This is a genomic window from Kibdelosporangium banguiense (genome assembly GCF_017876405.1).
In the GTDB taxonomy this organism is placed as follows: Bacteria; Actinomycetota; Actinomycetes; order Mycobacteriales; family Pseudonocardiaceae; genus Kibdelosporangium; species Kibdelosporangium banguiense.
Genome location: NZ_JAGINW010000001.1, coordinates 8837372 through 8893699, shown reverse-complemented (window position 1 = coordinate 8893699; position 56328 = coordinate 8837372). Strand labels below are relative to the sequence as shown.

Here is a 56328-nt window from a genome sequence, read left to right as displayed (position 1 = left end):
GTTCGGTGCCGTCGCCATCTCCCCGGGATTCACCGGCACCCAGTCCAGTGTCGCCTGGTACGGGCCACGGCTGGCGTCCCAGGGCTTCGTTGTCTTCACCATCGACACGCTTTCGGGTCTCGACTTCCCCGACAGCCGGGGTACCCAACTGCTGGCCGCATTGGACTACTTGGTGCAGTCCAGTTCGGTGCGGACGAGAATCGACGGCACCCGGCTCGGTGTGATGGGCCATTCGATGGGTGGCGGCGGCTCTCTGCGCGCGGCTGCCAACCGGCCCGCACTGCAGGCGGCCATTCCGTTGACCGGCTGGCATACCACCAAGAGCTGGCCGACGGTCAGCGTTCCGACTCTGGTGGTCGGCGCCGAGAACGACACAACGGCGGCGGTCGCCTCGCATTCGGAGCCGTTCTACCAAAGCCTCACCGCGGCCCCGGACAAGGCGTACCTGGAACTCAACAACGCCGGCCACTCCGCGCCGACGTCGGCGAACACAACGATCGCCAAGTACAGCATCTCCTGGCTGAAGCGCTTCATCGACAACGACACCCGCTACGACCAATTCCTTTGCCCGCCACCGGCACCGAGTTCGCTGATCGAGGAGTACCGGGACACCTGCCCGCACTCCTGAGTTCAATCCGGCCCGCACGTCATCGGGCGTGCGGGCCGGCCAATTCGGATTACGTGCCGCCACCCGGCGGTGTCGCTTCGGCCATTCCGCTCAACGACCCGGGTCCGGCCAATTGGCGGAGCCCAGTTTTCCGGCGGCGATCAGTTCGACCGTGAGCAGCACGGCAGCCGATTCGACGGCAAGTAACGCGATCAGCACAACAAGTTGCGTGGCGCCTGCCTGGATTGGGGTAGCGCCGCCGAGAAGGACACCGACAAAGGCGCCAGGCAACGTGACCAGGCCGACCGTGCGGGTTTGGTCCAGAGCTGGGACAAGGGCCTGGCCCGCAGTGGGGCGGCTGATCAGCAATGCCGCATCGCGGGGGAGAAAACCGAGAGCGAGAGCAGCCTCGTATTCGCCGTGGCGCGTGCGTAGTTCGTCAAGAGCGCGGCGGCCCGCGAGGGAAGTCGCGGTCATGGCCCCGCCGATGAGGATGCCGGCGACCGGCACCATCGCGATGGGGCTGAGGGGGATCAAGCCGGACGCGGTCAGCAGCCCAAGGACAGGGGCGACCCCGGCGGCGAGCGCGATGGCGGTCCACATGCCGTCCCGCCAGGTGCCGATGCGGCGCCCGCACGTCAGGCTCGCCACCGCGAACATCATCAGCACGAACGCGGCGGTCAGCCAGCCCGACCGGAGCACGGCCACGATCAGCAGGGACACCGCGGCGAGCTGAACCGTGGCCCGGACAGCCGCGGTGAGGATCGGACGCCAGGCGGTGAGCCGCCCCAGCCAGACGATCATGGCCGCTGTCGTGGTCAGCAGGACGAGCACGACGGCGAGCGTCGGGCCCACCGCGATGATTCCGTTGTTCACCAGCTCATTCTCATCTGGTCCGGCCGACCTGGTGATCCCCTGCGACACTCCCGGAGTGACGTTGTGTCAACGCGTCGGGTGACGCAGCTCACTCAGGGTGCAGAACCTGACCGGTGTCGCCTCGCGACAGACCTGATGTGAGGCGAAGTCCAGTGGACCTGCGGGCGGCAGACGAGCAAGACCTGCTGCGCAGGGTCGCGCGGGAAGACCGCGCGGCGTTCGAGGAGTTCTACCGACGCACGTCGCCATGGCTGGTCCTGCGGCTGCGTCGGCGATGTGCCGACGAGCAGATCGTCGCCGAGGTCCTCCAGGAGACCTACCTGTCCGTGTGGCGGGGTGCCGGGGCCTTCGTGGGAGCGACTGCGGGCGGCTGGTTGTGGACGATCGCAGCGCGGCGGCTGGTCGACGCGTTCCGTCGTGAAGGCCGCAACACGCAGGCGCCAACCATGGGTGAGGAAGTCGCCCCGCCGGCTGAGGACCTGGCCCTGGCGGACGCGTTGTCCGGCGATGTGGGTGAGGCGTTGAGCAGCCTGGCGCCGGAACTGCGGCAGGTGCTGCGGGCGATGGTGCTCGACGGGTTGTCGGTCCGGGAGACCTCGGTCCTGCTCGGAATTCCGGAAGGCACGGTCAAGACGCGAGCTCGCCGGGCGCGGCTCGCGATGCGGGAGGCGATGTCATGAGCGGCGTCCACGCGTCCGAGCAGCTCATCGAGCGATACGCGGCAGGCGGATCGGCGTTGTCCCCAGAGCAGGAATGGACGATCGAAGCGCACCTGGAGACCTGCATGGTGTGCCAGCAACGGCTGGCACAGATCTTCGCCGAGCGGCAGCCACAGCTGGGTGACCTGCTTGATGTGGTGTGGCAGGACGTGGCTGCGACCGCGACGAGCACACCCGCGCCTGTGCGTTCACAGCTGAAGCGTCGGCTGCTCACATGGGCGTCGCCGTCGCTGCTGCCATGGCTGGCGATGACGGCGTTGGTGGTGCTGGCGGCGCTGGGCTTCGACATCGTGGCGAGGACCGGTTCAGCGGGCCTGCCGTCCTTGGTCGTGCTGCTGGCGCCCGTCATGCCGTTACTTGGCGTGGCGGCGTCGTGGACACGCCGGATGGACCCGATGTACGAGTTGATCGCGGGTGCGCCGCGGGCGGGGCTGTCCATGGTGCTGAGGCGTACGGCTGCCGTGCTCGTGGTGGTGATCCCGATGCTGGCGATCGCCGCTGTGCTGGCCGATGGCTCGCCGGTGTTGTGGCTGTTGCCGTGCCTGGCGTTCACGCTCGGCACGTTGGCTCTGGGCACAGTCATCGGGGTGGCACGAGCGGCGGGCACGTTGGCGCTGTGTTGGGCGGTCGCCGTGGTCATCCCGAGCCTGCTGACCGGCGCCATCCCTGTGGTGCTGCACCCGATCAGCTTTCCCGGCTGGGTGCTGGCCGCGGTCGTCGCCGCCGTGGTGGTGCACCGGCGCGCACCCGCCTATCTGACCTGACGAATCCATAAGGAGAAGACATGCCACGCATGGTGAGCGCCGCAGAAGTGGCGCCGACCAGCTACGGCTGGCAGATACAAGCCGAGGGCCTGAACGTACGGGCCGGTCGGCGGATGGCCGTCGACGGCCTGGACCTGCGACTGGGCACCGGAGTGCACGGCCTGCTCGGCCCGAACGGTGCGGGCAAGACCACACTGATCCGGTCGCTCGCGACCGTGCTGCGCCCGGCGAACGGCGAGTTGCAGCTGCTCGGCCAGTCCATCGGCGGACGCACCGACCTGCGCGCGTTGCGCCGCCGACTGGGATATCTACCGCAGGAGTTCGGCTTCTACCCCCGATTCACTGTGCGGGAGTTCGTCGAGTACATCGCGTGGCTCAAGGAGATGCCGGCAACCGACATCCCTGGGGCGGTCCAGCGCGTGATCGAACGCGTCGGGCTGGCCGACCGCGCTGACGACCGGATGAAAACCCTGTCCGGCGGAATGGTGCGGCGCGCGGGAATCGCCCAGGCGATCGTCAACGACCCCGAACTGCTGTTGCTCGACGAGCCCACCGTGGGCCTGGATCCTGCACAGCGACTGGAGTTCCGCACGTTGCTGCGTGAACTCGGGACGCAGTCGTGTGTTCTGGTGTCCACGCACCTGGTCGAGGATGTCGCCGCGGCCTGCACCGACGTGGTGCTGATGGACAGCGGCAAGCTGGTATTCCAGGGGACTCCTGCTGACCTCACTGCGGCCGGTGGCAGCGACGACATCGGCGACAGCCCCATTGAACGCGGTTATTCGGCGTTGCTCGCTCGCTATCGCGCGGGAGGGTCCGCGTGAAGCGTCGAATCCTGGGCATCGAACTACGCCGCTCGTCGGGAATCACCGCAGGCGTCGTGGTGGGCCTGCTCGGTGTGGCGGGTCTGTACACGTTGGCGCTGAGCGACCAGACCGACCTTTGGAGTACACAGTGGACCGTTCTGGCCGTGTTCGAACGGATCATGCTGATACTGCTGTGGCCGGTTGCGTTGGGGGCGGGTGCGTGGCAGGCCCGCCGTGAGCAGCGGTCACGCATGGGGGAGTTGCTCGGCACGACCGCGCGACCGGTGTGGCAGCGGGTGCTGCCGGCTTCGGCTGCGATGGCGATCGGCCTGGTTCTCGGATATGGGGCGATATTGGCGGCCGGTGCGATTCGAGTCGCCGGTGGGACCAGCTATTTCCACTTCGGCTGGCTCGTGGTGGCCGCGGTCGGTGCACTGTCGCTTGTCGCAGCGGGATGGCTGGGCATGGGCATCGGACGGCTGTGGCCGTCGACGTACACCGCGCCTGCGTTGGTGGTGCTCGGTTTTGTGGTGCTGCTCGTGCCTGTCCAGCTGGCCAAGTCCGGGCTGCCGGGTCCGGCCGCACTGCTGGCGCCGCTGTTCAGCACGACCGTGGACGAGTTCACCAGGGTTGCCGATTCGGTGAACCTTGCGCAGGCGGTGTGGTTCCTCGTCCTGGCGGCCACGGGATATCTGCTCTCGGTTGCGGTTCGTCGCCGTACCTTGGCTGTCGCGCTCGTTCCAGCCGCGCTGGGGTTCGTGGTCGCGATCCCGTTGCTCACTGCGGCTCCGGCATCTGGATTCGAGCCAGATCCCGCTGCCACTGCAGAGGTGTGTACGCCCGATGGCAGGGTATGCGTTGCCGCGGCCCACAAAGACGCGCTTGCGGTACTGGAAGGCCCTGCGCGGCAGGCATTGAAACGACTTTCGCAGATTCCCGACGCGCCGACTTCGTTGCATGAGATCGCCGGCGACTTGGACCAATGGCGTACCCGGGTACAACCGGCCGACGTCGTCTGGTTCCACAGCGACAATCTGAAACCCGGCGGCGTTTGGCAAGGCACGCCCGAGGAGTTGGTCGTACGGATGCTGGCCGGCGCGGGCACACGGCCCTGTAGCGACGACTACCGCGCCCGAGCCATCGCCGCAGCTTGGCTCTACGGCACGCTCGACACCCCAGGACCCCAACTGCAGCCCGAAGAACGCGTCGAACGCGAGAAACTGTGGACCGCAGTGCAAGCACTGCCCAAATCCACCCAGGTGGAGCGCATCGCCGCTCTTCGGACAGCTGCCCGCACCTGTGACGGCGACCTGCTCACTGTGCTGACCGGGAGCGCGTCTTGAGATTTCTCAACCTCTACCTGCGTTCGCGCCAAGTACCCACCGCGCTCGCCGCGGCTTTCGGCGCGGCCGCCGCGTTCTGGCTCGTCGGGGTGGGCAGCCCTGAGCACGCCCGGTGGACGCTGGCCGTGCTCGCCATCGGATTCGGCGTCGCCGTGTTCGGTGCTGGACTTGGCGGAGCGGATCCGGATCTCGAACGAACCGCCGCCTTCAGTTGGCCGCCACGCCGCCTCGGGCACATCCTGGCCGTGATGGGCCTGGTCGCCGTCGCGGTCGCCGCAACCGGTATGGCCCCGATCGAAGTCGTCCTGCGAGACGCTTTCGGCCTCGCAGGACTGACCGCTCTCGGTGCCGCAATCCTTGGCAAGCAGTTGTCCTGGTGCTTCCCGCTTGTCTGGGCCGGCGGCTCCGCCGTCTTCCCGAGCATGTCGGAACCCGCGTTGATGCAGGCCCTGACCTGGCCCACACAACCACCGAACAGCACGATTGCCGTGGTCACGGCACTGATCGCCGGAGCCGGTGGGCTGCTGGCCTACGTCATCACCGGCAGCCGTCGTTGACTCAGTCCTTGCCGACGAACCCTTCCCGTGCCAGCCAGTCGCGGGCGACCACGGCTGGGTCGCGGCCATCGACGTCGACCTCGGCGTTGAGTTTGCGCATGGTGTCGTTGTCGAGCTTCCCCAGGATCGGGGCCATCACCTCGGCGACCTGCGGATGCGCTTCGTTGAAGTCCTTTCGCAGCGTGACGGTCGCGTTGTACTGCGGGAAGAACCGTTTGTCGTCCTCCAGGACCACCAGGTTCAGCGCCAGGATCCGCCCGTCGGTGGTGAAGACCTCGCCGAAGTTGCAGTTGCCGTTCGAGGTCGCCGTGTAGATCGTGCCGGTGCCGAAGACCTTGACCTGGACCGAACCCGGATCGAAGCCGTAGGTCTTTGCCACGCCGGGGAATCCGTCCTGACGGCTGACGAACTCCGTCTCCAGGCAGAAGATGCCCTTACCCGGATCCTGCTTGATCAGGTTGACCATGTCGCTGGTGGTCCGGAGCTTGTTGGCCTCGGCGAACTGCTTGGTCACCGCGAACGCGTACGTGTTGTTGACGGCCGAATAGTCCAGCCAGACAACCCCGTTCTGGTCGAGGTCGGCCTTGCGGACGGCCTCGTACTGGGCGCGTTCGTCCGGGATGGGGGAGGTGTTGCCCAGATACGAGATCCAGCCGGTGCCGGTGTAGTCCCAGGACAGGTCGATATCGCCGGTCAGCAGCGCCTGGCGGGCACTGTTGGAGCCCTGGATGTTGGTCATGTCCCGCACGTCGGCACCGGCGGCGGTCAGCGCGACCTCGGAGATGTAGCCGAAGATGTGGCTCTCGGTGAAGTCCTTCGACCCGACCGCGACGGCCACACCGGACAGTGCGGGGACCGGTTTGATCGAGCCGGCGACGACCGAGAACGGCAGGGTGTAGCTGGACTCCAGGCCACACCCGGCCAGCAGTCCGGCCGTGGCCAGCAGAGCGGCAAGGCGTTTCAACGGAGTCCCTTCGGTCCGAGGTACTGCTCGGCGACCGCGCCGAGCCAGTCGACCAGCAGCGCGAGTGCGACGGCCAGGACGGCGCCGGTGATCAGGACGGTGATCCGGGAGAGCTTGTAGCCGGTGTCGATCAGCAGGCCGAGGCCGCCGCCGTTGACGAACACGGCCATGGTGGCGACGCCGACCGCGTGCACGAGGGCGGTCCGCAACCCGGCGAGGATCAGGGGAATCGCCAGGGGCAGTTCGATTCGCCGCAGCACGGCGAACGCGGACATCCCGATGCCGCGGCCGGCGTCCACCAGTGCCGGATCGATCTGTTGCAGGCCGACCATTGTGTTGCGCAGCACCGGAAGCAGTGTGTAGAAGGTGATCGGCAGCGCGGCCGCCCACAGGCCTTCCCAGCCCGACAGCAGGAAGAACAGCACCAGGATGCCGATCGTCGGTGACGCCTGGCCGATGGTGGCGATCGCCAGGAAGAACGGTGCCGCGCGGCGGGCCCACCGCCTGGTCAGCACGATCCCCAGCGGGACGGCGATCACGAGCACCAGCCCGGTCACCACGAAGCTGATCACCAGGTGGTCCCAGACGGCACCGAGCAGCACCGGCGCGTTGATGCTCTGCTTTTCGATCGCGTCGAGATCCTGCGTGAACGCCCACACAAGGACGACCGTGACCAGCACGACGACCGCGATCGGCTGAGCGAACATCCGGAGGCCCGCCGCGCGCTTCGTCTCGACCGCGACGGCCGTCATGCGTTCTCCTCCCGCAACTGACGGACGATCGCCATGACAGTGTCGATTTCGACCAGGCCCACGTACTCGCCGCGGGCACCGGTCACGACTGCGTTGCCGCCCTCGGTGAGGATCGCCTCGAGTGCGTCCTGCAGCGTCGACTCATTGGACACCATGTCGCGAATCGGGCGCTGCACCTGGGGTTCACGGACATGCACCCAGCTCACCGGCCGGCGCCGGCCGTCCAGCATCAGCGCGAAGCTCTTGCCGGCGTCGACGAGCTTGCGCCGGATCTCACCGGGATCATCCTCTGTGGACACTAGGACGCCGGCCTTCGCCAGCTCCACATCGTGCACCCGCCGCAATGTCAACTGCTTCAACGAAGCACCCGCGCCCACGAACCCGGCAACGGTGTCGTCGGCCGGGTTGGCGAGGATGGCCTCAGGCGTGTCGTACTGCAGGATCTTGGACTGGTTGCCCAGCACCGCGATCCGGTCGCCGAGCTTGACGGCCTCGTCGAAGTCGTGGGTGACGAACACGATCGTCTTGCGCAGTTCGGCCTGCAGACGCATCAGCTCGTCCTGCAGGTTGCCCCTCGTGATGGGGTCGACCGCGCCGAACGGCTCGTCCATCAGCAGCACAGGCGGGTCGGCGGCAAGAGCCCTGGCTACGCCGACGCGTTGCTGCTGACCACCCGAAAGCTGGCGGGGGAACCGGTTGCGGAACTCGGCCGGGTCCAGCCCGACCAAGTCGAGCATCTCGTCCACGCGGTCGGTGACCTTCTTGCGCTCCCAGCCGAGCAGCCCGGGAACGACACCGACGTTCTGGGCGACGGTCATGTGCGGGAAGAGCCCGGCCTGCTGGATGGCGTACCCGATGCCACGCCGCAGATCGTCCGGATCCAGGGAAAGCGCGTCCTTGCCGTCGATCGTGATCTTGCCCGAGGTGGGCTCGATCAGCCGGTTGATCATGCGCATGGTGGTGGTCTTGCCGCAGCCCGACGGGCCCACGAACACCACGATCTGCCCGGCCGGGATGGTGATGGTGAAGTTGTCGACCGCGGGCGGGCGGCGGCCCGGGTAGCGCTTGGTGACGTCGGTCAGCTGGATCTCACTGGCCACTGATCCCCCTCGAAGTCGTGAACCGGCCGATCAGGACGAAGATCCCGTCCAGGACAAGGGCCAGGATGACGATGCCGACCGTGCCGGCGATCGCCTGGTTGGTGGCGTTGGCACTGCCCGCACGGGTCAGCCCGGCGAAGATCTCGACGCCGAGACCGGGACCACGCGCGTACGCCGCGATCGCCGCGATACCCATCAGCATCTGTGTCGCGACGCGCATCCCAGCCAGAATCGCCGGCCACGCCAGCCGCAACTCGATCCGGGTCAGCACCCCGAACCTGTTCATCCCGATGCCGCGGGCGGCATCGGTGATCGCACCGTCCACACCGGCCAGTCCGACGATCGTGTTGCGCACAATCGGCAGCAGGCCATAAAGGACCAACGCGACGACCGTGGGTTCTGCGCCCAGCCCAAGCACCGGGATCAGCAACCCAAGCAGCGCGAACGACGGAATGGTGAGAATCGCGCTCGTAAGCGCGGTGGCCACGGTGGACCCGATCGGGCTGCGGTACACCGCCACGCCGATCGCCACCCCGATCAACGCGGCCAGAATCGTGCACTGCACCACCGCGCTGACATGCAACAACGACTCACTGAGCAGTCTGCTCCAGCGGTCGCTGACGAACTCCCAGAAGCTCACGGCCCTCCCCGAGGTCATGCCGGACGCGACAAGGTGCCCATCGGACAACTGGCCTAAACATCCCTGGTCCGACCGGAGGAGATGGGCAAGCTCGCCGGTCGGACCAGTAGGGGTTACCACGGCTGTCCGGGAGTTGGCGATGCTTGCGATCGATGCGGTGACGGAGGGACAGCAATGAATTCTCAAGTGTTGCGCCGGATGCCTGACGTTTGTGGCGTAGTTTCCCGACTGTCGCAGTTGGACGCTTATGGGCGACCGGCCAGCAGTGGGAAGGCGCACCGCAGTGTTCGCCGATCTGTTGGTGTGCACGGGAATGCGGCGCGGGCCATCGCATGTTCCCGGCTGGTCAGGGTGCCGGCCCCGCCCGCGCGGCTACCCGGACGCAGCTGGAGCAGGCCCTGACTCGCCTACTGGCGGGCGGACAACTTGCGCTCGAACCGGTCGAGGTCGATCACCGCGCGTCGGTGCGTGCCCCGGCACACCACGGCGGCCTCGTCGCGGGCCGTCACCTCAAAAGTCAGAATCCGCCCTTCCATCCGGGTCAGCTCGACGTCGATGGTCACGATGTGGTCGGGTGGGGTGGGAGCCTCGTGGCTGAGGTCGACGTGCACCCCGAGCGTGCGTTCGGTCGGCTCCAGGTGGTCGGCCAGCGCTCGCATGCATGTCCACTCGACCAGTCCGACCAGGTATCCGGTGGCCAGCACGTACGGCATCGCGGCGAACTCGGCGGCTTCGGGCAGCAGGTGCGGCACGGTCCGTTCGGCGGGCACCGGGTAGTCGAATGTGGCGTGTAGGCCTGGGGCGAGAGTGTCGCGCACTGTTGGATCCTCCGGTTACGGGTGCTGGCGCCGGCGCGCGGTAGGGGCCGGGATATCTGGAGGTGGGCGGGAGCCGGGGCCCGGTCGCCGACGGCTGCGACTGCCCCGGGCGGCCCAACCGTCAGTTGGCGGGCAAGCCGAGCACATGCTCGGCGAGGAAGTTGAGCGCGAACTCGTTGCTCAACGGGCCCGAGCGCGACAGGCGCGCGTCGAGGTAGAGATCCATCCAGGGCCCGCGCCGGTCCCACGCCTCGGCACCGAAGACCTGCACGGTGTGATCGGCCGCGTCGAAGGCCAGCTCGGAGGCCAGCACCTTGACCGCGTTGACGTTGCTGGCGAACGAGGCGCCGTCGTCACCGGCGTCGAAGGCCGCGGTGATGTCGAGCAGCAGCGATCGCGCGGCGGAATACCTGGCGTGGAGTCGGGCAATCGGATGCGAGATGGCTTGCTTGGTGCCGATCGGGAGGCCGCCGGCGATGGTGCGGGTGCGAGCCCGATCGACGGCGGCCTCGATGCAGTGCCGGGCCGCGCCGAGACAGATCGATGCCGTCAGGACGCGCTCCACGTTGGCGAACGACCAGAGCACGAGCATCCCGGAGCCCACGTCGCCGACCAGGTCCGCCGCCGGCACGACGACGTCGCGGAGTTCGAGCCCGAACTGGCGCAGGCCTTCCCGGTTTCCCATCGGCACCTCGGTGGCCGTGGCGCCTGCGGCGCGCGGGTCGACCAGGACGGTGGCGTACCCGGATGACGTGCCGTCCTGGCCGACCGCACGTCCGTGCACGAGGACCCGGTCGACGATGTCCAGGCCCGAAGTGACCTGCTTGAAGCCGTTGACCACGAAGGTGTCACCGTCGCGCCGGATCTGGGTGCGCGTGGCGAAGACGTTGTGGCCGGTCTCCGGCTCGGTCATGGCTACGCCCAGCAGCGTGGTGCCGGCGGAGACTCCCTCGAGCCACCGGCGGGCGGGGTCGGGACCCTGCTTGTCGATCGCGTGCGCGACCGCCGAGGACAGGACCGGCAGCCAGAGCAGGATGCCCTGCTCGGCGAAGGCCTCCAGAACCAGGGACATGCCGGCCAGGCCGTCCGACCTGAGCAAGCCCGGCCAGCCGCGGTCGCAGAGCTCCGACCACAGCTCCGGGTGGATCTCGTGGTGGTCGATCACGTGCTGCCGGAGTTCCCTGGCCCGCGGCGCGAACCGGGACGCGGCGGCCACGGCCTCGGCGCGGAGCGTCGGCTGCTGGGTGTCGTCTGACGGCGCGACGGTGTTCAGGGTCATCTTTGCTCCATCTCTCGAATGATGGCCAGAGTACTACTCTGGAGTATTACTCTGATGGGTCGAGGCGGAGTTCCGTTCTACCGCTCGCCAGCGGTGCGCCGTCGTCGTCGAGTAGCTCGATGCGGATCCGGGCCGTCGCTGGCCGGTGGGGCGACGGTGGGACAGGCACGGGAGTGGCGCCGAGGCCCGCCGTGGCGGCCTGCGCGAGCACGTCGGCGTGGCGCAGGAGCGACCCCTGCCCTCCGTCGGCAAGCCAGCGTTGCGCGATCGCGTGCGCGGGCCCGGTGACGATCGCGACCATCACGTCCAGCGGCAGCCGCAGGACGTCACCGCGGGCGATGAACGGCTCCAGCCACTCGACGTAGGCGGCGCCGATGTCCGCGTTCATCTCTTCCAGGCGTGCGTCGACCTCCGGCAGCCGATGGAACCGTCCCTGTGCGTAGATGAACCGGGCCAGGTCTGGATGCTCCTCGATCCACCGAAGATGCTGACGCACGAAGTCGCCGACGCCCTCCGCGATGGTTGCCGGCCGCCCGGTGAGGACCTGGCGATAGGCGTCGTGGATCGAGGCCATCGCGTCCAGGTAGAGCGCCCCGGCGATCGCCTCCTTCGAGCGGAAGTGGTGGAACAAGGCACCGTTCGAGACCCCGCTGGCCTCCCGGATCCGAGCGACGGTGGTGTGCTCGTACCCCTCGGAGCTGAAGCAGAACAGCGCCGCCTGCAAAATCTCGTCCCGAACCGCCATGGGAGAGACCGTAAAGGTGCTCCCGAAGCACCCACAAACGCCGCGGCCTGAACGCGACCGAACGCCCACTGACATAACCAGCGCGTTTATCGGACGTTGGCTGAGATCGCCCGTGTTGATGCGGTCGATCAGCCGAGGCTGGCTTTGCCGTGCCGCCAGTAGCCGAGGAACGTGACGTCGGACTTCGGCATCTTCCGGTCCTGCACCAGATGTCGTCGCAACCCTGTGGCCAGCGCGCTTTCGCCGGCGACCCACGTGTACAGCGGGCCGTCGGGCAGGTCCGCGGCCTTGAGCGTGCGCAAGGCCGGCTGACCGGGAAGTTCGGGGGAGTCGTCGCGGGCGATCCAATGCACGGTCACGCCTGGTGGCGTGTCCAGGTTCCGGATGTCTGCTGTGCGTGGCACTTCGAGGTAGACGTGGGCCCGCAGGTCTTGTGGGGCGTGGTCGAGGATCGCCAGTGCGGCAGGGACTGCGCTCTCGTCGGCGACCAGCAACTGAGTGTCCTTTGTGGGCCAGTAGCCGACGCCCTCGTCGAAGATCCCGACCGGGTCGCCTTCACTTGCCTTGGTGGCGAAGGCTGTTGCGGGAGTGTCGTCACCGTGCAATGCGAACTCGATGTCCATCTCGAGGCTGTCCGGACGGAACGCCCGCACGGTGTAGTTGCGTACCCAGGGCCGGGTGGCCGTGCGGGACATCATGTGCTGGGCGACCCACACGTTGTTGGACCTCGTCGGCATTGCCAGCTCGCGTTGGCCGTCGCGGCGGAAGAACAGGCGGACGCACTGGTCGAACCCGGCGGGTACGAAATGGGCGAGGTCCGGCCCGCCGATCGTGAGCGTCACGAAGCTCGGGCTGGTGCGGTGGGTACGCACCACTTCGGCCCGGATCATCTTACGCTGAGCAGGCGTTTTGACTCTCGACATGACACCAGGCCCGTTCAGTTAGCATAGCCTAACCTTGCTTGGGCGACGATAGGGTGTCCTCGCGGAAAGATCAAGCGTCTCTGATCAGCTAAGCGATCCCATGCTGGACGTGATGTCCGGCGGTGGGTCGGCCCATCGTGGAGGGGTGGCGTGGGTATGCAGGTGGAATCCTGCGCCCAGTGCTGCTCCTCGTGGCTTGTGCCGGGTGATGGGTGTGCTGATCGTTGTCACGTCCTGGTGCCGGTGGGCTGCGCGGGGCAGCCGGGTCCGGTCCGTGTGAGCGTGTCCCTCCGGACGCTGGCCCGCCGGTCCCGAAGGGCGGGTGGGGGAGGGTGCCCTGCGTCGCCTGGGCGCGGGGCGTGTGGATCGTGGCCGGGTGGGTCCGGTCTTGGTCCGGTCTCGGCTGGTCTTCGCGGGTGTGATGACCGCGCCCGCTTCGAGTGTGTCCACGACCGTGCGGACGACCATGGCGCTGCTGGCGGCATTACTGGCGCGGTCGGTGACGGTCTTGGCCTGATGGGTCAGGCCGCGTGCGGCGATGCGCTGCCACGCGCCGGTGTCGCGGTCGCCCTGGTAACCGCACGAGCCGCAGAGAGCCCACTTCCATCCGGGTGTGGTGGGCCGGTCGGGGGCTTTACGGTGCCGCAGGACGGTGAGGCACTGGGGGCAGTGCTTGGAGGTGTTGCGGGCCGGGACGGTGACCACAGCGATCCCAGCCTCGACGGCCAGGTGTCGCATCCGATCCACGATCCGCCCGCGTATCTGCTGGGACAGGCGCGTGTTATGGGTGCGGCCCATGCCGCGGGCTTCCATCGACCGAAGGTCCTCGACGTAGATCACGGTCGCGGTGCTGGCGAGCGCCTGGTCCACGGCCCAGCGCGCGGCGGACCACGCCAGGGCGTCGTTGAGGTTCGACCGGCGGGCGGACACCGCACGGATCTCCTCCTGCAGGACCTGGTGCTTGGCCTCCAGCGGGTGTTCGGTGTCGCCGGCGGCCAGCCTCTGGTACTGCTCAGCCTTGGCGTGCAGGCGCTCGCTGTGCCTGCGCAGCCGGTGCTGCTTGGCCAGAACACCAGCGGCCCGGAACATGCTCCCGGCCCCGAGGGCGGTGATACGGCCGTCATCATGCAGCCGGACGGTCCCAGCGGACAGCAGAGTGTTGAGGCCCCAGTCCACACCCAGCGCGACGGTATGCCCGGTGCTCCAGGTCCGGGGAACGGCGTGAGTATAGGCCAGATCAACGCGAACACGGTCCTGGCGGACGCGCAGGGTGGGCAGGTGCAGGATCGCACTGGCGGGCACCGTCGGCGGCAGCGAGATCGGGCAGGCCACCCACGCCCAGTCCTGATAGGACCTCGGGTCATGCCGTGTGGGCAGTTGCAGCCGCAGTAGCACCCGGCCCGCGTCATCCGCGCGCTCGAGGGTGGCCTGCTGCTTGTCGCACGCTGACAGCAGCAGCATCCGCGCGCTCCGTGGCGCGGGCTCCAGGTCGAACACATCCACCGGCAGCCGCCCGTGTCTGCGGGCGAAGGCAGCCACGTGCCGGGTACGGGATGCGATCACACTGGAGGGCTGGTGCTGCCCGCCAGCAATGGCCTGCCCAATGGCCTGGCGTACAGCGTCCCACTCCTGCGGGGTGCGCTTGGCCGGGACGGCGGGCCAGGTTGCCAGTACCGCGGCGGTCAGACCGGCCCGCCACTTCGCCGAGCGCAGCACACGCCCGGCCTGTTCCTGAGCCATCCGCACGATCCGGTCATTGACCTTCACACCCTCGGCCGGTGCGGCATTCCAGCCCAGGCGACGCAAGGCCATCCACGCGTTCGACGGCAACGCGCGCCCGCCCGCATCCGCACCCGAGGCAAGCATGTCCACATCAACACTGTTCCAGTGGTCGGCCAGCAGACCGGTGACCATCCCGGACACCAAATCGGCAGCCCAGCCGACACGCTCCGCCACATTGGCGGCGGACAGCAACTCGCCGGTCTTCTCATCCATGCCCGTGCGCAGCACCGCACGGGCACACGCGGTACGGGAAGTCTCGCCCTCGGCAAGTTGACGTTTCCGGCTCACACCACACCGTCCTCGATGCGCTGGCCGGTCTCGGTGAGCAGCCGCGTGCGGGCCTCCGCGCTGCGCATGCCGTACAAGCGGCCCGCGAAGGTAGTCATCAACGAAACGAAGTCTTTGAGGAGTTCGTCCCGGCCACCAGACTTCCTGGGATGCGGCACCTCCAGGGTCACGCCGCACACCGCGAACAGCCGCCGAAGCCAACCGACCTCGAACCGGGCCAGCCGATCCTCATGTGTCACCCGCACCACCGTCACACTGCCATCCGAATCCTGCCATTGATCGTCCACTGACGAAGCGTCATCGGGTGAACCCCAAACGCTTCGCAGCCATGGATGAACGCAGCAACTCCACAACCCAGACCATAATTCACAACACCAAGGCTCGCTCAGGATCGCTAACGAAGCTGGCTAGCCTGTGCTCGCGGCCGGTCGCCGACCAGCCGCGAGCTCCCTCACTACAGCCGGATGGACTTCTTGTTCATGAACTCCTCGATGCCCGCCGCGCCGAGTTCACGGCCCATGCCGGACCGTTTGATCCCGCCGAACGGCAGGTCGGCCTGGGAACCGCCGGACTTGTTGAGGTAGACCATGCCCGACTCGATCTGCCGGGCCACCCGCTGGTTGCGTTCCGGATCGGTGCCGAACACCGCGGCGCCCAGCCCGAAGGGTGAGTCGTTGGCGATCGCGATCGCCTCGGCCTCGGTCTCCGCACGGAAGACCAGTACGACAGGCCCGAAGGTCTCCTCGTAGTACGCGTTCATCTCAGGCGTGACGTCGGTCAGGACGGTGGCCTCGAGGTACGCGCCCGGACCGATCCGGCGCCCGCCGGTGCGCAGCGTCGCGCCCTGTTTGATCGCGGTCTCGACCTGAGCCGCGACCTCGTCGGCCGCCGCGATCGACGCCAGTGGCGGCAGGGTCGTCTTCGGGTTGGCGGGGTCGCCTGGCTGGTAGTAGTCGGCGACGCGTTTGGTCAGCTTGTCGACGAACTCGTCGTAGATGTCGGCCAGCACGATCATGCGCTTGGGCGCGTTGCACGACTGGCCGCAGTTGCGCATCCGGGCGGTGGCGGTGGCCTTGACCGTCTCTTCCATGTCGTCGGTGTCCAGCACGATCAACGGGTCGGACCCGCCGAGCTCCAGGACACAGCGCTTGAGGTTCTTGCCCGCCTCGGCAGCGACCGAGATGCCCGCGTTCTCGCTGCCGGTCAGCGACACACCCTGGATGCGCGCGTCCGCGAGGATCGCCGGGATCTGCCTGCTCGAAGCGAAGATGTTGACGTACGCGTCCTCGGGTACGCCGGCATCGTGCAGCACCTGCTCGATCGCGGCCGCCGACCGCGGGCAGATCGAGGCGTGCTTGAGCAGAATCGTGTTGCCGAGCACCAGGTTGGGCGCCACGAACCGGGCGACCTGATAACACGGGAAGTTCCACGGCATCACGCCCAGCAGCGCGCCGATGGGTTCCTTGGTGATGACGGCCTGGCCGCCCTTGATCGTCAACGGCTCGTCCGCCAGCAAGGCCGGGCCGTTCGTCGCGTAGTAGGTGAAGATGTCCACGACGATGCCGACCTCGCCGCGTCCTTCGTTGATCCGCTTGCCCATCTCCAGCGTCATGATCGCCGCCAGCTCGTCGGCCCGCTCGGCGAACAGTTCGGCGGCCCGCAGCACAATCGCCGCGCGCTCTGCGACCGGCCTGAGCCGCCACGACGAATAGCCGCGGTGGACCCGCTCGATCGCCGCCTCGACCTGCGCACTGGTGGCGTTCTCGATCTCCTCGATCAGTTCACCCGTGGCCGGGTCAGTGACTGAGTACATGGGGGCGTGAGCCTCCGTTCTCTGCGGCACGGTGCCTGTGTCGACCCTATGATAGTCGACCGTATACTGCATACACTAGTAGGCCGGGGTGAAGCCGCAGGTCGCCGTGCCTAGCGGGACTTCGCTGGGACGCACAGTCTGGGAAACAAGGCCTGGGACCGTAGCAGCGTCAAGGCTCCGTCTCCGCCTGGTTTTCCGCCGGATCGCTAGACCCGCAGGCCAAGGAGTGTCTCGAGGTCCGACGCGGCGACTGCGGGGCCGAACATGCCGCCCTGGGCGGTGATGGCGCCTGCGTTGGTCCAGTATGTGGCTTCCGTGGGATCGGAGACGTTCACGACTGAGCAGTCGACGCCGTTGTCGCGGATCATGCTGATGACGCGGGCGGTTTCGGCGCGCAGCAGGGGAGTGGCGGTCACGGCGCACTGGGCGGCCAGGGTGACCGAGCGGACGCCGGTGCGGGCGAGCAGATCCAGTTCGCGGGGGCCGCCGTTGAACTCGCAGAGGCCCACGGTCACGCCGATGTCGTGCAGGACCTCCAGATTGTCCTGTGCGTCGCCGAAATCCTCCAGGACGGCGCCGGTGTGCAGGCAGACCTCCAGCAGGCTGGGATCGGGGGTGATGGCCTGGTTCACCGCGCGGATCAGGTCGGCGTCGCCGGACTGGTTGCGGGTCAACTGGATCCGGACAAGCGGGCTGCCTTCGAGAGCGGGCCGCAGCAGCGGCAATCCCGACATCGCCTCGGTCAGGATCAACGGTCCAAGGTGGACGGACAGGCCGGTGCGCTCGGCAAGGCGTACACAGTCGTCGTGTCCCATGGGTTCGGTGTCCGGACGAGTCCAGCGAAGGACGGCACGCACCCCGACCAAGCAACGGTCGGCCAACCGGATTACGGGCTCGTAGGCCACGGCGAGATCGCCGGTCTCCCATGCGCCGGGGAGTTCGACGGCCCATTGGTCGAGGCGGGTCGCGTGGAGATCGTCACGCTCGTGATACCCAGCCCACTGCCTGCGCCCGGTTGCCTTTGCCTTACGCAGCGCGATATCCGCCGCACGAAACAGCTCATCGGCGGACTGCGCCGCAGCGAGCCGGCGGATCGCGCCGACGCTGGCGCCGACCGCGATGCCACGGCCGTCGATGTACTCCGGCTCGCTGAGTTCCCGGTTGATCGCGCCGACGAGATCGTCCAACGGAACCGGTGTGGCCGGATCCTCGATCAGGACTGCGAACTCGTCCCCGCTGATCCTTGCCACCGAGGCATTCTGCCCGGCGACAACATGTTCGAGGCGGTGACCGACGGCCTGCAGCAGCCGATCGCCCGCGGGGTGGCCGAGACTGTTGTTGACCATCGCGAAGCCGTCGAGGTTGATGCAGCACAACGTGATCGACGTGCCTGGTGCGGCGCTGCCGAGCATGGATTCCAGCTTGGTGTGGAAGCACTGCCGATTGGGCAGCCCGGTCAACGCGTCGTAGAGCAACTGGTGGCTCAGCCTGTCCTGCAGCAGCCGCAGTTCGGTGACGTCCTGCACCATCGTGACGAAGTACGCGGGCTCGTCCGCGTCGTCGCGCAGCAGCGTCACGGCCAGCAGCACCCAGACCTTCTCGCCGTTGGCCCGGCGCAGCCTGAACTGCTCCTGCATCGGAGTCTCCGCGCCTTCAAGGATCCGGCTATAGAGACGCATCACGGCGTCGTCGCGGAACATGTCGGTGACGGACACGCCCATCAGGTCCTGGGGACGCCGTCCGAGGGTCTCGCCGAGCGCCGGATTGGCCTCCAGACACATCCCGTTGAGGTCCGTGATCGCGATCCCGGTCGCGGAGGAGACGAACACCTCCTGGAACCGGCTTTCGGTGGCACGCAGGTTCTTCTCGGCCCGCACCACGCTGTTGAGCAGTGCCTGGTTGACACCTTCCTGCTGGTCGAGGGTGTGCTTGCGCAGCGCTTCGGCGTAGCCGGCGCACAAGGCGCCCAGCAGCATGGGCGTGCGGTGCGTTCGCTCTTCCTCGGTTGTGGGCAGACCATCGGTGAGGACCTGCACAGTGGCCGTCAACGCGTCGGGGTCGACGAATCCCTCGGTGACCAGCTGGGCACCTGCGACTGTGCCTGCGTGCGTTGAGAACTCGGGTGCGGTGAGCGCGTCGATGAGGGTGCCCACAAGCTCGGTGAGCACTACATCGAGGTCGGCTGGCGACCTCGGGATGTAGCTCGCCTCCAGGACCGCATGACGCCAAGCGGCCGCCAGCTCGGTGTGCTGGGATCGCGGCTGGGGCATCGTCAGTCCGTGGGAACTCGGTTTCGCGATTAGGTGCATGCTATTTCTTGCGTGCCACACCCGCGTACAACCCGTCGGCCTCGGGATTGTCACCCGGGGACGCGTGCTGTTCGGGCCGCCATTGTGAGGTCGTGACCAGACCCGGTTCGACCAGCTCGAAATCGCCGAAGAAGCCGGTGACGACCGATTTGGTCCGGGCCTGAACGTTGTTTTGCGACTTCTTCATCATCTCGGTCAGTTCGTCACCTTTGACCTGCTTGAAGTCGTCGGTGAGATGGGTCAGTGCGAGATAGCTGCCAGGCGCGAGCACCTCGCGATAGGCAGCGAAGACTCCCGCCGGGTCGTCCTTGTCGAGCACGTAGTGGCCGATGGTGATGGCCAGCAGGCCGATCGGCTGGGAGAAATCGAGCAACCGCATTGCCGGGTCGCCCAGGACCAGGCCCGGCCGGGTGATGTCGGCGTGCACCATCACGGCGTTGTCGTTCTCGTTGAGCAGCAGCTGGCTGTGCTCCACCGCGACATGTTCGTTGTCGACGTAGACCACCCGTGAAGCCGGATCGGCGCCCTGCGCGATTTCGTGCACATTGCCCACAGTGGGGATGCCGGAGCCGAGATCCAGGAACTGCCGGATGCCCTGCTGGACCATGAACAGCACGGACCGGCGCAGGAACGCCCTGTTCATCACCGCGAAGCGTTTCGCCTCCGGCTGGATCTGCAGGATCTTGGCGATGAACTCCCGGTCCACCGCGAAGTTGTGGTTTCCTCCGAGCAGATAGTCATAGATCCTGGCCGCGCTCGGCTTCTGCAGGTCGACTGAAGTAGGCACCCAATTGGTTTGCTGCGACACCGCACACCTTTGGCTGTCGAGGTCAGGACATGAAAACCCTACTGATCCCGGCCTGCCCCTGTGCGCGCGGTTCACTCGGATGGCGTACGCCCCGTGGATAATGTCTCATTTGCCGGGACGGACGGCGCCGGAGGCATAATCGTGGCGAACACCGATGTCAGGACGCACAGCACCACCGGCAGAGCGAACGCGACGTTGAGCGGCATCCAGTGAGTCAGGCCGCCGACCAGCGCGGGCCCGGCGAGCATGCCGACGTAGCCAAGGCCGACCACCCGGGCCATCAGGGTGCCGGACGCCCGCGTGTCGAGGTTGCCCGCCGCGGTGAACAGCTGCGGAATCCCGCCGGACAGGCCCAGGCCGAACAGGGCCCAGCCCACCAGGGAAAGCGGGACCCACGGGGACGCCGAGGCCACCGTCAGGCCGATCGCGGCCAGTGCCGATCCATATCGGACGATCGCGACCGGGCCGATCGCCGCGGCCACCCGGTCGGTGGCGAACCTGCCCGTGGTCATGGCTATCGCGAAGGCGCCGTAGGCGTAGGCCGCCATGCTCGGTGACGTGCCGAGAATGTCCTTGAAGTGCAACGCCGCCCAGTCGGCCGCGACGCCTTCGGCGAGCATCAGCGCGAACGCGAGGCAGCCCATGAGCCAGACAAGCCGCACAGGTGCCGCCGAGGCTTTGCGGGGTTCTGCGGTCTCGGGTTCGTCCTGGATGTCCGGCTCGATCAGGAATCGTGCCGTGGCAAGCGAAATGACCACACACAGTGCGCCGCAAGTACCCAACGTCACGGCTGTCGGCACGCCTGCGCCCAGGGCAGCGGCGCCGACCACGGCTGCGCCCGCACCGCCGATCGACCACATGGCGTGGAACGCCGCCATGATCGGCCGCGGGTAGGCCCGCTCCACCACCACCGCCTGGGCGTTCATTCCGACGTCGATCGTGCCGTTGGCGAATCCGAACGCGATCATCGCCAGGGCCAGCGTCCACCACGAATCGGCCAGGCCGGGCCCGGTGATCGCGAAGCCGAGCAGCACCCCCGCAGCCGGCACCAGGCGGCGCTGGCCGAGCCGGTCGCTCAGCGGGCCGGCCACCTGCATCCCGGTGAAGGCCGACGCACCCGCCAGCAACAGCAGGAACCCCAACGTGCTGTGGGAGATGTCGACGGCGCGTTCGATGACAGGGATGTGCACCACCCACAGGCCGACCGCGAAACCGTTGAGGGTGAAGTACACCCAGGTCGCGACGCGGGCAGCGCGTGCACGGGGCATGACGTCGGGTGTCATCGGGTCTCCTGTTCGGTCGCGACGTGCACATGCACACCGCGGTCAGCCAGTGCGGTCCGTTGGTCCTCAGGCGCGGACGGGTCTGTGACCACCACGTCCGGCCGGTCGGCCGCGCAGACGTGCGCGAGCGCCGCCTTGCCCCATTTGGTGCCGTCGGCCATCACGATCGCGCGGGCCGAGACGGCGAGCATTTGGTGTTTGATCTCAGCGTCGTTCAGGTCGAACGCGGTGAGCCCGTCGGGGACGTTGAACGCACATGGGCTGAGGATGGCCACGTCGAACCGCAGCGCGCGCATCGACGCCAGGGCGAGCGGGCCGATAAGGGACAGTTCGCCGGGTCTCGGTTCACCGCCCGGCAGCAGCAATCGGACCTTCGGCGCGTCCACCAGCTCTTGAATGGCGTGCAGCGACAACGGCATCACGGTGACCGCGCGGTCGTGCAGCAGACGCGCGACCTCAAGCGCGGTCGTGCCACTGTCGAGAAGCACGGTCTCGCCGTCCTGGATCAATCCGACTGTCGCGGCCGCGATCGCCTGCTTGGTCGCGATCGCAGCAGCCACGCGCGAGGCGAAGGGCGGCTCGACGCCGGAGGGCGCTGTGGGCACGGCACCGCCATGAACCCGCCGCAGCACGCCGGTGGCCGCCAGCACGTCGAGGTCACGGCGGATGGTCATCTCCGACGTGCCGACGGCCGTGGCCAGGTCGGCGACGCTCACCTGCTCGGTGACGTGCAGCTGGTCGATGATGAACCGCTGTCGGTCGGCACTCTTCACCCGCACATCATGACAAGGGATGTTCGTTCGCACAAATCGAATGTTAGAACGCTCAGCGTGGCTGTGTGTTTGCGGCCTGCGGCATGATGAGCCGATGGTGGTCCAGTGACAGGCGGTTATCTGAAGGGCCGGCTGCGCCGGGAGGACATCATCACTGCGGCGATCGCCGTGTACCGCGAGGCTGGGTATCACGGTTCCTCCCTTCGCGAGGTAGCCAAACGGGCGGGGATCACCCACGCGGGCCTGATCTACTACTTCCCCAGCAAGGAAGCCCTACTCGCGGCCGTGCTGGAGCGCCGCGACGCCGAGGACGCCGACCGCGAGCAGCTCAACGTCGCCGCACCAGGCCTCGACATGCTGCGTCACCTGATCGGCCTAGCGGAGTACAACGTCGCCCATCCCGGGATCGTCGACCTGTACGTACGGCTGGCGGCCGAGGCGGTCTCGCCCGGCCACCCGGCCCACGAGTACTTCGTGCGTCACTACCGGGTCGCACGCGAAGAAGTGCTCGCGTCGTTCCAGGCGCTGGCCGACACCGGCGAACTGCGCCCTGACGTGGACCCCCAGGTCGCGGCGCTGACATTCATCGCCTTGGAGGACGGCTTGCAGGCCCAGTGGCTGACCACTCCGGACGAGGTGGACCTGGTCGGATCGCTGCGGACCTACCTGCAGAGCCTGCTTACCGTCCCCTTGTCATGACGTGCTTGCGTACGGATCCCAGTCCGCGGGCAGCGCGGGCGGGACTTCGGCCGTGCTCTGAAGTTCGACAGTGTGGCCGAGGGTGATCGACTCGTCGATGGCCAGCATCGCGTCGAGCACGTGATACGCCAATTCGCCTGACGCCCGTTCCGGCACGCCTGCCTGGATCGCCCGCGCCAGTTCGAGCGCACCCGTACCGCGCTCGGCCTGATGCCCTTGTGGCACAAGCTCTTGCGGGTCGTCCTGGCCGAGCAGATGCAGTTTTGTGCCGCCGTCGAACCGATTCGGATCCGGCAGGACCGCGGTGCCCTGAGTGCCGGAGATCTCCAGGAAACCCGAACGGCGCAGTCCAGAGTCGAAGCTGAACACGACCTGCGCCGAACCGCCACGAGCGAACTCGACCAATGCCGTGACCGTCGTCGGGACCGTCACCGCGAACTCCGTTCCGGCTCGTGGGCCCGAACCGATGACACGCGTCGCACGGGCTTGCCCGCCCGCACCGGTGACCTTGCTGATCGGGCCGAGCAAATGGACGAGTCCGGTGAGGTAGTAAGGCCCCATGTCCAGCAGCGGGCCGCCCCCGTACTGGAAGAGGAACTCCGGCGCGGGGTGCCAGCTTTCTGGGCCGGGTGACTGCAACAACGCCAACGCGGTCATGGGTTCACCGATCCGGCCCGCGTCGATGGCGCGGCGTGCGGTCTGCAGCCCAGCGCCGAGGATCGTGTCGGGTGCGCAGGCGACGCGCAACTGCTTCTCTCGGGCGCGCTCCAGCAGTTTCCGGCCGGATTCCCGGTCCAGGGCCAGCGGTTTCTCCGACCAGACGTGCTTGCCCGCGTCCAGGGCGGCCAGACCGACCTCGACGTGCGCGGCCGGGATCGTCAGGTTCACCACGAGTTCGACATCGTCGTCGGCCAGCAGGTCGGCGACGTTTCCCGAACGCGGCACGCCGTGTTTCTCAGCCTGTGCCGTGGCTCGTGCGGTGTCGATATCGGACACTCGCACGACATGGACGTCGGGAAAGCCAGTGAGGTTGGTCAGGTAGGCATCGCTGATGGTTCCCGCGCCGATGAGGCCGACTCCGATACTCATCGCGCTACGCCTACTCATCGCGCTACGCCGTTCAGGTAGGCGAAGCTCGCCGCGATGCCTTCGAAGATGTCGCCGTCGTAGGCGTCGAACTCGACCACGCGCAGTGCTTCCGGTGCCGCATCGAGCACGTCGGAGACCGGGACCTGGCCTTGACCGGCCGGCACCTGACCGGTCGCGTCGGTGGCGAGGCCGCCGTCCTTGACGTGGATGGCATGGACCTTCTTGCCGAGGCGGCGCAACAGTGCGGGCGCGTCCTCGCCGCCCGCAGTGGCCCAGTACGTGTCGACTTCCAATACCAGAGCGGGATCCAGTTGGTCGGCGAAGACCTCGAACGCGGTCCGGTCGTCGATCCGGGACTGCAGCTCCCACCAATGGTTGTGGTAGCCGACCGTGACTCCGTGCTCCTGCGCGACTTTGGCCGCGATGTTCAACGCTTCGGCTGTGGCGGCGATGTCCGCGGGTTCCTGCCACTTGTCCGGTGGGACGAACGGGTCGATGACGACCTTGACTCCGCATTCGGCGGCGGCTGCGAACACCTCACGCTGGTCGACGCCGATGAGCTTGGCGTGGGCTGTCGGCGCGGTGAGGCCGTGGTCGGTGAGTCCGGAGCGCAGGATTGCCACGTTCTCCACCAGGCCGTACGGCTCGACCTGGGTGAATCCGATGGTGGCAAGGCGCTGCAGCGTGTCGTTGGGGTCGGCCGCGAACTGCTCGCGGACCGAGTACAGCTGGACGGAAAATGTGCTCACTGCGACTCCCCGGTGTCGGCTCTGACTGGGCATGTGGAAGCGCTCTCACAATTTCTACCACGTGGTAAGTTTTGACGCCAGAGCTGAACCGGGAAGCAGTACTGTTGGAGTCAGTGGATGATACGGATGTCGTGCGGGGAGCGGGGCAGAACCTCGTAGGCGGTCTCGAACTGGCCGCTGAACCCGGTCACCAGGACCCGTTGACCCAAACGGAGGCCGGCGAGGTCGATCCCGGTCTCCACGTTGACGAAGATCTGTACCTCGCCCGACCCGTCGTTGATCCAGAACTTGTAGCCGTACGGCAGGTCGCTCGTGGGCGCCTGGGTGATCTTGCCCAGCACCCGCACGAGCTTGCCTTCGGTCGACTCGCCGACGGCAGATGTGGCCACGAACTTGGGTGGCGGCTGGAACCCGGCATGCCTCAGGGCGACATCGGCTTCACTGGCCGGTACGAGGATCAGCAGACCGAAACTGTCGGCCAGTTTTCCGGTCACTCTGACCAGGCGGCCCGGCCGGACCTCAAGGTCGGCCGGCCGGCTGACGTAGATGCCGGCGTGCGCGTCCTGCAGGCCGAAACCCTTGTCGAAGAAACTGGATTCGAACGCGCCGGATGGCGTGGTCGCAGTCCCGTTGACCGTGACCACGGTGCCTAACGGGAGATTGCGTGCCTTCGCAATGGAGATCACCCTCGTCGGCGCGGCGACGGCGGCCGGTGCCGCCAGGCTTGTCGTCAGCAGGGTGAACAACGTGGCGAATACCAAAGCGCGGATGGTGCGAAGCGAGGCCATGGGAGCCTTTCTCCAGTCTCGAAGTCATCCGCCAGCCTAGTGACCGGCGCCACGCCATAGTCGTCAACTCCGGGTTGACGATCCATCGATCGTCAACCTAGGGTTGACGGTGTTCGTTGGACTGCGGAGGAGATTCCCGGATGACCACGAGTGACCCGAACATCGATCAGGCCGTCACGGAATGGCTCCGCGACAACACAAATCGGCTGCGCACCCTCGACCCCGCCGATGAGGACTTCAGCGACCTGGAACCGCTGCGGGAGATCGTCGGCGACGCCCGGGTCGTGTCCATCGGCGAGAGCACCCATCGTGTGCACGAGTTCTACCAACTCCGGCACCGGGTGGTCCGGTTCCTGGTCACTCAGCTCGGGTTCGGCGGTTTTGTGATGGAATCCGGCTTTGCCGAAGGCTTTGCCGTCAACGACTGGGTGCTCGGTGGCGCCGGAGATCTCACCGCGCTGCTGCACGACGGGATCACCTACCGCATGGGCAGGTGCGCGGAAATGCGCGAACAGCTCGAATGGATGCGGGCGTACAACGCCTCCCATGATCGCAAGGTCCGGTTCTACGGGATGGATGTGCCCGACTCCAGCGCGAGTGCGTTGCCCGCGGTCAAGGTGGTTCTGTCCCTTCTGGACGATGTGGACACCGCCTACGCGCAGGTGGTCCGCACGTCATTGCTGCCTCTGTTCGACTATCTTCCCGCTGACCGGTCTGGCCGTGCGTGGGCGGCACCCGCTCTGCAGGCCTATATGGCTTTGGAACCGGCCGTGCGTTTTGAACTCACCGCACGGATAGGCGCAATGGTCGAGCGGCTGCAGGCAATGCGTGTTGTCTACTCCGAACTCGCGGACGCCGATCGCGTTGATCGCGTCTATCGGTGTGCGGCCACTGCACGGCATATGGACGCGTTCCTCTCAGCCATGGCAGACGGCGCAACCAGGACCTATCAGGGCGCGAACATCCGCGACGCGGCGATGGCCGAGAACATCGAGTGGATCCTGCAGCGTGAGGACCGGATCATCGTCGGCGCGGCCAACGGACACATCCAGCGATGGCCGTTCTGGGCGCCGCCGATCGTCAACGACAAACTCACCATGGTCGGGCAACACCTCGCCGCGTCCCTCGGTGACCAGATGGTGGTCATAGCCACTTGTTTCGGCGGCGGCACACTGTGGCTGCATCGGCCCATCCCAGGCGGCGCTCCAGGGCACACCGAAGTGTTCGTCGAGGATGTCGCCGCCTTACCCGATGACACACTCGACGCCCTGATGTCGGGCGCAGGAGTCCCGCTGCACCTGCTCGACCTGCGCCAGGTCCCCAGCACCGTCGCAGACCGGTTCACCAAGACCACCTCGATCATGAACGGCGGACAACCACAGCCCATCGACCCCAGAGCCGCGTTCGACGCCGTCGTGTTCATCGACTCGATCACGCCCTGGCACGCGTTCCCCACCGCGTAGCCTTACGGCGTGAAAGACCAGGCGTGGCTGGATCTCCTGGCCACAGACCGGATCGCCGCGATGCGCGAATTCCTCCTCACGTGGTACCCCGGCCCGCCACCCGAAGCGGCCCGGATGCCCGGCGTGCCGGCCGCGTTGGCGGAGTTGTACGCCATAGCTGCCGGCCGCCCGCAAGTGCTGGGGGAACAGAACAGCATCTACCCACCTGATCGGCTACGAACCGATCCGCACGAGGGATTGCTGGTGTTCGCCGCGGAGAACCAGGGGAACCTCTCGTGGATGATCGACCCGGCCGAGGACGACCCAGCCGTGTGGGTGGTCAGCGACGGCGTCGCCCCGGTGGCCGAGCGGGAGTCGCTCAGCGGATTCCTGATCCAGTTCTGCCTGCTGGAGGCCATCATGTCGGCGGCTGCACAGGCTTTCTGCTGGTCCGCTTCGGCAGCTTTGGCGGACCAGGTGATCACGCCGCTGCGGGAGGTACCGCTGGAACCCTGGCAGTGGCCCGGCGATCCGACCCGCTTCTACGTCACGTCTGACCTGGTGGTGTCCACATCCCACAACGGGCCTGACGATGTCGGCATCCTCGCCGGTGCTCGCTCACCCGACGCCTTGTCCTCATTGGCCGCCACCGACGTGCGCTGGGATCACGGATTCTGATCAGGTCACACCGGCTTCGTAGGCCAGGATGGCGGCCTGGACCCGGTTACGGGCCCGCAGTTTGTCCAGTATGGAGCTGACGTGGGCTTTCACTGTTCCCTCGACGATGTACAAGGTGCGGGCGATCTCGGCGTTGGAGTGGCCGGCACCGAGCAGTGCGAGGACGTCGCGTTCGCGTTCGGTCAGTGTCTCGACCCGTTGCCGTGCTTGAGCTGCTGAGATACCTGCGTCGCGGTAGTTTCGGACGACGCGGTGGGCGGCCTGGCTCACTATGGGCGACCATATAGGGACTTCACCCGTGAGACGCACCCGCAAGCCGGCCGCGGTGGCCCGCCTGACAAGTACGTCGATGCTTTCGTCCGCCGGACGCAGCGCGGCCGCTGCGTCCGCACTGCCGAGAACTTGAACGATCTCATGTAACCGTTGGGTGGCCCGGACAGCGCCCGCCCGCACGTCACTTGCGGCTTGGCGTTGCTTGTCATTGAGGCCGGCCGTGAGCTCCAGCGCGCCGCTGTGCAGCGCGATCAGCGCAAGCTCATGGCCGAGCGAGTCGTGCATGTCCTGCGCGATCCGGGCCCGCTCATGCAGCCGGGCCTCCTCGGCGGCGGCACCGCGTTCGCGTTCACGCTGCTCGGCGCTCAAACGTTGGTAACGGCCGGCCCACCATGGCAGCACCGAGGCGGCGAACTCGACGAACACCACTGAAAGCCAAGGCGAGAGCGGGTCGGGCGAGCGCCAGAACCCCAGCACGAGGCCGGTGACTGTCACGGCGGCGAACACCCACAGCGCCAACGAAAGCGACGCCATCCGCAGGCCTGCCAGATAGGCCAGCACGGCCATCGGCACTGCCAGCCAGCCTTCGCCGTCGAACGTCAGCGCGACCACCAGGGACAGTCCGGCCGACAGCAGTAGTAGCGGCACCCAGATCAGGTCTACCGGCCGGTTTCGCACCCGGCCCACGATACAAACCCGGACGGTTGCCGTGCCCCTGACGAAAGTCAGGGTGACGAAGGACAGATGCCCCGGCACAGCCCGGGTTCCTAGCCTTGGCGACCGACCCGACAAGGAGATCGAGAATGAAACGCAAGTTCATGGCGGTGATCGTCGGTTTGATGACGGCCACAGTGCTCGTCGCGCCGGCCGACGCCTCACCACGCGAGCTGGTGCTGCCCGCGCCGACCGGACAGCACCCGATCGGCTGGACCCAGCTGCATCTTGTCGACGAGGGTCGGACAGATCCGTGGGTACCTACCGGTCCGCGGGAGCTCATGGTCTCGATGTGGTACCCGGCCGCGGCGGCGCACGGTGATCGCGTGCCGTACGCCACCGCCGAGGAGTCCCGGCTGCTGTTGAACCTGTACGGATTTACCGATGTCCCTTCGGATGCGCTGACCAAGGTCCGTACCCACGCGCGTGCCGACGCGCCGCCGTTGCGCGCACCTCACCGGTTGCCCCTGGTCGTTCTGTCGCCCGGCTTGGCTTTCCCACGCTGGACGTTGACGACACTGGCCGAGGACCTGGCCAGCCGTGGGTACGTCGTGGCCGGCATCGACCACACCTACGAAGGGGCGGCGGTCACGTTCCCTGACGGGCGTGTAGCCGCGTGTGTGGTGTGCAACGGAGGAGCGAGCGGCGCGGCAATCATCGCCAGCCGAGCCCTGGACATCTCGTTCGTGCTGGACCGCGTGCTCGCCTGGTATCCGAACCTGATCGACACCAACCGAATCGCTGCCGTAGGCCACTCGATAGGCGGGGCGGCCGCCGCCGCGACAATGCTCGCGGACTCGCGCGTGGACGCTGGGATCAACCTGGACGGCTCCTTCCAACCGGCACTCACCCAGGACCTCACACGACCGTTTCTCCTGATGAGCGCCGAAGACCGAAGCCCGGGACACCGCCCTGACTGGGACAGGACCTGGCCGCACCTCACCGGCTGGCGACGCTGGCTGCATGTGCCGGACATGCAACACGCCTCAGTCAGCGACGCCGCGGTTGTCGTCGAATGGCTAGGCAGGCCGCCTCAGCCACTGCCAGGCACACGAGTCGTTGAGATCGTCCGTACTTATGTGGCCGCGTTTGTTGACCTGCATCTACGGCACCGCCCCCAACCCTTGCTCGACGGCCCATCGCCACGCTTCCCGGAGGTGCAACAAGTGATCACCGGGGGAGCTGGCTCAGGATCGTCTGGTCGGTGATCTTGTGGTCCGCGGCGAGCAGCACGATCTTGGCGAGGATCACGCTGAGGACGTCGTCTCCGTCGAACGGCAGCATGACCTTCTTGCCCTTGCCTCTGCTGGGAACGATGCACAGGTAGCGGTTGCCCGGCTCGATGAGGATGTTCGCCGAACCCAGGTGGATCTTGTAGCTGGCGAGTCTGCCGCGTACCAGGACGTGCCGGTCGGCCAGTTCCACCTGGCCGGCGACGGCCATCTTGGGCAGGATTCTGGCCAGTACGTCCCGGCGGACCTGGGCGCGGGCGGTCAGCTCCCCGAAGGAGACCTTGTGCCAGTAGCCCAGGTGCGGGTCGTCGCCGCGGTCCGCCCAGTTCGGATCCAGCGCGATGGAGGCGACGCCGACGAACAGGTCCACGTCCCGCATCGCCTCGCTGAACACCAGAGGCGGCACGTGGCTTTCGATGTAACCAGAACTGTTTGTGAACGCCGCAGTTATGGGAAGATCAAGTTCCATGACGAGTTTGTCCGCTGATGTCATCGAGTCGGATCGGCTGGTCCTGCGCAAGATGCGGGACACCGACCGCGAAGGGCTTATCGAGGTATTCACCGATCCCGAGGTCAGGGCCTACCTCGGCGGGCCTCGACCTCGCTCGGCCGTTGAACAGTTCCTCGACCAGTTCGGCGCGGCCGCATTGCCGGGCGGCTACATCATCGCCGACAAACAGACTGACGAGTTCGTCGGCATGCTGGGGTTCAGCCCTCGCGCGGCCGACCTCCCCGGGCATGTCGATCCCAAGGGGGAGGAACTGGAGCTCTCCTATGTGTTGCGGCGCAACGCCTGGGGCAGTGGACTCGCATTCGAGGCCTCGACAGCCATATTGCGTGCAGCAGCGGAAGAGTTGCCCGACCAGCCGGTCCTGGTCACGACCCAGACGGCCAACCACCGCGCCCGGAAACTGGCCGGCCGGCTGGGTTTCGAAGAGGTGTCCACTTTTCAGGCGTATGAGGCGGAGCAGACGCTCGCCGTTACCTCACTGCATTCGTTCCGGGGGCCGGATCCGGGGTGATCTGGATGTTGCGGAAGGAGACTTGGTCTTCTGAGCTGTGGTTTTGCAGGCCGATGTGGCCGGCCAGGCTCCGGGACGGATCTGTGCCGGTGAATTCGTTGATCTTTGTGCCGTTGAGGGTCACCCGGAGGTGTTCGCCGGTCACCTTTATCGAGAATGTGTTCCACTCACCGGGAGGGTGCAGCGCCTTGTCCCGGGCCGGGATGTCGGCGGACTGGAAACCGTAGACGGCGCCGGTGGTCTTCGCGGGTTCGTCGGTGGCGTCGATCTGGATCTCGTAGCCGTGGTCCACCGCTGAGATCGGGTCGTCGCTCGGCGGGAAGCCCAGGAATATTCCAGAGTTGTCGTCGCCGGTCAGGCGCCAGTCGAGGGTCAGGGTGTAGGAGTCGTACGCCGCCGCCGAATACCAGTACAGGCCCATTCCCCCGTGGGAGGTGAGTACGCCGTTTTCGCTGATGAATCCTCCTGGGCCGGCTTGTCGCCAGCCGTTGTCGGTGCTGCAGGCTGTCAACAGCACTGCGCTGAGACACACCAGGAATCGCATCCTTGGTTTGTACCGGGATATACGCGGCGTACGTGTGAATCTTGTTCGCAGTTCTGTCGTCCGATAGGTTCGCTGGCTCAGAGGGACAACCAGGGACAGCTGAATGCGACGCAAGGTGGCCGTGGCGGGCGGGGTGGTTCTCGCTCTTGTTCTCGTGGCGATCCTGATCTTCTCCGGTGACCGGGAACGCCAGCCGGTCAGTCTTTCGGTCCCGATTCCATCAGCCGAAGAACCCACTTTCACCCCTTCCCGGCCGTTGACGATGGTGACGATCATTCCGCCTGCGGCGCCGATCACCACAACACCGACATCGTCGACGAAACCCACAACACCACCGACACGTGCTGAACAACAAGCGCCTGTTCCCAACGCTCAGGGGCGTATCAACTACTACGGCGCTCGCACCAACGAGCCGCGCGGGAGCCGCGCCATCGCGTACCCGAATGTCCTGCATGGCCAGGCGGGCGGTACAGGCACGTTCGATGACCCGTTGACCTTCGCCGCCGGTGAGGACAAGTACAAGCCCGGCACGAAAATCTATGTGCCGGAGGTGAAGCGGTACTTCATTCTCGAGGATCTCTGCCCGCAGTGTTCGGGCGCGTCGGTCAACTTATGGGCCGGACCGGCCAATGATCAGGGCCTGGTCGACTGCACCAAGTCCCTGGCCCGCCAAGGTGACCGGCCGTACGTGGTGAACCCGCCCGCCGGCCTGCCGGTCACCGCCGGTGATCTTTACCAGTCGGGCCGTTGCTACCAGCTCACATGATGAGAAAACGATTTCAGGCGGTCCCGGCCATCCGGTGAGGATGATCGGGTGACTGTTGCGAGCGAGACCCGCTCCCCGTTGAGTCTGAAGTCCCTCCTCCCGTTGGCGTCGGCGAGTGTCGCGGTCGGCCTTGCCATGGCGTTGGCCATGCCGTTCATGGCGCTGTTCCTCACCACGGAAGTCGGCGCGAGCCCGGTGGCCCTGGGGACGTTCCTGCTGATCTCGCCATTGGCCGGCCTGGTGGCGAGCACGGTGCTCGGACGGGTGTCCGACAGCCGCGCGGTGCGGCGGAACCTGCTTGTGGTGGGTGGTGCTGCGGGCGCTGGGGGTTCCGCACTCTTCGCCGTGCTGCGGAACTACTGGATACTGCTGGCGGTTTCGGTCACGCTGCTGGCGGTGGCCTCGTCGCTGTTGTCGCAGGTGTTCGCATATGCGCGGCAGGCGACGGAACGCAGCAGCTCAACGCGGGCGCCGCTGGTGATCAGCGGCTTCCGGACGTTGCTGTCGCTCGCCTGGGTCGGCGGACCTCCGCTGGCCGCGCTGCTGATGGCCAAGACCGGGTATGTCGGGCTCTACCTGGCGAGTGCGGGGTTCTACGGCCTGGTCGCGGTGGTGACCATGCGGTTGCCGGAGCTCGGCAGCGCGACGACTGGCCAGGCTGACAGCGACAGGGGGATGCTCCGGCCGCAGGTGGTGCTGGCCGTGGCGGCGTTCGTCCTGCTACAGGGCTCGGTGACGCTGAGTGTGAACGCCGTGCCGTTGCTCGTCACGGACGTCCTGCATGGCACCGCCGGTGATGCCGGGCTGATCCTGGGCTTGTGCGCGGCCTTGGAGATCCCGCTGATCCTCGGATTCGGCATGCTCGCGGTCAGGATCGAGCAGCACCGGATCGTGTGCTTCGGCGCCGTCGTCGCGCTTGCCTACCACGTTGTGATGTTCACGACCTCCAGCACGGCGCAGGTCGCGGTCGCGCAGGTGCTCAACGCCATCGTCATCTCGGCGATCATGGGTGTGGGCATCTCGTACTTCCAGGCCCTCGCGCCGGACCGGCCGGGCCTCACCACCACCTTGTACACCAACACGATCACCGTCGGCGTGATGGTCTCCGGCCCGCTGCTCGGGCTCGCGCAGGAGATCGGCTACCGGACGGCGTACCTGATGTGCCTGGCGATGTCGGCGCTTGGCCTCATACTGCTCGTGACGGCCGGGATGACTGCGCGGCGCGAAAGCGTTAGGTGAAGCGGGCACCCATCAAGCAACAGAGCGGAGCGAGAAAATGGCCACAGCGACCGAGAAGGCGATCCTTGCCGGTGGCTGCTTCTGGGGCATGCAGGACCTGTTCCGCCGCCACCCGGGCGTGATCTCCACACGAGTGGGTTACACGGGCGGCGACGTCCCCAACGCGACCTACCGCAACCACGGCACGCACGCCGAGGGGATCGAGATCGTCTTCGACCCGGCCCAGCTGTCCTACCGGCAGATCCTGGAGTTCTTCTTCCAGATCCACGACCCGACCACACGCAACCGCCAGGGCAACGACATCGGCATGAGCTACCGGTCGGCGATCTACTACGAGAGCGACGAGCAGAAGAAGGTCGCCGAGAGCACGATCGCGGACGTGGACGCCTCCGGCAAGTGGCCAGGAAAGGTCGTCACCGAGGTCACCCAGGCCGGCGACTTCTGGGAGGCCGAGCCGGAGCACCAGGACTACCTGGAGCGGTACCCGAACGGGTACACCTGTCACTACATCAGGCCGGAGTGGCAGCTGGGCGCGAAGTAGCGATCGCGGCCACGCCGATCACGTGATCGGTATCCGCACCGACCGGGAGCCACGCAGGTCCAGCCAGATCTCGGTCGGTGTCCGCACCACACGTGCGGTGACCTCCTCGCAGCCTGGGCAGCGCGCGACCACACCCGGCCCGCGGTCGTAGACGTGCAGGTCGGCGAACCGGCCGGACCGGCCACAGCCGTCACACGTCATGACCAGCACCGACGCGTCGATACCGAGTGCCTCGGCGAACAATCCGGCAGCCGCGTTGCCGTCGACGTAATCCATGGTCAGCCTCCGCTGGGACCGAATCGTTCAGTTCGGATGGTGTCCGGGTCGCTGCCCTGATCGAGCAGCAGCTTGGTCACCGCTTCCACGAAACCCGTCGGGCCGCAGACATAAGTCCGCCCGGCCGGGCTCGAGGGCAGGTCTTGCGGGCCGATCCGGCCGGCCGGTCTGCCATCGCCGCTCTCCTCGCGGGTGTACACCACCGAGTGGTTGAGCCCATGCCGCGAGAGTTCGTCGAGGTAGCAGGCGTCGGCGCGGGTGCGGACCGAGTACACGAGGTCGAAATCCACTGGACGGCCCGCACGGATCATGGCCATCAACGGCACCACGCCCGAGCCACCGGCGACCAGCAGGACAGGGGAGACGTCCCCAGGCTGCCAGGTGAACCAGCCGCCGATCGGCCCGCGTAGCTCGATCTCGTCCCCGATCAGCAGATCCTCCACCAGGAACGTGGAGACCTCACCGCCTTCGACAAGCTGGACCATGATCTCGACCCGGGTCGCCTCGGCGGGTGCGGCGATCGAGTAGCTGCGCTGTGTGCTGTAGCCGTCCGGGGCGGTCAACCGGATGTCCACGTGCTGGCCGGGGATGTGACCGCCCCAGCCCGGCACATCGAACACGATGGTCCGGGCGGTCGCGGTCTCCGCACGGATCCCGGTGACCGTGCCGACCAGCCACGGCAGACGTCGGATCACCATCAGTCGCCCACGTACCGCTGTTCACGCCAGGGGTCGCCGTACTCGTGGTACCCCAGGCTTTCCCAGAACCCCGGCAGATCGTCGTCCCGCAACTGGATGCCCCGCACCCACTTCGCGGACTTCCACAGGTACAGGTGCGGCACCAGCAACCGGATCGGGCCGCCGTGCTCGCTCGTCAGGTCCTCGCCCTCGTACTTGTGCACCAGCCACGCCTTGCCGTCGAGCAGATCCTCCAACGGCAGGTTCGTCGTGTAGCCGCCATACGAGCGGACGAACGCGTAGTCCGCGCCACTGTCGACCGACTCGAACAAGGTGTCCAGCGAGACGCCTTCCCAGCTTGTGCGTAGCTTGGACCACTTGGTCACACAGTGGATGTCCACTGTCGGCCGTTCGCTCGGCAGGCGCTGCAGGTCATGCCAGGTCCACGAGTAGTCCGTGCCGATCTCGTTGGTGATGGTGAACTGCCAGGTGTCCAGGTCGACCCGCGGCGTCGGACCGGCGGACAGGACGGGAAAGTCGTGCGTCAGATACTGGCCGGGCGGCAGATCGGCGGACTGCTCCCGTCTGCCCTGGAAACCCCGGGTCACCCTGCTCATCGGACCTCCTGAAATGGCGTCGCCGCGCAATTCTCGCAGTCATGAGCCCCGGGCACACCTTGTCAGGGCAGGTATTGCTCCGGGATGGCGAAGGCGTTGACCAGGGTGGTGGCGTGCGGGCGCAGTTGCTTGCCGAGCGTGTTGACCTCGACGACCACCTTCTTGGCCCGGGCGGGGGAGAGCCTGCCGTGTTCCAGGAACCACGCCCGGTCCGCCTCCACTGTGCTCAGGACGTAGAGGTCGCAGACCTGTTCGAGGAGATCCTTGTCTGGGCTCCGGTCGATGCCGTTGACGAACGCATCAAGGACAAGCCGGTCAATGTGGACGCGGCCGGCCCGCAACACGTGATCCTGGGCATCGTTGAAAACGTCGAACGGGTCGGCGGAAGCAGACGCCGCGGCACGCAGCCGACGAGCCAGACCGGCAAGCACGTGTTCTTCGCGGTCCTGGAACAGTTGCCGGTGCCACGAGCGGTCACGCAGATCACTGCTCTCGACGAGCTGCCGGGCGGGCAGACGCTCGAGCACGGCACCCATCAGCTGCTCGGCGACCAGGCGGGCGGTGGCGAGCGGGCTCAGATCGGCGAAGTTGTCCCGGTAGTCGGTGAGCAGTCCTTTGGCGACAAGTTGCAGCAGGACGGTGTTGTCGCCTTCGAACGTGGTGAAGACATCGGTGTCGGCTTTCAGGCCGGGCAGGATGTTCTCGGCCAGATAGCCCGATCCGCCGCAGGCTTCACGGGCTGTCTGGATCGTGCTTGTGGCGTGCCAGGTCGCAACCGCCTTGATGCCCGCGGCGCGTGATTCGAGCTGACGCTGAGCCCGCTCGTCGGGAACCTGTGCACTTTGGACCTCGTGCAGCATGCCGACAAGTTCTTCCTGGGCGAAGTGCAACGCGTACGTGGTCGCCAGTGCGGGCAGCAGCTTTCGTTGGTGGGCAAGGTAATCGAGCAGCACGACCTCTTCGTCACCGCCTGGCCGCCGGAACTGGCGTCGTGTCTCGGCGCGCCTGACAGCGATAGTGAGCGCCCGTTGTGTCGCGCTTCCCGCACCACCCGCCACGCTGATCCGGCCACGCACGAGGGTGCCCAGCATCGTGAAGAACCGGCGGCTGTCGCTCTCGATCGGGCTGGAGTACGTGCCGTCTTCAGCGACGTCGCCGTACCGGTTGAGCAGGTTCTCCCGCGGAACCCTGACCTGGTCGAACCACAGCCGGCCGTTGTCCACCCCATTGAGGCCCGCCTTCGGCCCGCAGTCCTCGATCCGCACACCAGCCATCGGCCGCCCCTGCCCATCCCGGATCGGGACAAGGAACGCGTGCACGCCGTAATCCCGGCCACCGGTGATCAGCTGCGCGAACACCACAGCCATCCGGCCGTCACGGGCAGCGTTGCCGATGTAGTCCTTACGTGCACTCAGATCGGGAGTGTCCACAATGAAGTGGCCGTTGTCGTAGGTCGCGGTCGTGCGCAGATGCTGCACATCCGATCCGTGCCCCGTCTCGGTCATCGCGAAGCACCCAGGCAGCTCCAGCGACACAATGTCCGGCAGATACCTCTCGTGGTGACGCCCGGTCCCCAGCATCTGCACGGCACCACCGAACAGACCCCACTGAACCCCGGCCTTGACCATCAGGGAGAGATCGCCGTACCCCAGCATCTGAAACGAGATGACAGAACCACCGACATCGTCGCTGACCTCGGAATATCCAGCCTCGGCCAGCTCATGCAACTGCTGCTGGACCTGCGCCCGGTGGCTCTCGATGTCCAGCCCGACCGGATCGGCCGGCTTCGTGGCGGCCATCCGCCCCCGCAAACGCTGCTTCAACCCGGCCCACCGGCCATCAAGGACAGTGGTGAGTACATCGGTCATGCCCGCCAGATACCCCGCTGCCGGCTCAGTCACACCTGTGCCGGGCCACGCGTCGCCACAATTCCGCGAAAACAGGATTGACGATTGCCTGCGGGGTCGGTCATGATGAATTCACACAAACGAGCCGAGGGGACATCATGGTGATCCAGCAGCAGGTGCAGGGCCGTTATTCGGCCGTCGCCGCCGCGGGTCAGCGTGTCCGCGGGCAGGTCCAGCGTTATCGCTGCTCTGGCTCTCCGCCGTGACTTCTGGGTCATGACTGTGGGAGCCGCCAGCCGGGAGTCCGGTGAGGCGGTTTTTTTGTTTTCCATGTTTTGTTTTCGCGCGATTTTTCCAAGAATGGTGGAGATGGGCTGCGGAGCCCGACCCGGCTGTAAACCGGGCGTCCTTGTGACAGTGAGCCTTTTTCATCCTGCGGTGACCTCGTAGTTCTGTAGGACGTGGATGGCCTTGGCGAGTCGGCCGATGCGATGCGGGCTGACACGGACTTTGTGCAGGATGCGCCAGTACTTGAGCTGGGCGTTGGCGCGTTCGCCGGGGCCGCGCAGCCGAGCGTGAGCGCGGTTGGCATCCTTCTGCGACTCGGGTTTGTTCTTGCCCTTGTACGGGGTGATCACCTGTTGGCTGGTCTCGTCGTAGCCGTGGTAGCCCTTGTCACCCAACGCGATCAGCCCCGCATCGCGCAGCGCGGCGAGGATGTTCCAGATCCGGGCGGCCGCGGTGTCGTGCGTGCTGCCCGGCAACTCGCCGGACACCCACAGGATCGTCCCATCCGGAGACGCGATCACCTGCAAGTTCACCCCATGGCGCTTGTGCTTGCCGGAGTAGAACGGCCGGTCGACGGCGATCCGGTCGATCGGGATCAGCGTGCCGTCGATGATCACGTACGCCATCTTCTCGCGTTTGGCCTTCCGCAACGCCGCCCGGAGCTTGGGCGCCCGAGCAGCCAGCAACTCGACGGTTTCGTTGACATACCGCCAGCAGGTCGCGGTGGAGATGTCGAACCCGGCGCCGACCTGCGCGAACGGTTCACCCTTACGCAGATACACCAGCACCGACAGCGCCTGCTGGCCTGGGTTGAGCTTGCGCCACGCCGAGCCCAGCTCTCGGCGGTGAGCGCGGATGAGATCGGACACGAAGGTCAGGGTCTGACGTGACAACGGCAGCGCGGCACGGTAAAACAGCATCTGAAGCCCTTGGTTGTACGGACATGGATCTTGGTCGATTGCTGTCCTACCAAGGGCTTCGTCACGTCCGCGGTAACGACACGCCGATGAACATCACCTTGTCACCTCGGATCCCTTACCCACCAACATATCCACACCAGGATGAAAAGCGCTCAGTGATGGTTCGACTCCATCCTCCACCACGGTTTTTCTCTTTGCTCGTTGGTCCAGGTGGCATGGACACCGGATTCTGACTCCGGAGACCGAGGTTCGAACCCTCGACGAGCAGCGCACCACCCGGGGAGACGCGCCGGAGCGCAGGTGATCCTTGCAAGATCGCCGGGAAGGGCTCGACACCCTTGTCTTCCACAACACCCGTCCTGTAGCTCAGTCGGTAGAGCGTCCGCCCGACGCGCGGAAGGTCCCAGGTTCGAACCCTGGGTGTGTCACGAACGTGGAAGGAGCTTGGATGTAGGCAGAGTTCCCGAAGCGATGCCACGTGGAAGATGAAGGTTGTGGCCCTTCGGAGCCGCCCTGCGGGGGGAGGCTTCAAACCGCCTCATGCTGCGTTAGCTGAAGACTGTCGTGGTGAGCGATGAGGAAAAGGCATCAGATAGGTGTCAGGTAGGGATCAGGAAGACGAGCGCAAGCGAATCGCTGCTGACGTGTCGAAATCGAATCAGTTGACATCAAAACCGGGGTGTCCAGGAAATCCCGGGATGAGCCTGGCGGGTGCCCGTCGACTGGCCAGGTGGTGTCCGGCATGGAGGCGACGTGAGCCTGATCTGCTGCTTCCACGGGGAACGTGAGAAGGCTTGCCCCGACACTGCTGTCCCTTGTGGACGGCGAGAGGGAGAATTTCAAGCGGCTAAACCGTAAGAGACTGAGTACCGACGCGGGGTCGGCTGGCGGACCGGCTCGTAGTAGTGCCGAAGCCTCTGTAATGGAGGTGGAGCGAAGGGGCTGGGTCATCTGTGGTTCTGTTCTTTTAGTCAACCAGGCATGTGCCTGGGAGGAGCTACGTGAACAAACTGAAGTCGCAAGGCAGACCGTTTGATATCTCGAAGTGGGAGGTCTGGGAGGCCTTCCAGGAGGTGAGGAAGAACAAGGGAGCGCCAGGGGTGGACGGGCAGTCCATCGAGGAGTTCGAGGCCGATCTGAAGAACAATCTGTACAAGATCTGGAATCGCATGTCCTCGGGATCGTACTTTCCGCCTCCAGTGCTCGCGGTGGAAATTCCGAAGCAGCACGGTGGCGGGGTGCGCCTGTTGGGCGTGCCCACGGTCGCCGACAGGGTGGCACAGACTGTAGTGGCCCGTCATCTGGGAGAACGCGTGGAACCGGCGTTCCACGATGACTCCTGGGGGTACCGGCCGAAGCGGTCCGCCCTGCAAGCGGTGGAACGCTGCCGGAAGCGGTGTTGGAAGCGCGACTGGGTTATCGACCTCGATATCCAGAAGTTCTTCGACAGCGTCCGGTGGGATCTCATCGTCAAGGCTGTGGAAGCACACACCGACGCCAGTTGGGTGCTGCTGTATGTGAAACGGTGGCTTGCTGCCCCGTTGCAGCTCCCGGATGGTTCCTTGCAGGAGAGAGACCGGGGCACGCCGCAAGGATCGGCGGTCTCTCCCGTGCTGGCGAATCTGTTCATGCACTACGCGTTCGACATGTGGCTGACCCGGGAATTCCCGACGGTCGAGTTCGAGCGCTACGCCGATGACGCGGTAGTGCACTGCGTGAGCGAGCAGCAGGCCCGTGCGGTTCTGCGGGCGCTGAGGAACAGGATGGCCGAAGTCGGGCTGACGTTGCATCCCGACAAGACCAAGATCGTGTATTGCCAGGATGGGAAGAGGCGCGGTTCGTACGAACACACCTCTTTCACCTTCCTCGGTTATACGTTCCAGGCACGTGGTGCGCGGGATAAGAAGGGAGCGATGTTCCTGTCGTTCTCGCCTGCGATCAGCAAGGAAGCCTTGAAGAAGATCAGTGGTGAGGTCCGCAAGTGGGGGCTTCACCTGCGCGGCAATCACACCTTCTCGGGACTCGCCAAGGAGATCAATCCGATCGTGGCGGGTTGGATGCAGTATTACGGCCGGTTCTATCAGTCCAAGCTGTATCCGCTCTTGGGGCGCATCAACGCCTACTTGGTGCGCTGGATCCGCGACAAGTACAGACGGTTGGCGGCAGTCAAGAAGGCCCGCCAGTGCATTGAAGGGGTCACGCGTTCGTATCCCCGGCTGTTCGTGCACTGGAAATGGGTCACTTCTGTCTGGTGATCAAGGTGACAAGAGCCGTATGAACCGAGAGGTTCACGTACGGATCTGCGGGAGCCTGGGGCTGAGATGCCCCGGGCTACCCGACTGGGACGACTCAGTTCAGTGTTCGGCGCAGCCAGTGGGCGACAGTGTCGTTGACTTTGTTGGGCCGTTCCAGGGCGATCCAGTGGCCTGCGTTCACGGATGTCTCTGTCAGGTTGGTACAGAACTCTCGCATTGGGTCGCGTAGCCGTGATACTGCTGTGTCGGCGATCGAGTCGTAGCCTGCTTCGATGAACAACACTGGTAGGTCGAGCCGGCCTTCGTTGACTGATTCGTTGCTGTAGGCCAGGTTGTCGTCGTCGTTGAGGTACAGGCCGATGTTGCGGCTGAAGCCGGTGTGGCGGAACGACTGGTGGAGTTCGTCGTACAGGTCTGCGGTGAGGACGTGGGTGTCGAACGGTTTGTCGGGCGCGGGCTCGCCGCCGAACCAGCCGCCGTTGCGGGTGAGCTGGGCGCTTGGAGCGGGGACGCCCATCGCATCGGGGTTGCCGCGCCGGTAGAAGGCCCGGAGGTATTCGCCGGTCTGTGCTTCGAACGCGGCGATGGCGTCGTCTGTGTGCTCCTGGTAGTACGTGATGTAGTCGAACTGGGCATCTGGGTACTTGTCCGCGGGGTAGATGTCGCGGTTGACGTACTTCAGCATCTCGGCTTTGCCGCGTTCCAGGGTCCTGTACGGCACGCACAGGCTCACGAGGGCGACACACGCTTCCGGGTGGTGTGCGGCGAGTGCCCACACGGTCGCGGATCCCCAGTCGTGGCAGACCCAGATCGCCTTGTCGTGGCCGAGATGCCGTAACAGTGTGTGCATGTCGGCGACGAGGTGACGCTGGGCGTATGCACTGGGATCTGTTGGCGCGGAGGACGAACCGACACCTCGGAGGTCCGGTGCGATGACCCGGTAACCACGGGAGGAGAACGCGTTCAGCTGCGGCTGCCAGGTGGCCGCGACCGAAGGCCAGCCGTGCACGAAGACCATCAGCGGCCCGTCGATCGGTCCGGCGGCCAGATACGAGATCGGGCCGTCCGGACCATCGGCTGTCGCCCGGGTCTGCGCCGGCCGCTCGTTCATGCTTCTCCCGTCGATCTGACTGTCCTTCGTGGACAGTTCGCGGTACAGGGGTGACCACTCTAGGCAGTGCCCGCACCGCGAGTCATCGGGTGATTGTGCGTTGCGCACAATGGCCGCACCACCGGCGCATCCGGCGCAGTGGCGTGCCGGTTGACCTGGGAAAAGTGGGTTGATCACACCTTGATCGAGAAGCTGAAGCAGAATGCGCGTGTGACTGAGCGCTCCCGCTGGCTGATCCCCGCCCTGCTGGTCGTCGCGTGGCTTGGGCTGGGTGGGTTCGGCGGCCCGTTCGCCGGGAAGCTGAGCGAGGTCGCCAAGAACGACAACGCCGCGTTCCTGCCCGCGTCGGCCGAGGCCACGGCGGTGTCCAACGAACAGCTGTCGTTCAGTGCGCGGCAGGTCCTGCCCGCGACGCTGGTCGCCGAGCGTGTCAGCGGTCTCACGGAGGCGGACCGGGCGTTCCTCGACGCCAAGGTCGCGCGGCTGAACTCGGTGCCCGGTGTGGTCGGGCCGCTTGGCCGGCTCGAGAACTCGCCGAGGGACGACCAGGCCGTGCAGGTGGCTCTGCCGATCACGGCCGAGGGCAACCCCGCTGAGGTGGTCAAGGAGATCCGCGCCCAGTTGGAAGGCGCGCCGGAAGGACTGACTGTGCTGGTCACCGGCCCTGGCGGGCTGATCGGCGACCTGGTCAAGGCGTTCGGCGGGATCGACGGCGTGCTCCTGCTGGTGGCCGGCGGCGTGGTCGCGTTGATCCTGATCGTGGTGTACCGCAGTCCTTTGCTGCCGCTGCTTGTGTTGCTGTCCGCGGGGTTCGCGCTCGCGGCAGCGAGTCTGATCGTGTATCAGCTGGCCGCCAACGACATCCTCAAACTTAATGGCCAGAGCCAGGGCATCCTCTCGATCCTGGTCTTCGGCGCGGCGACGGACTACGCGTTGTTGTTCGTCGCCCGGTTCCGAGAGCAACTCAGGGACACCCGGAGCCGCTACGACGCGGTGCGCATCGCTTGGCGCACAACGGTTGAGCCGATCGCAGCGTCGGCCGGGACAGTCATACTCGGTGTGCTGTGCCTGCTGTTCAGCGACTTGAACTCGAACAAGGGCCTCGGCCCGGTCGCGGCGATCGGCATCGGCACCTCGCTGCTGGCGTCGCTCACGTTCCTGCCGGCCGTGCTGGCGCTGTGCGGCCGAGGCGCGTTCTGGCCGTTCCGCCCGGAACTCGGTTCGCCGCACCCGGAGACCAACGGCATCTGGGGCCGGATCGCGCGGATGGTCGGCGCTCGCCCACGTCTGACCTGGGTGGTCACCACGCTGGTGCTGCTGGTGGGTGTCGCGTTCCTGCCGCAGCTGAAGGCGTCCGGCACCGCGCAGTCGGACGTCTTCCTGACCGAGGTGGACTCGGTCAAAGGCCAGGAAGTGGTGAGCCGGCACTTTCCCAGCGGGCTCGGCTCGCCCACGGTGATCATCACCAACCAGGCCCAGGCACCGGCGGTGCTGGCCGCGTCCAAGGTGGACGGTGTGGCAGAGGCGGCACCAGTGCCGAAAGCGGTCAACGGACGCGTGCAGATCTTCGCGGTGCTGAGCAATCCGGCCGACTCCGAGCAGGCTATCGACACAGTCAGCCGGATGCGGGACGCGGTCCACGCAGTGCCCGGCGCGGACGCGAAAGTCGGTGGCCAGACCGCGATCCAGCTCGACACACAGCAGACGTCCGAACGCGACCGTGCCCTGATCATCCCGATCGTCCTGCTGGTGATCTTCCTTGTCCTGGCCTTGCTGTTGCGGTCCTTGCTTGCGCCGTTGCTGCTGATCGCGACTGTCGTGCTGTCGTTCGCGGCGACGATGGGCGTGTCGGCGATCGTGTTCAACCACATCCTCGACTTCCCGGGCGCCGACCCGAGTGTGCCGCTCTTCGGGTTCGTTTTCCTTGTGGCCCTGGGGATCGACTACAACATCTTCCTGATGACCCGGGTCCGTGAGGAGGCGTTGACCCTCGGCACCAAGGACGGGACGTTGCGCGGGCTGGCCCTGACCGGCGGCGTGATCACGTCGGCGGGCGTTGTGCTGGCGGCGACGTTCGCCGCGCTGGCCGTGATTCCGATCCTGTTCCTGGCGCAGATCGCGTTCATCGTCGCGTTCGGCGTCCTGCTGGACACCTTGCTGGTGCGGTCGCTGCTTGTCCCGGCTCTCACTGTGGATGTCGGCAGGCGAATCTGGTGGCCGTCGGCGTTGTCCCGGCGATGAGACCGGCCGGGATCATTGCGCGGTGGGCTTGGGGCTGGGCCACGGACCGAGATCCGCCCAGACCTTCTCCAGTTCGGCCGACGACTGCAGGACGTCCTCACGCAGTTCGGCGGCGGAACGCCCAGCGCCCGCCTCGATCGCCGCGTCCCGCCCGGCCTGGCCGCCGTCGTACATCTCGAACTTGGTGCCGTGCAGAACCTGCCGCGCGAGCGCGTATCCCACGTTGGCGATATGGGTCAGAACGTGTCCACGCGTCCAGCCAGGCAAGGCCGAGTCACCCCGCGCCTGCTCGTCGGTGAGGTCCTTGACCATCAGGTTCAGCCGGGCGTGACCGGCAACGACGTCGGTGAGATTCATCAGGTGACCCTATCGTGCCACTACCAGCGCAAACATCAGATGACGCCGCCGTTGGCGTAGATGACCTGGCCGTTGATCCACCGGGCCGGACCGGCGAGGAACGCGACGGCCTCAGCGATGTCCTTGGGTTCGCCCAAGCGCTCGAGTGGCGACATTGCGGCCATGCGGTCGATGACTGACTGCTCTTTGCCGTCGAGGTACAGGGGAGTGGCGGTCGGGCCGGGGGCCACGGCGTTCACGGTGATGTCACGGCCGCGTAGTTCCCTCGCGAGGATCAATGTGATCGCGTCGACCGCGCCTTTGGTGGCGGCGTAGGCGGTGTACGTGGGCAGGGCGATCTTCGTGACCGAGGTCGAGAAGTTGATGATCGCGCCGCCGGTGCGGACCCGGCGCGCGGCCTGCTGGTCGACCACGAACGTGCCGCGGATGTTCGTGCGGTGCATCCGGTCGAGGTCGTCGAGGTTCAGCTCGGCCAGCGGCGACAGCAGCATGATGCCTGCGGTGTGCACAACCACGTCGATGCCGCCGTAACGCTGTTCCGCCGCGTCGAACATGGCAGCGACAGCGGTCTCGTCGGCGACATCTGCACGGAAGGCGCTCGCAATCCCACCGGCTTCGGTGATCGCGGCGACAGTCTCGTCGGCGCGGGCCTGGTTGCCGGAGTAGTGGACGAGCACGGACATGCCGTCAGCTGCGAGGCGCTCAGCGACGACACGCCCGATCCCGCCGGACGCACCGGTGACGATCGCGACGCGGGTCTGGGTGCTGGTCATGTCGGTCTCCTTGGCAGCGATGTTCCGTCCGTTCGTCAACCACGCTACGACGACAGCCGTATCGACGCTACCTCTTGGGCAATATCAACGCTATGACGTGTGTAACATCGCTACCGGGGTCATGTAGCGACGGTACTCGATGGTCGGCGATGCCCCGAAAGCCACGTTGGGAGCATCCAGTGCTCCCAACGCCACTTTGGGGGCAAAACAGGACCGGTTACTCGAGCCGGGACACGATCGGGAAACCGGCGTCCCGCCACCCGGCGAAGCCGCCGATCACGTCCCGGACGTTGCTCAGTCCCAGCTGGAGCCTCAGCTGGTAGGCCGCCAGGCTGGACGTATAGCCCTCGTTGCAGATCAGGATGATCTCCTGACCGGTGTCGCCCGGCCGTAACTCCTTGATGTGCCAAGGACTTGTCACGTCCAGCCGCCACTCGAGCACGTGCCGGGACACGGCGACCGCGCCAGGGATCTCGCCGAACCGCCACCGGTACTCGGTGGGCCGCAGGTCGACCAGGGTCGCGCCGCGGCGCAGAGCGTCGGCTGCCTCGGCAGGGGTGTACCGGGTGATCTCGGTGCGTGCCTGCTCGAGCAGCCGGGTTATCGCGCTCACGCCCCTGCCGCGCGCAAGGCCGCGGCTTGTGTCTCCAGCATCGACGAATCGGGCTCGGGCGTGTCACAGTCGATCGCGCGCAGATGATGAATGCCGGTCGGCAGCCAGCAATAGAAATTCATCACCCGCAACGGCGGTGAATAGGCGTGAATCGACACCGTCGGTTCCATGCCGACATTCACCAGATTGTGCAGATAGTCCGCGCCGAACCCGACCGAGGTGCCCGCGGTGTGCCGTCTGGTTCGCAGTTCCGGCTGGGTGATCGTGCCGTAGTCCTCGACCAGGGAGCCCTTGGCCACGGCGAACACGCCCACGCTGCCGCCGTGGTCGTGCAGCAGGGTGTCCTGGCCGATATCCCAGCAGATGAGCCAGACCTCGAACTTCTTTTCGCGTCGTAGCCGCACGCAATGACGTTGGTACAAATCGTATCGGACGGATGACAGCCATGTTTCCGGCGAATTCGCCGTGCTGTCCACAATGTTTCTCAGCTGCCGTACGGGCAGCACAGAATTCTTCGCCACGAGACAGGCCTTTCGCTTCGAACCCCGGTGTCCTGCCTCGCCGTGGATCCGTCGCTGCAGGCCAGCGTGGGTTGCATCTCGCTCGAGTCACGCCACCGCGACACCCGCCCGACTCGGCGCGTTCACTGCGACATGGCCCGAAAGGCCACTATATGGTTGCCAAGTGCGGATAACCAGGGCACAGCGCAACGCGGTGGCCGAGAAGATCACGAGTCTTGAGCGGTCGTTCTACGGGCGCGGTCCGCGAAACGTCAAGGTGTCGGTCAGCGACGACGATCCGATCAGCCTCGTGGTGGTGTCGGTCGACAGTCTCACCGTGGCCGACGCTGTGCTGAGCGAGCGTGGCCACAAGCAGGCGGTGATCCGTCACCACGAGGCGTTGCACGAGGCGACCAGGGCGGAGTTCCTCGAGGCGATCGAACAGATCGTCGGCACGCCGGTGTCGGCCTATCTGGCGCAGGTGCATCCGAACACCGGCTATGCCGTGCGAGTGTTCGTCTTCTCCGATCTCGGTGATTTCGACGAGCCCGACCAGGACAATTGAGGCTGACTACATCTGCGCCGCGACCAGCGGGGTGTAACCGGCGGACTGGCCGGTCCTGTTGGGGTGGTACGACTCGGCAATCGGGTCCGACAGGCCGTTCAGCCATTCGGTGTCGTCGCACACGGCGTGCCCCGTGAAGGCCGATCGGGCGTCGACGAAACTGAACCCGTGGGCTGCCGCGCGAGCGGAAATGGTGGTGGCCAGCAGGTCGGCGGTCTTGTTCAGTTCCGACTGCTCACCAGGGCTGATCCGGGCGAAGGCGTTGCATTCCTCGCCGTTGAACACACGGGGGTAGCCGACGACGATCACCTTCGCGCTCGGCGCACGGTTGCGGATGGCGGTGTACAGGCTGTCCAGCCGCCCCGGCAGGGTGTTGCGGATCGTGTTGTTGGCGGTCGTGATCTCACTGGTGCAGGTGTACGGCCAGGGGCGTGCGCATGCCGAGATCACGTTGGAGAATCCGGCGTCGTTGCCGCCGGCAGACACAGTCACATACGCCGTGCTGGCATTGAGGCTGCCGAGCTGGTTGTTCTGGACGTCGGCCACCCTCGCGCCCGAACACGCGGCGAACGTCAGTTGCGTGCCCGTTCTCTGAGCGACGAGCACGGGAAACGCGTAGGAGGACCGTTTGCAGGACCCGCTATCGGCGTAATAGGTGCGCGTGCCGACGCCGGACGAGTACGAGTCGCCCAGTGCGGTGTAGGTGCCGGCTGCTGCCTGTGCCGTGTGGACACCGGCCAGGCTGAGCGCGAGAGTCAGGAGCAAGAGGACAGGCAACCGGCGCATCACGAACCTCCACTGTGCAGGGAACATCAGCGTGATGCGGGATGCGCCGGTTCTCAATGGACCGATGAGGTGAATATATTGCCAATTAGTGGCACGTTCCGTTAGCTCTTGTCACACCTTGTGTGCGCCCGGCTTGCCGGACTCCACGACGAAGGACGCGAAGGTGGATTCGGGTGCGTCGCGGCGGCTGACCGTCGAGACCATCCGCAGATCCGTCCGCATCTGGGATTTGGTGACGTGGCAACGGACGTAGCCGCGCCGGTCGCCGTCGAAGAACTTGATGTGCGGGTTGTACTTGATCATCGGCCCGTAGTAGGGACCGTAGACCTCACCGTCCCCATTGGACGAGATGGACGTGCCGACGAACTCCGTGGCCACGACCGGCGAGCCGGGCTGGTCGAAGTCCTGGTGGATGTCGTTGACGAACGTCGAGTGCCAGTCTCCGGTCACGACAACGGGATTGCTCACCCGGTTGCGGACCCAGGCGTCGGTCAGCCGGTTACGGGCGGCGGGGTAGCCGTCCCACGCGTCGTGCCACAGCCGGTTGCCGCTGGCGCCGTCGTGGTCGAGGCGACCCACCATCACGTTGCTGCCCAGGATGTTCCACCGCGCCCTGGATGCGGCCAGCCCGTCGAAAAGCCATTTCTCCTGCGGGAAGCCCAGCATCGTGACGTCCGGTGCGTAGCCGCCGGTGCACGCGTCGGCCTCGCCCCAGCCACACGGCGGGACACTGCGGTACTGGCGCCCGTCCACGATGTCGAGCTGCGCGAGCCGTCCCCAGGTCAGACGCCGGTAGATCCGTCCGCCGCCGAACGCGGCAATACGGACAGGCTGGTGTTCGTACCATGCCTGGTATGCCGCCGCGCGCAACGCCGTGATGTCGCCCGCGTGCTCCTGCTTGGTGCCGGCGTAGTCGTTCTTGACCTCGTGGTCGTCCCAGGTGACTGCCCAGGGGAACCGAGCGTGGGCGAGCTGCAGATCCGGGTCGCTCTTGTAGAGCGCGTACTGCATCCGCCAGCGCTCAAGATCTACCGGCGCCGTACGCAGCACGTCCGGTGTGCTCGTGCGCCGAAGCCCGCCGCTCGCGGGAATGCCGCCTTCGTAGACGTAGTCGCCGAGATGCACCACCAGGTCGAGATCGTCCTGAGCCATGTGCTGGTACGACGGGTAGTAGCCGGCGGCCCAGTCCTGGCATGAGGCGAACGCGAACTGCAACGACCCGGCGCTGAACACCGGCGCTGTTCGCGTCCGCCCCACCGGCGATGTGTCGTTGCGGTAGCGGAACCGATAGAACCACTCGCGGTCCGGCAGCAGGCCGTTGACCTCGACGTGCACTGAGTGCGCCAGCTCCGGCGTCGCCCACGCGGTGCCGCTGCGGACCACCCAACGGAACCGCTCGTCGGCAGCGATCTGCCACTCCACCGGCACTTTCGTGCTCGGCATGCCGCCACCTGGCACGAACAACTCAGGCACCAGCCGCGTCCACAGCACCACGCCGGACGGTGTCGGATCGCCGCTCGCCACACCAAGCCGGAACGGATAGTCCTTGGGTTTCGGCGCCGCGGCCGCCGGGTCGGCGGGCAACTGCGAGAAGGCCGCCGCCCCTGCCACCGTGGACATCGCGGTCAGGAAACGGCGTCTGCCGATCGAGGTCGTCACGCGCACTGTCTAACCGGTTCCGATTGCTCACAGGCAAGCAGCAGGTGAACAAATCACCCGAACAGCTCAGCGAGGAACTCCGCGTCCAGCCGGACCGGGGTGAGGCGGTACCCCTCCGGCGGTTGGGAGCCATGCAGGTGACGGACCAGGAAATCCCACTTGCGGCGGTTGGCGTAATGCTCGTAGCCGAGGTAGATGTGGTCGGCGCCCGGCATGATGACCAGGTCGAAGTCCTTGCCGGCAGCGATCAGCCGCTCGGCCAGGCGCAGCGTCAGCTCCGGCGACACCTGCTGATCCACGCCGCCGTGCATGAGCAGTAGCTTGCCTTCCAGCCGTTCCGCGTCATCCACATTGGACGACATGGCGTACGCCTGCTCGTCGAACGGGCCGTGATACGCGGTGGCCAGGCCTGGATCGCTGAACCGCCAGTCGTGCATGCCTGACTCGGACACGCCGACCTTGAACACCGACGGGAAGTCGAGCATCGCCCGGACGGTGCCGTAACCGCCTGCCGACGTGCCGAAGATCCCGGCCCGGTCGGTGTCCATCCACGGCCGGTTGGCAGCCAGCTGCTGGATCGCGGCGACGTGGTCGGCCAGGCCTGCGGCTGGTTGCCCGTACGAGAAATCGTGGAATTGTTTGTTCCGGCCAGGGGTGCCGCGGCCGTCCACGGCGATCACCACGAACCCAAGTGCGGCTACGACCTCCGCGTCATTGCCGTGCCAGCCTTGGTCGAAACCGGGGCTGACACGGGTAATGGCCGGGAGCGGATACGTGTGATCAAGGACCGGGTAACGACGGCTGGGATCGAAGCCGTGTGGCCGGTACAGCACGCCGTAGATGTCGGTCTGCCCGTCGGCGGCCTTGACACAGAACCGTTCCGGCGGGGTCCAGCCGGTCGCCTCGAGCCTGCTGATATCAGCCTTCTCGACCTCGACAAGGACCTGCCCGTCCCAGTCGCGTACCACGGTCACCGGCGCTGAGTCCACAGTAGACGACGTATCCACGAAGTATGAGCCGTTGGGGGACAAGGCTACCGCGTGATCGAGGTCGTCTGCGGTCAGCCGCGTGAATCCGGTGCCGTCCAGGCCGATACGGCAGACTGACCTGCGGTACGGATCTGCCGGGACGAGCCCGGCGGCGACGAAGTACACGAACCCGTTGTCAACGCGCAGGATCTGCTGCACGACCCACTCACCCGAGGTGATCTGGCCGAGCAGGTCACCGGTGCGTACGTCATACCGGTAGAGGTGTCCCCAGCCGTCACGTTGGGAGTACCACAGCACGTCGTCGCCGTGGATCTTGATGATCGGGCCCAGCAACGGCTGCTGTGACGGCTCGACGCGGGTCGGCCCGGTTTCGGTCAGCACCACCTGGACTTCGCCGGTCTCCGGATCGAGCCGGTTGAGCCGGAGCGTGCGCATGTCGTCGGACTGGCTCAGGAAGTAGGCCGCGGTGCCGTCGTCGGACCACCACACCGACCGCATCATGATCGGCGACATGATCGGCATCGGCAATGGCTCGGTGTTCACCCGGATTGCCTTGCCCGCCAGGACATCGAGCACGACCAGTTCGGCCATCTGCATCTGCTGGTCACCGGCCAGCGCCACACGCATCTCGTGCAGTTGCGGCGGGCCGCCGTCGGCGGGCAAGGATTCGATGAAGTGCGACTTGCGTAGCCCTTCCTGCACAGTCCGGTGGGTCAGCACCCGGGCCGAGTCCGGTGACCAGGCCACCGCGGGCGGCGCGGACGGCATGCCAAGCCTCTGAAAAAGTCTGGAGTACATGAAGTAGTCGGGGCTTGCGCCGTAGTCGTGGTCCTCGTCGCCGTCGTTGGTCAGCGCCCATTGTTTGTCGTCATTTACTGAGCGAACCCATATATCGCAGCCCTGGCGGAATACAACGTACTTGCCGTCGGGTGACGGTACTTCGAGGGGATTACGCGTCACCGGTACCGCCATCAGCTGTGCAGGATCCGACACGGGTTTTCGTTCGCCCGCGTGCGGGTCGACGACCATGAACTGCCGTCCGGCGGCGGTGTCGACCGAGTACCAGAACCGGGCGCCGCCGTCGATCCACTGCGGTTTGATCTTGCCGCCGAAAACGAGCTCGCCACGGTTGTGGCGCAGCAACCGCTCGGCGGTTTCGTAGGCTTTCACATCCATGCGGCGATTGTTGCGGGCTGCGCTGACATATCGCTGATACGGGAATCAGGGCTTGAGAACCGCAGCCGTGAACTCCTCGATGGTCTGGATCGTCGCCGTGCGGCCGTGCTTTGCCGCGTCGGCGAATTGCGCATCGGTGAGGGCTGCACGAGTGGCGGCCTCGACTCGCACGAGGTCGGGCAGCGATTTGTCCACAGTGCCCCGGATCGCGTCGGCGGCGGCAAGCAGCCGAGCGGCTTCGTCGGGCTGGTTCTGGTGCAGGGCCTGCTCGGCGATACCCAGGAGGATCTGGCCGACGCAGAACACGTTCATCGAGCGCAACGCCCACGACAACGCCTCGATGCGGTGCGCACGGGCGGAATCGAGACCGCCGTCGCCAGTGTCCAGATAGCCCAGCGAGTCCCGCTGCATCGCGCGGAACTGCCAGTTCAAACTGACGTCCTCGGTCAGGGCGTCGACATGGGCCAGCTGGATACGCGCGCCTGCGCGGTCACCGGACCAGCGAGCGAGCTCGGCCTTGGCGTAGGCGATCGCCGCGAGAGCGTCCGGCAGGCCGATCTTCGCGGCTTCGCCTTCGGCGGCGGCCACAACGGCGGCGACGCGCTCATGCTCGCCGAGCAGCCAGTGCAACTGCACGAGCCGAAGCCGCGGTTTCCACACGTCGGTGCTGGACATGAACTCCGCGATGATGGCCATGGACTCTTCACGGTGCCTGATGGCATCGGGAAAAGCGCCCCGCCAGGCGGCCAGGTCCGACAGGCTGATCAGGGTGTGCGTGATGCCCCACCGGTCGCCGGTCGTACGGAAGGCCGCCAGCGCCGCGACGAAATCGGCCTCCGCCTTCGCATGCGACCGGCCCGTGGACAGGAGCATGGTGGCGTGAGTCATGTGCGCCATCGCTCGCACCCATGTGTCCTCGTCGTCGAACGGATATGCGTTTTGGTCTCCCAGTATCGGGTCGATCAGGCGAAGCAGCGGGCTGCGCTGCTTGTGCTGTGCGGCGAGCCGGCGGGCGGTGACCATCCACTCCCTGGCCAATCTCTCGTCACCATTGCCGGACTGATTGAACAAAGCCGATACCACACAGGCCTTCGCGCGGATGACGTCATCTGCCGGTCCCGGCAGCGCGAGGGCAGCGGCTGCCATCCTGGCGCCGGTCGCTTTGTGGCCACGTAACCACCATCTGAGCAACCAGTACCAGCCAGCACCCGCGACGAGCCGTGTGGCGGTGGCGGCATCGCCGACGTGAATGGCGTTACGTACCGCGGAGTCGATGTTGTCGTGGTCGGCGGTGAGTACGTCAAGCCAGACCAGCTGGTCGGCGCCACGCAGGTGCTGATCCGCGGTCTCCGCCAAATCTGCGAAATACGCCGAGTGCGCCTGGCGCGTCTGCTCAAGCTCGCCTGCCTCGGTGAGTTTGAGCAGGCTGTATTCCTTGATCGTCTCGAGCATGCCGTACCGCAGGGTGCCTTCGCCGACCGCCACCAGCAAGGACTTGTCCACCAACGCGTCGAGGACCTCCAATGCGTTGCCGCGGCAGACATGCTCGGCCGCCGCGACCGTCGCGCCACGCGAGAAGACCGCGAGCCGCCGCAGGACTGTGCGTTCCTCGTCGGTGAGCAGGTCCCAGCTCCAGTCGATCACCGCCCGCAACGTCTGATGGCGCGGGAGCGCGGTCCGGTTGCCGCCCGTGAGCAGACGGAACCGGTCGTCCAACCGGCCGGCCAGCTGCTGGGCGGTCATCGATCGCATCCGGGCCGCGGCCAGTTCGATGGCCAACGGCATGCCGTCCAGCGCACGGCAGATCTGACCGACAGCGGGCATGTCGATGACGAATCCACGGCGGGCGGCATTCGCACGATCGACGAACAGCCGCACGGCGGGAGATGACACCACTTCGGCGACATCAGCGCCTTCCTCGGCCAGACCGAGCGGCTCCACCTGCCACAACGCCTCGCCGATGATGTTCAGCGGCTCACGGCTGGTGGCCAGGATCCGCAGGTGCGCACAGGCACCGAGCAGGCGGTCGGCCAGCGCCGCGACCGTGCCGATCACGTGCTCACAGTTGTCCAGTACCAGCAAGGCCCGCCGGGTCTGCAAGGCCGCGACCAGCTGATCGGCCGGTTCGGCGCTGGATTCCTGGATTTCGAGCGCGGCCAGTACGGCGCGCGGTACGTCAGCGGTGACAGGCGCGAGTTCGATCAGCCAGACACCGTCGGGCTGGTCGTCGAGCATGGTTCGGGCGGTTTCGCCGGCGAGACGGGTCTTGCCGGAGCCGCCTGGGCCGGTGATTGTCGTGAGGCGGTATTCGTTGACCAGCTTGGCGACTTGGGCGACGTCGGCTTCCCGGCCGATGAAGCTCGTCAGGCCGGCACGGAGATTCGTGCGGCCAGTCGGTGCGTTGGTTTCACCGCGCAATATCGCTGTGTGCAGCGCGGAAAGTTCGGGTGAAGGGTCGCTGCCCAGGGCGTCGGCCAACGTCTCGCGGGCGCGTTCGTACGCCGTGAGGGCTTCGGCTGAGCGGCCCGTTGCCGTCAACGCGCGCATGAGCGCGGCGACCATCCGCTCCCGAAGCGGATGTTCAGCGACCAACGACGTCAGCTCCGTCACCAGTTCGCCTGCCCGGCCCAGGCGGAGGTCGGCGGCGACGCGTTCCTCGATCGCGGTCAGGCGGAGTTCGTGCAATCCTGCTGCTGATGCGGCGAAGGAGTCTGTCACATCCTGCAGGGCAGGGCCTCGCCACAGGCCGAGTGCCTCGCGGAGGATTCGTGCGGCGTCCTCGGTGGACGCGGACCGGGCTTGGGCGACCAGCCGTTCGAACCTGCTCACGTCGACCGAGTCCGCGTCGATGACCAGGCGGTAGCCGCTCGGGTGGGATTCGATCACCAGGCCGGGCACTGTGCGCCGGAGCCTGGACACCAGTGCCTGCAAGGCGTTCTGGGCCTGAGCAGGTGGCCGCTGCGGCCAGATTCCGTCGATCAGGCTGCCCGTCGGCACCACTCGTCCTGGTCGCAGCGCCAGGATGATCAGCAATGTCCGCAGGCGGATCCCGGGTACGGCCGCTTCCGCGCCGCTGTGGTCACGGACCTCCAAGGGGCCCAGCATCCCGATCCGCACTCACTCGATTCTGCCCTGGCGTAGTGCGCACGGCGAACACAGTCCGTGCCCGGGGTTCGCCGTCCGGCGGAGAAAACGGAAACTTCCGGCCTGGCGGGTTCTGTTGTGCGCGGGCTGGGCAATAACATGGGAGGGTGAGTGATTCTCCTTTATTCACAGGAAGATCTGCCGTCGTGGCGTTGTTCTCCGTTGCCGGTTGCGCGCTTGTAGCAGCTGTCACGCTGACCGCTGTGGGGATTTCTGCCGACATTCCGGAATCGTGTTGTTCCGACGAGGTGATCCCGGTTGCCGGTGAGACGACAGCCACGCCGAAGGCAGCGGCCAACCGGCCGGCGGCGCTGCCGATGTGCATGATCGGCAGCTGGCGCTCGGTGGGCGAGTTCACGACCGTCAAGTTCTATACCGACCAGGAGCCGATGCGATTCTCGGGCAATGGCAGGGTGCTGGAGTTCCGGGCGGACGGCACCGGCATGGAACGGCACGACAGCTTCACCCTCACCAGTAGTTTCGCCGGCCGGACGCTGCGGATCGTCTCCAACGGAACGATGGAGTTCAAGTGGAGTGCGTCCGACAGCGCCGTCACCTACATCGGGCACACCAGCGCCACGATCACGTTTTCCTACTACGACCATCGAGGGCTCCGCTCGACCCAGCCGTTCGAGGTGAAGCCGAACCTCAACGAAGTGGACCCGTACACCTGCAATTCGACGCAGTTCGCCGAAGCGGGTGCCAACGGATACAGCTCGGTGTGGGTCCGGACAAGCGGGCCAGGTGTGTACGGGCAATGAGAAAAGTTCTGTGTGTCCTGGCGATTGTGCCATTCGTGACGTTTCCGGTGCCCGCGGCCGCGCAGCCGTCGAGTCCGGAAGAGCTGGCCGCCGCGGTGGCCCGCCCGGCGATTGTTTTCATCCAGGTGACCTGGCGCGGCTGGGTGCGTGACAAGCAGACCGGTGAGGTCTTCGGCGGAACCGCCGGATATGAGGTCAAGACCAGCTGTAGTGGGGCCGTGATCGACCCGGCCGGGTATATCGCGACGGCCAGCCACTGTGTCCACACCGGCGTTCACGGCGGCGGTGGCGCACTGTTGGAAGCGGCCATCGCGGATCTCGGCAAAGTGGGCCGGATCGCGGACCCGGTCAAGGCCAAGCAGGCGCTGGCACAGAACGCACTGGCTGAGGGAGCATCGCCGGACCGGCCGGTGGACCGCCAGATCCGGGTCGAACGGATGGTGCCGGACGGCGACAAACTGAAGCGCGAGGTCATGACGGCGACCGTGACCGACCTCGTCGCGCCGGACGACGGCGACGTCGCCGTGCTCAAGGTGCCGGTCAACAGGCTGCCGTCGGTCGAACTCAGGGCCGATCCGGCGCCGGTCGGGACCCCGATCCTGGCGATCGGCTATCCGGGGTCGGTGCCGGACGCGAATCTGGAGCCCAGCAACAAGAACGGCCAGATCTCGGCGCACCGCACCCAGGAGAAGCGGCCGTTCTACGAGTTCAGCGCCGCGGCCACGAACGGCATGAGCGGCGGGCCGGTGATCGACAACCAGGGCCGTGTGGTCGGTCTGATCAGCCAGAAGACGCCAGGGGAGACCCAGTCGTTCAACTTCGCCAGCTCGGCGGCGACACTGGCGGAGTTGCTGCGCGGCAAGGGCATCACGGTGGGCCTGGGGCCCAATGACCGCAACTTCCGGACTGGGCTGGACCGGTACTTCGCCGGTGACTTCAACGCCGCAGTCGACTATTTTGACGCGGTCGTCAAGGGCTCGCCGACCCATGTGCAGGCGGGGGAGTTCCGCAAACGGGCTGCGGACAAGGGCGGCACGCCGAGTTCGGG

At 66.4% G+C, this 56328-nt stretch carries 58 protein-coding genes, 3 tRNA genes and 1 pseudogene (2 of these 62 only partly in view); 24 read left to right on the top strand and 38 right to left on the bottom strand.

Going from position 1 to position 56328, the window contains the following annotated elements:
• A protein-coding gene (locus JOF56_RS40415; RefSeq protein WP_209644805.1) for a dienelactone hydrolase family protein crosses the window boundary here: on the top strand, positions 1 to 628 show its 3' portion. It extends 233 nt beyond the left edge of the window; the window shows 628 of its 861 coding nt (coding positions 234-861); the start codon falls outside the window, past its left edge; it ends in the stop codon at positions 626 to 628.
• Positions 629 to 718: 90 nt separating this feature from the next.
• Here the strand turns inward: JOF56_RS40415 and JOF56_RS40410 are convergent, their stop codons facing one another.
• Positions 719 to 1483: an ABC transporter permease gene (locus JOF56_RS40410; protein WP_209644804.1), complete on the bottom strand. Its 765-nt coding sequence runs from the start codon at positions 1481 to 1483 to the stop codon at positions 719 to 721.
• 137 nt (positions 1484 to 1620) lie between these two features.
• On the opposite strand from JOF56_RS40410, the gene JOF56_RS40405 reads away from it, so the two are divergent.
• From JOF56_RS40405 to JOF56_RS40385, 5 genes are read left to right on the top strand one after another with little or no spacing between them, the layout of a single operon-like run.
• On the top strand, positions 1621 to 2163 hold the full coding sequence (locus tag JOF56_RS40405) for an RNA polymerase sigma factor (RefSeq protein ID WP_209644802.1): 543 nt from the start codon (positions 1621 to 1623) through the stop codon (positions 2161 to 2163).
• Positions 2160 to 2966, top strand: a complete 807-nt coding sequence (locus tag JOF56_RS40400) for a cupin domain-containing protein (RefSeq protein WP_209644801.1) — start codon at positions 2160 to 2162, stop codon at positions 2964 to 2966. Before JOF56_RS40405 ends, JOF56_RS40400 begins: the two co-directional genes overlap by 4 nt.
• Positions 2967 to 2986: 20 nt before the next feature.
• Positions 2987 to 3790 carry an ABC transporter ATP-binding protein gene (locus JOF56_RS40395; RefSeq protein ID WP_209644799.1) on the top strand — a complete coding sequence of 268 codons (804 nt, stop codon included), beginning with the start codon at positions 2987 to 2989 and terminating at the stop codon, positions 3788 to 3790.
• Positions 3787 to 5115 (top strand): hypothetical protein, encoded by a 1329-nt coding sequence (locus JOF56_RS40390; RefSeq protein WP_209644797.1) that lies wholly within the window; start codon positions 3787 to 3789, stop codon positions 5113 to 5115. Before JOF56_RS40395 ends, JOF56_RS40390 begins: the two co-directional genes overlap by 4 nt.
• Entirely contained in the window at positions 5112 to 5672 is a 561-nt protein-coding gene (locus JOF56_RS40385; protein ID WP_209644795.1) for a hypothetical protein, read from the top strand. The genes JOF56_RS40390 and JOF56_RS40385 overlap by 4 nt, the downstream gene beginning before the upstream one ends.
• Before the next feature lies 1 nt (position 5673).
• Here JOF56_RS40385 and JOF56_RS40380 read toward each other — a convergent pair whose 3' ends face one another.
• The 15 genes from JOF56_RS40380 to JOF56_RS40310 form a co-directional block, all read right to left on the bottom strand.
• Positions 5674 to 6636, bottom strand: a complete 963-nt coding sequence (locus JOF56_RS40380) for a glycine betaine ABC transporter substrate-binding protein (protein ID WP_209644793.1) — start codon at positions 6634 to 6636, stop codon at positions 5674 to 5676.
• Positions 6633 to 7388 (bottom strand): ABC transporter permease, encoded by a 756-nt coding sequence (locus JOF56_RS40375; protein WP_209644791.1) that lies wholly within the window; start codon positions 7386 to 7388, stop codon positions 6633 to 6635. Before JOF56_RS40375 ends, JOF56_RS40380 begins: the two co-directional genes overlap by 4 nt.
• Positions 7385 to 8488, bottom strand: coding sequence for an ABC transporter ATP-binding protein (locus tag JOF56_RS40370; protein ID WP_209644789.1), 1104 nt, complete (start codon positions 8486 to 8488; stop codon positions 7385 to 7387). The genes JOF56_RS40375 and JOF56_RS40370 overlap by 4 nt, the downstream gene beginning before the upstream one ends.
• Positions 8478 to 9146, bottom strand: a complete 669-nt coding sequence (locus tag JOF56_RS40365) for an ABC transporter permease (RefSeq protein WP_245378577.1) — start codon at positions 9144 to 9146, stop codon at positions 8478 to 8480. The genes JOF56_RS40370 and JOF56_RS40365 overlap by 11 nt, the downstream gene beginning before the upstream one ends.
• A 389-nt stretch (positions 9147 to 9535) precedes the next feature.
• The gene (locus JOF56_RS40360; RefSeq protein WP_209644784.1) at positions 9536 to 9946 is read right to left on the bottom strand and encodes a thioesterase family protein; all 411 of its coding nucleotides are present in this window, start codon (positions 9944 to 9946) and stop codon (positions 9536 to 9538) included.
• Positions 9947 to 10067: 121 nt separating this feature from the next.
• Entirely contained in the window at positions 10068 to 11225 is a 1158-nt protein-coding gene (locus tag JOF56_RS40355) for an acyl-CoA dehydrogenase family protein (RefSeq protein WP_209644782.1), read from the bottom strand.
• 46 nt (positions 11226 to 11271) lie between these two features.
• A complete protein-coding gene (locus JOF56_RS40350; protein ID WP_209644780.1) occupies positions 11272 to 11970 on the bottom strand; it encodes a TetR/AcrR family transcriptional regulator in 699 nt (232 codons plus the stop codon).
• A gap of 128 nt (positions 11971 to 12098) precedes the next feature.
• A complete protein-coding gene (locus JOF56_RS40345; RefSeq protein WP_245378576.1) occupies positions 12099 to 12893 on the bottom strand; it encodes a siderophore-interacting protein in 795 nt (264 codons plus the stop codon).
• 84 nt (positions 12894 to 12977) lie between these two features.
• Positions 12978 to 14963 (bottom strand): zinc ribbon domain-containing protein, encoded by a 1986-nt coding sequence (locus JOF56_RS60365; RefSeq protein WP_209644779.1) that lies wholly within the window; start codon positions 14961 to 14963, stop codon positions 12978 to 12980.
• Positions 14960 to 15250, bottom strand: coding sequence for a hypothetical protein (locus JOF56_RS40335; protein ID WP_209644777.1), 291 nt, complete (start codon positions 15248 to 15250; stop codon positions 14960 to 14962). Before JOF56_RS40335 ends, JOF56_RS60365 begins: the two co-directional genes overlap by 4 nt.
• Positions 15251 to 15417: 167 nt before the next feature.
• Positions 15418 to 16776 carry an NAD-dependent succinate-semialdehyde dehydrogenase gene (locus JOF56_RS40330; protein ID WP_209644775.1) on the bottom strand — a complete coding sequence of 453 codons (1359 nt, stop codon included), beginning with the start codon at positions 16774 to 16776 and terminating at the stop codon, positions 15418 to 15420.
• Between the two features lie 206 nt (positions 16777 to 16982).
• Positions 16983 to 19046 carry a diguanylate cyclase domain-containing protein gene (locus tag JOF56_RS40325; protein WP_209644774.1) on the bottom strand — a complete coding sequence of 688 codons (2064 nt, stop codon included), beginning with the start codon at positions 19044 to 19046 and terminating at the stop codon, positions 16983 to 16985.
• Positions 19047 to 19086: 40 nt separating this feature from the next.
• Positions 19087 to 19872: an SAM-dependent methyltransferase gene (locus JOF56_RS40320; RefSeq protein ID WP_307855472.1), complete on the bottom strand. Its 786-nt coding sequence runs from the start codon at positions 19870 to 19872 to the stop codon at positions 19087 to 19089.
• Between the two features lie 92 nt (positions 19873 to 19964).
• Positions 19965 to 21176 carry an MFS transporter gene (locus JOF56_RS40315; protein WP_209644767.1) on the bottom strand — a complete coding sequence of 404 codons (1212 nt, stop codon included), beginning with the start codon at positions 21174 to 21176 and terminating at the stop codon, positions 19965 to 19967.
• Complete coding sequence (locus JOF56_RS40310; RefSeq protein ID WP_209644765.1) at positions 21173 to 21949, bottom strand: DeoR/GlpR family DNA-binding transcription regulator; 777 nt, start codon at positions 21947 to 21949, stop codon at positions 21173 to 21175. The genes JOF56_RS40315 and JOF56_RS40310 overlap by 4 nt, the downstream gene beginning before the upstream one ends.
• Positions 21950 to 22054: 105 nt before the next feature.
• Between JOF56_RS40310 and JOF56_RS40305 the strand changes: the two genes are divergently transcribed.
• On the top strand, positions 22055 to 22648 hold the full coding sequence (locus JOF56_RS40305) for a TetR/AcrR family transcriptional regulator (RefSeq protein ID WP_209644763.1): 594 nt from the start codon (positions 22055 to 22057) through the stop codon (positions 22646 to 22648).
• Here the strand turns inward: JOF56_RS40305 and JOF56_RS40300 are convergent.
• The 3 genes from JOF56_RS40300 to JOF56_RS40290 all read right to left on the bottom strand — a co-directional run bounded on the left by JOF56_RS40300 (position 22643) and on the right by JOF56_RS40290 (position 25274).
• Positions 22643 to 23737, bottom strand: coding sequence for a Gfo/Idh/MocA family protein (locus JOF56_RS40300; protein ID WP_209644761.1), 1095 nt, complete (start codon positions 23735 to 23737; stop codon positions 22643 to 22645). The two genes, JOF56_RS40305 and JOF56_RS40300, sit on opposite strands and share 6 nt — an antisense overlap.
• Positions 23738 to 23751: 14 nt before the next feature.
• The gene (locus JOF56_RS40295; RefSeq protein WP_209644759.1) at positions 23752 to 24486 is read right to left on the bottom strand and encodes a sugar phosphate isomerase/epimerase family protein; all 735 of its coding nucleotides are present in this window, start codon (positions 24484 to 24486) and stop codon (positions 23752 to 23754) included.
• A gap of 110 nt (positions 24487 to 24596) precedes the next feature.
• Positions 24597 to 25274: a hypothetical protein gene (locus JOF56_RS40290; RefSeq protein WP_209644757.1), complete on the bottom strand. Its 678-nt coding sequence runs from the start codon at positions 25272 to 25274 to the stop codon at positions 24597 to 24599.
• 140 nt (positions 25275 to 25414) lie between these two features.
• Here JOF56_RS40290 and JOF56_RS40285 point away from each other — a divergent pair, with 140 nt between their 5' ends.
• A complete protein-coding gene (locus tag JOF56_RS40285; protein ID WP_245378574.1) occupies positions 25415 to 26737 on the top strand; it encodes an erythromycin esterase family protein in 1323 nt (440 codons plus the stop codon).
• A gap of 9 nt (positions 26738 to 26746) precedes the next feature.
• Entirely contained in the window at positions 26747 to 27394 is a 648-nt protein-coding gene (locus JOF56_RS40280) for a hypothetical protein (protein WP_209644756.1), read from the top strand.
• Here the strand turns inward: JOF56_RS40280 and JOF56_RS60865 are convergent, their stop codons facing one another.
• Positions 27395 to 28345, bottom strand: coding sequence for a LuxR C-terminal-related transcriptional regulator (locus JOF56_RS60865; RefSeq protein ID WP_372448298.1), 951 nt, complete (start codon positions 28343 to 28345; stop codon positions 27395 to 27397).
• A gap of 125 nt (positions 28346 to 28470) precedes the next feature.
• On the opposite strand from JOF56_RS60865, the gene JOF56_RS40270 reads away from it, so the two are divergent.
• Entirely contained in the window at positions 28471 to 29589 is a 1119-nt protein-coding gene (locus JOF56_RS40270) for an alpha/beta hydrolase family protein (RefSeq protein ID WP_245378573.1), read from the top strand.
• On the opposite strand, the gene JOF56_RS40265 is transcribed toward JOF56_RS40270, so the two are convergent.
• Complete coding sequence (locus JOF56_RS40265) at positions 29552 to 30019, bottom strand: DUF7737 domain-containing protein (protein WP_209644754.1); 468 nt, start codon at positions 30017 to 30019, stop codon at positions 29552 to 29554. The two genes, JOF56_RS40270 and JOF56_RS40265, sit on opposite strands and share 38 nt — an antisense overlap.
• 61 nt (positions 30020 to 30080) lie before the next feature.
• Between JOF56_RS40265 and JOF56_RS40260 the strand changes: the two genes are divergently transcribed.
• Complete coding sequence (locus JOF56_RS40260; protein ID WP_209644751.1) at positions 30081 to 30635, top strand: GNAT family N-acetyltransferase; 555 nt, start codon at positions 30081 to 30083, stop codon at positions 30633 to 30635.
• Here JOF56_RS40260 and JOF56_RS40255 read toward each other — a convergent pair.
• Entirely contained in the window at positions 30595 to 31179 is a 585-nt protein-coding gene (locus tag JOF56_RS40255; protein ID WP_245378572.1) for a 3-keto-disaccharide hydrolase, read from the bottom strand. The two genes, JOF56_RS40260 and JOF56_RS40255, sit on opposite strands and share 41 nt — an antisense overlap.
• 103 nt (positions 31180 to 31282) lie before the next feature.
• Here JOF56_RS40255 and JOF56_RS58555 point away from each other — a divergent pair, with 103 nt between their 5' ends.
• From JOF56_RS58555 to msrA, 3 genes are read left to right on the top strand one after another with little or no spacing between them, the layout of a single operon-like run.
• Positions 31283 to 31945 (top strand): hypothetical protein, encoded by a 663-nt coding sequence (locus JOF56_RS58555; RefSeq protein WP_245378571.1) that lies wholly within the window; start codon positions 31283 to 31285, stop codon positions 31943 to 31945.
• A 48-nt stretch (positions 31946 to 31993) separates the two neighbouring features.
• Positions 31994 to 33184, top strand: a complete 1191-nt coding sequence (locus JOF56_RS40245; protein ID WP_307855471.1) for a sugar efflux transporter — start codon at positions 31994 to 31996, stop codon at positions 33182 to 33184.
• A gap of 37 nt (positions 33185 to 33221) precedes the next feature.
• Complete coding sequence (gene msrA, locus JOF56_RS40240) at positions 33222 to 33725, top strand: peptide-methionine (S)-S-oxide reductase MsrA (protein WP_209644749.1); 504 nt, start codon at positions 33222 to 33224, stop codon at positions 33723 to 33725.
• An 18-nt stretch (positions 33726 to 33743) separates the two neighbouring features.
• Here msrA and JOF56_RS40235 read toward each other — a convergent pair whose 3' ends face one another.
• From JOF56_RS40235 to JOF56_RS40215, 5 genes are all read right to left on the bottom strand, one after another.
• Entirely contained in the window at positions 33744 to 34001 is a 258-nt protein-coding gene (locus tag JOF56_RS40235; protein WP_209644747.1) for a DUF6510 family protein, read from the bottom strand.
• Between the two features lie 2 nt (positions 34002 to 34003).
• Positions 34004 to 34699 carry a ferredoxin reductase gene (locus JOF56_RS40230; protein WP_209644746.1) on the bottom strand — a complete coding sequence of 232 codons (696 nt, stop codon included), beginning with the start codon at positions 34697 to 34699 and terminating at the stop codon, positions 34004 to 34006.
• Entirely contained in the window at positions 34699 to 35295 is a 597-nt protein-coding gene (locus tag JOF56_RS40225) for a sulfite oxidase-like oxidoreductase (RefSeq protein WP_209644744.1), read from the bottom strand. The genes JOF56_RS40230 and JOF56_RS40225 overlap by 1 nt, the downstream gene beginning before the upstream one ends.
• A 62-nt stretch (positions 35296 to 35357) precedes the next feature.
• Positions 35358 to 37163 (bottom strand): acyl-CoA dehydrogenase family protein, encoded by a 1806-nt coding sequence (locus JOF56_RS40220; protein ID WP_209644742.1) that lies wholly within the window; start codon positions 37161 to 37163, stop codon positions 35358 to 35360.
• A gap of 407 nt (positions 37164 to 37570) precedes the next feature.
• On the bottom strand, positions 37571 to 38350 hold the full coding sequence (locus tag JOF56_RS40215) for a transposase family protein (protein WP_209642021.1): 780 nt from the start codon (positions 38348 to 38350) through the stop codon (positions 37571 to 37573).
• 195 nt (positions 38351 to 38545) lie between these two features.
• Here JOF56_RS40215 and JOF56_RS40210 point away from each other — a divergent pair.
• The 3 genes from JOF56_RS40210 to ltrA all read left to right on the top strand — a co-directional run bounded on the left by JOF56_RS40210 (position 38546) and on the right by ltrA (position 40605).
• Positions 38546 to 38618 (top strand) — tRNA-Gln (locus tag JOF56_RS40210).
• Between the two features lie 94 nt (positions 38619 to 38712).
• Positions 38713 to 38771: transfer RNA gene (locus tag JOF56_RS40205), tRNA-Val, on the top strand.
• A gap of 580 nt (positions 38772 to 39351) precedes the next feature.
• The gene (gene ltrA / locus JOF56_RS40200) at positions 39352 to 40605 is read left to right on the top strand and encodes a group II intron reverse transcriptase/maturase (protein ID WP_307855008.1); all 1254 of its coding nucleotides are present in this window, start codon (positions 39352 to 39354) and stop codon (positions 40603 to 40605) included.
• 94 nt (positions 40606 to 40699) lie between these two features.
• On the opposite strand, the gene JOF56_RS40195 is transcribed toward ltrA, so the two are convergent.
• Entirely contained in the window at positions 40700 to 41716 is a 1017-nt protein-coding gene (locus JOF56_RS40195; protein ID WP_209644740.1) for an alpha/beta fold hydrolase, read from the bottom strand.
• Between the two features lie 210 nt (positions 41717 to 41926).
• Here JOF56_RS40195 and JOF56_RS40190 point away from each other — a divergent pair, with 210 nt between their 5' ends.
• The gene (locus JOF56_RS40190) at positions 41927 to 43957 is read left to right on the top strand and encodes an MMPL family transporter (protein ID WP_307855470.1); all 2031 of its coding nucleotides are present in this window, start codon (positions 41927 to 41929) and stop codon (positions 43955 to 43957) included.
• 12 nt (positions 43958 to 43969) lie between these two features.
• Here JOF56_RS40190 and JOF56_RS40185 read toward each other — a convergent pair whose 3' ends face one another.
• From JOF56_RS40185 to JOF56_RS40170, 4 genes are all read right to left on the bottom strand, one after another.
• Positions 43970 to 44314 carry a maleylpyruvate isomerase N-terminal domain-containing protein gene (locus tag JOF56_RS40185; RefSeq protein ID WP_209644738.1) on the bottom strand — a complete coding sequence of 115 codons (345 nt, stop codon included), beginning with the start codon at positions 44312 to 44314 and terminating at the stop codon, positions 43970 to 43972.
• Positions 44315 to 44349: 35 nt separating this feature from the next.
• Positions 44350 to 45087, bottom strand: a complete 738-nt coding sequence (locus JOF56_RS40180; protein ID WP_209644737.1) for an SDR family oxidoreductase — start codon at positions 45085 to 45087, stop codon at positions 44350 to 44352.
• 217 nt (positions 45088 to 45304) lie between these two features.
• The gene (locus JOF56_RS40175) at positions 45305 to 45700 is read right to left on the bottom strand and encodes a rhodanese-like domain-containing protein (protein ID WP_209644735.1); all 396 of its coding nucleotides are present in this window, start codon (positions 45698 to 45700) and stop codon (positions 45305 to 45307) included.
• Complete coding sequence (locus JOF56_RS40170; RefSeq protein WP_307855822.1) at positions 45697 to 46206, bottom strand: cysteine dioxygenase; 510 nt, start codon at positions 46204 to 46206, stop codon at positions 45697 to 45699. The genes JOF56_RS40175 and JOF56_RS40170 overlap by 4 nt, the downstream gene beginning before the upstream one ends.
• Positions 46207 to 46384: 178 nt before the next feature.
• On the opposite strand from JOF56_RS40170, the gene JOF56_RS60360 reads away from it, so the two are divergent.
• The gene (locus JOF56_RS60360) at positions 46385 to 46765 is read left to right on the top strand and encodes a Na-translocating system protein MpsC family protein (protein ID WP_209644731.1); all 381 of its coding nucleotides are present in this window, start codon (positions 46385 to 46387) and stop codon (positions 46763 to 46765) included.
• A gap of 6 nt (positions 46766 to 46771) precedes the next feature.
• Here JOF56_RS60360 and JOF56_RS40160 read toward each other — a convergent pair whose 3' ends face one another.
• The 5 genes from JOF56_RS40160 to JOF56_RS40140 form a co-directional block, all read right to left on the bottom strand.
• Positions 46772 to 47551 (bottom strand): SGNH/GDSL hydrolase family protein, encoded by a 780-nt coding sequence (locus tag JOF56_RS40160; protein ID WP_209644730.1) that lies wholly within the window; start codon positions 47549 to 47551, stop codon positions 46772 to 46774.
• A 111-nt stretch (positions 47552 to 47662) separates the two neighbouring features.
• Entirely contained in the window at positions 47663 to 49210 is a 1548-nt protein-coding gene (locus tag JOF56_RS40155; protein ID WP_307855469.1) for an alkaline phosphatase D family protein, read from the bottom strand.
• A gap of 53 nt (positions 49211 to 49263) precedes the next feature.
• On the bottom strand, positions 49264 to 51375 hold the full coding sequence (locus JOF56_RS40150; protein ID WP_209644728.1) for a S9 family peptidase: 2112 nt from the start codon (positions 51373 to 51375) through the stop codon (positions 49264 to 49266).
• Between the two features lie 45 nt (positions 51376 to 51420).
• Positions 51421 to 51687 carry a hypothetical protein gene (locus JOF56_RS40145; protein ID WP_209649136.1) on the bottom strand — a complete coding sequence of 89 codons (267 nt, stop codon included), beginning with the start codon at positions 51685 to 51687 and terminating at the stop codon, positions 51421 to 51423.
• Between the two features lie 34 nt (positions 51688 to 51721).
• A tRNA-OTHER gene (locus JOF56_RS40140) sits at positions 51722 to 51857 on the bottom strand.
• On the opposite strand from JOF56_RS40140, the gene JOF56_RS40135 reads away from it, so the two are divergent.
• The 3 genes from JOF56_RS40135 (at position 51835) to JOF56_RS40125 (ending at position 53826) form a co-directional block, all read left to right on the top strand.
• Positions 51835 to 52551: a hypothetical protein gene (locus JOF56_RS40135; RefSeq protein WP_209644726.1), complete on the top strand. Its 717-nt coding sequence runs from the start codon at positions 51835 to 51837 to the stop codon at positions 52549 to 52551. The genes JOF56_RS40140 and JOF56_RS40135 overlap by 23 nt on opposite strands.
• A gap of 69 nt (positions 52552 to 52620) precedes the next feature.
• Positions 52621 to 53265 carry a hypothetical protein gene (locus JOF56_RS40130; protein WP_209644725.1) on the top strand — a complete coding sequence of 215 codons (645 nt, stop codon included), beginning with the start codon at positions 52621 to 52623 and terminating at the stop codon, positions 53263 to 53265.
• Between the two features lie 111 nt (positions 53266 to 53376).
• On the top strand, positions 53377 to 53826 hold the full coding sequence (locus tag JOF56_RS40125) for a hypothetical protein (RefSeq protein ID WP_209644723.1): 450 nt from the start codon (positions 53377 to 53379) through the stop codon (positions 53824 to 53826).
• A gap of 24 nt (positions 53827 to 53850) precedes the next feature.
• Here the strand turns inward: JOF56_RS40125 and JOF56_RS60860 are convergent.
• Positions 53851 to 54480: pseudogene (locus tag JOF56_RS60860) on the bottom strand (AfsR/SARP family transcriptional regulator); the annotation flags it as partial.
• Positions 54481 to 54722: 242 nt separating this feature from the next.
• On the opposite strand from JOF56_RS60860, the gene JOF56_RS40115 reads away from it, so the two are divergent.
• Together JOF56_RS40115 and JOF56_RS40110 are read left to right on the top strand one after the other, a co-directional pair.
• Positions 54723 to 55280 carry a hypothetical protein gene (locus tag JOF56_RS40115; protein ID WP_209644722.1) on the top strand — a complete coding sequence of 186 codons (558 nt, stop codon included), beginning with the start codon at positions 54723 to 54725 and terminating at the stop codon, positions 55278 to 55280.
• Positions 55277 to 56328 carry the 5' portion of a S1 family peptidase gene (locus JOF56_RS40110; protein ID WP_209644720.1) on the top strand. It continues 370 nt past the right edge of the window, so only the first 1052 of its 1422 coding nucleotides appear in the window; it begins with the start codon at positions 55277 to 55279; its stop codon lies off the right edge, out of view. Before JOF56_RS40115 ends, JOF56_RS40110 begins: the two co-directional genes overlap by 4 nt.

What these genes read in the sequence shown, in the direction of transcription:
- JOF56_RS40400 (WP_209644801.1), top strand. Translation starts at nt 2,160, where the DNA reads ATGAGCGGCGTCCACGCGTCCGAGCAGCTCATCGAGCGATACGCGGCA.
- JOF56_RS40220 (WP_209644742.1), bottom strand. Translation starts at nt 37,163, where the DNA reads ATGACCGATGTACTCACCACTGTCCTTGATGGCCGGTGGGCCGGGTTG.
- JOF56_RS40145 (WP_209649136.1), bottom strand. Translation starts at nt 51,687, where the DNA reads ATGAACGTGTTCTGCGTCGGCCAGATCCTCCTGGGTATCGCCGAGCAG.
- JOF56_RS58555 (WP_245378571.1), top strand. Translation starts at nt 31,283, where the DNA reads ATGCGACGCAAGGTGGCCGTGGCGGGCGGGGTGGTTCTCGCTCTTGTT.
- JOF56_RS40235 (WP_209644747.1), bottom strand. Translation starts at nt 34,001, where the DNA reads ATGGATTACGTCGACGGCAACGCGGCTGCCGGATTGTTCGCCGAGGCA.
- JOF56_RS40375 (WP_209644791.1), bottom strand. Translation starts at nt 7,388, where the DNA reads ATGACGGCCGTCGCGGTCGAGACGAAGCGCGCGGCGGGCCTCCGGATG.
- JOF56_RS40195 (WP_209644740.1), bottom strand. Translation starts at nt 41,716, where the DNA reads ATGAACGAGCGGCCGGCGCAGACCCGGGCGACAGCCGATGGTCCGGAC.
- JOF56_RS40330 (WP_209644775.1), bottom strand. Translation starts at nt 16,776, where the DNA reads ATGTACTCAGTCACTGACCCGGCCACGGGTGAACTGATCGAGGAGATC.
- JOF56_RS40355 (WP_209644782.1), bottom strand. Translation starts at nt 11,225, where the DNA reads ATGACCCTGAACACCGTCGCGCCGTCAGACGACACCCAGCAGCCGACG.
- JOF56_RS40325 (WP_209644774.1), bottom strand. Translation starts at nt 19,046, where the DNA reads ATGCCCCAGCCGCGATCCCAGCACACCGAGCTGGCGGCCGCTTGGCGT.
- JOF56_RS40225 (WP_209644744.1), bottom strand. Translation starts at nt 35,295, where the DNA reads ATGAGCAGGGTGACCCGGGGTTTCCAGGGCAGACGGGAGCAGTCCGCC.
- JOF56_RS40345 (WP_245378576.1), bottom strand. Translation starts at nt 12,893, where the DNA reads ATGTCGAGAGTCAAAACGCCTGCTCAGCGTAAGATGATCCGGGCCGAA.
- JOF56_RS40255 (WP_245378572.1), bottom strand. Translation starts at nt 31,179, where the DNA reads ATGCGATTCCTGGTGTGTCTCAGCGCAGTGCTGTTGACAGCCTGCAGC.
- JOF56_RS40230 (WP_209644746.1), bottom strand. Translation starts at nt 34,699, where the DNA reads ATGGTGATCCGACGTCTGCCGTGGCTGGTCGGCACGGTCACCGGGATC.
- JOF56_RS40365 (WP_245378577.1), bottom strand. Translation starts at nt 9,146, where the DNA reads ATGACCTCGGGGAGGGCCGTGAGCTTCTGGGAGTTCGTCAGCGACCGC.
- JOF56_RS40290 (WP_209644757.1), bottom strand. Translation starts at nt 25,274, where the DNA reads ATGGCCTCGCTTCGCACCATCCGCGCTTTGGTATTCGCCACGTTGTTC.
- JOF56_RS40395 (WP_209644799.1), top strand. Translation starts at nt 2,987, where the DNA reads ATGCCACGCATGGTGAGCGCCGCAGAAGTGGCGCCGACCAGCTACGGC.
- JOF56_RS40160 (WP_209644730.1), bottom strand. Translation starts at nt 47,551, where the DNA reads ATGCGCCGGTTGCCTGTCCTCTTGCTCCTGACTCTCGCGCTCAGCCTG.
- JOF56_RS40180 (WP_209644737.1), bottom strand. Translation starts at nt 45,087, where the DNA reads ATGACCAGCACCCAGACCCGCGTCGCGATCGTCACCGGTGCGTCCGGC.
- JOF56_RS40315 (WP_209644767.1), bottom strand. Translation starts at nt 21,176, where the DNA reads ATGACACCCGACGTCATGCCCCGTGCACGCGCTGCCCGCGTCGCGACC.
- JOF56_RS40270 (WP_245378573.1), top strand. Translation starts at nt 28,471, where the DNA reads ATGAAACGCAAGTTCATGGCGGTGATCGTCGGTTTGATGACGGCCACA.
- JOF56_RS40185 (WP_209644738.1), bottom strand. Translation starts at nt 44,314, where the DNA reads ATGAATCTCACCGACGTCGTTGCCGGTCACGCCCGGCTGAACCTGATG.
- JOF56_RS40215 (WP_209642021.1), bottom strand. Translation starts at nt 38,350, where the DNA reads ATGCTGTTTTACCGTGCCGCGCTGCCGTTGTCACGTCAGACCCTGACC.
- JOF56_RS40300 (WP_209644761.1), bottom strand. Translation starts at nt 23,737, where the DNA reads ATGAGTATCGGAGTCGGCCTCATCGGCGCGGGAACCATCAGCGATGCC.
- JOF56_RS40150 (WP_209644728.1), bottom strand. Translation starts at nt 51,375, where the DNA reads ATGGATGTGAAAGCCTACGAAACCGCCGAGCGGTTGCTGCGCCACAAC.
- JOF56_RS40285 (WP_245378574.1), top strand. Translation starts at nt 25,415, where the DNA reads ATGACCACGAGTGACCCGAACATCGATCAGGCCGTCACGGAATGGCTC.
- JOF56_RS40350 (WP_209644780.1), bottom strand. Translation starts at nt 11,970, where the DNA reads ATGGCGGTTCGGGACGAGATTTTGCAGGCGGCGCTGTTCTGCTTCAGC.
- JOF56_RS40135 (WP_209644726.1), top strand. Translation starts at nt 51,835, where the DNA reads ATGGGCCAGCTGGATACGCGCGCCTGCGCGGTCACCGGACCAGCGAGC.
- JOF56_RS40260 (WP_209644751.1), top strand. Translation starts at nt 30,081, where the DNA reads ATGACGAGTTTGTCCGCTGATGTCATCGAGTCGGATCGGCTGGTCCTG.
- msrA (WP_209644749.1), top strand. Translation starts at nt 33,222, where the DNA reads ATGGCCACAGCGACCGAGAAGGCGATCCTTGCCGGTGGCTGCTTCTGG.